The sequence below is a fragment of the Aquimarina mytili genome (assembly GCF_016735115.1).
In the GTDB taxonomy this organism is placed as follows: Bacteria; Bacteroidota; Bacteroidia; order Flavobacteriales; family Flavobacteriaceae; genus Aquimarina; species Aquimarina mytili.
Window position 1 is genome coordinate 115,344 of record NZ_JAERQJ010000008.1, and the last position, 57,671, is coordinate 173,014.

Below are 57,671 nucleotides of genomic sequence, written 5' to 3' on the forward strand. Positions count from 1 at the left end.
AGGCAAAATCTTATCGATAAACAAGCAATTTATGATAATAAAAGAAACTATGTGACATCTAAACTACAGATTACTAATAATGACCAAATATTTTACCTTAAAAGAAATGCTAATGAAAATGTTTCTAGGCTTTACTATCGAAATAGTATTAAAGGTAAAGAAACGGAGCTATTTGATCCTAAAAAGTATCAACCCGAATCAAAATCTGAATATCAAATTAATTATATTAAACCAAGTTGGGATGGTAGTAAAATAGTAATAAGTATAAATAAAGATGAAGACGAATATTCACAAATGATTATACTCGATGTGAAAACTAAAACTATTGTATCGGGTGTAATTAATAATTGTAAGCCTACTGGTGGTGGTGGGATTCAATGGTTACCTGATAACAATTCTATTTCTTACGTTCACTTTTCTTTCGCCAATCAAAATGCAAAAAATACTATTCCAAACAAAAAAGCTGTGATTTATAGATTAGGGACTGATCCTAAAGATTTCATAGAAGTCCTTTCTAAAGAAAATAATCCTGAGGTTAATATTAAACCGGAAGATTTTCCTATCCTAGAAATTGATAATGTAAATAACAAGTATGTCTCAGGTATTATAGGAGGGGCTACACCATATTTTGATAGTTATTATATCTCCCTAGAACAATTATATAATACAGAGAGGAATTGGAAACCTTTATTCAAGAAAGAGCATGAAATAAAAATGTACTTAATTAATCAGGATAGTATTACATATCTCACTGCTAAAAACTCTCCTAACTTCAAGATTTGTAAAACTTCTATCATGTCTTCAGATTTTGATAATCCTGAAGTTTTAATTAAAGAAAAAAAGGGGGAAATTATTAAAAACTTTGTAGAAACAAAAAATGGGTTGATTTACTCTACAGTAATTGATGGAGTGCAGGCAAAACTTTATAGATTGTACAAGGGTGAACATTCTGAAATTGAATTACCCAAACCTTCAGCAGATATTGCTTTAAGTACTAAAAGAAACGGTGTAGTAGTTGCCATAAAGGGTTGGCTGAGCAAAACGACACGTTATTTATTTAATTTTGAAACGAATACTTTAGATGAGTATAATTTATTCACGGATAGTTTTAAAGATCCATTTGATGATCTTATGATTGAAGAAGTTACAGTAGCTTCTCATGACGGTGAAGAAGTACCATTATCATTGGTTTATAAAAAAGGGATTAAATTTGATGGTAGCACTCCAGTTTTAATGAGGGGGTATGGAGCATATGGGGCTTCTATGGTTCCCAATTCTTATTACCCTTTTTTACTCTATGCCAGAGAAGGTGGAATATATGCAGTAGCACATGTGCGTGGAGGTGGTGAAAAAGGAGATGCTTGGCACAAAGGAGGTTTTAAAACTACCAAATCAAATAGTTGGAAAGATTTCATTGCCTGTACAGAATATCTTATTGATAAGAAATATACTTCTAAAGGTAAAGTTGCGGCTTGGAGCGGTAGTGCAGGAGGAATTATGATTGGTAGAGCAATGACTGAAAGACCTGATCTGTACTCTGCAGTAATTATTGATAGAGGAATTCTTAATACCATACGGCTTGAGAATGGTGTTAATGGTGCTAATAGTGCTAAAGAATTTGGGAGTGTAAAAGACTCTATAGAATTTAAAGGGTTACTAACAATGGATGCATACCATCATATTAAAGATAATACGAATTATCCGGCGACATTAATTACAACTGGTATGAATGATACTCGTGTACCGCCATGGCAATCAATGAAATTTGCAACTAGACTTCAAAAGGCAAACAGCTCTAATAATCCAATTTTACTAAAAACAGAATTCGATTCGGGACATGGACTTCAGTTTACTAAAGATAAGGAATTTGAAACTATGGCTACTGCATTATCTTTCGCTCTTTGGCAAACTGGTCATCCTGATTATCAGCCTAAATAATACTATCATTTGCAGCTGTTTTCATGAAAAGACTACCTCTTTTAATACATTAAACAATAACATGTCATTATATTTTTTTAAAGCTGTAACCATAACACTACTCTGTGTCGTTAATTTCTCTATATTTTCACAAACCAAAAAAGTATCTCGGGACTGGACTTCGTTTTCACAATCGATAAGCGTAAAAGCAAATAAAAAAACCAAATTTAAACTACAGGCATCTGTTAGAGTAGAAACAGAAACTGAGGGTGGATTTGCAGGGCTATGGGTTAGAGTAGATAATACAAATGGCGAATATGGTTTTTTTGATAATATGATGGATAGACCTATCTCATCAAACCAATGGAAAAAATACGTAATAGAGGGTGCCATTGACAAACATTCGAAAACAATCACTTTTGGGGGATTATGCTTAAATAATGGTAAATTCTACTTTGACGATTTTGAGTTGTTTATACAAAATGAAAAAGGAACATACGAAAAGCTTGCGCTTAGCAATGCACAATTCGAAAATCAAATTGATAATGAAATGATTCCCGGCTGGAAAAGAGGCATAAGTAAGGATGAAAAAGTTTATGTTAAGGAATTTACGGCATACTCTGTAAAGAATAAAGAAGATAAATCTTTTTGCCTGATGATAGAAGGGAAAGGAATTAAAAATAATAGTAATACGATAAATGCAGAAGAAGGTTTTACGCCTCAAATTGGAACTCTGATATCAATGTTGAACAATTTAAGTAGGCGTGTAGAAAGTGCGGTTCAAGGCCTAGATGTAAGACAAACAGATCATTTGCTAGATGATAAAGCAAATAGAATTGGGGCATTAGTCATGCATCTAGCAGCTGCTGAGGCATATTACCAGGTTTATACTTTTGAAAACCGTGGATTTAATGACGAAGAAAAAGCAAAATGGAAAACTGGCCTAAGTCTGGGAGATAAAGCTCGCGATGAGTTTAAAGGAAAGCCTATTTCACATTATTTAGATATTTATAAAGAAGTACGAAAAAAAACAGTTGAGGAACTATCAAAACGTAATGATGAATGGTTATCTCAATTACGCCCAGGTTCAATAATGAATAATCATTGGGCATGGTTTCATGTTATGGAGCATCAATCCAGCCATTTGGGACAAATTTTAATGCTTAAAAAAAGAATTCCCGAAGAAGAAAAGAAAAAGATTACTTTACCTAAAAACAAAATTGACTAATAAATACTGCTAGGTTTTAATTAAAAAGCATATTTATTATTTTTAAAATTCTAGTTTACTTTTTTATTCATTAACAATAATTCATGAAAAAAGTATTTCTAATTCAACTCATAAGCTACTGGTGCTTTTTAGGATGTACCACATCCAAAGAAAAAATGATTCCCTATGATTCCATTTCTGTAGTACTTGCAAAAAATGAGAAGTTAAGTGACAAAGAGTTTGAAGGATGGCAATACAAAGATATTTTTGAAGACACTGTCCCTGGTATAAGCCTTGAAAAAGCATATAGAGAATTTCTAAAAGATAAAAAGGGGGATTCCATTATAGTAGCGGTTATAGATACAGAAATAGATATTGCACATGAAGATTTAAAGGAACAAATCTGGGTTAACACTAATGAGATTGCAGAAAATGGAATAGATGATGATCATAATGGGTATATTGATGATATCAATGGATGGAATTTTATAGGAAATGTTAATGGAGAAAATATTATTCACTCTAATTATGAATTTATAAGATTGATTAGAAAGTTTAAAGTTTTATTCCATAATAAAACAGTAGATAGAATCACTTCTAACCAAATAAAAGATTTTGAAACCTATCAAAAAGCTTTAAAATTGTTAGGGGAAACCAAAAAATCTAAACTACAGCAATTAGAAAATGTGAAAGGTTTTATAAACAAGTATAATAAAGCTCAACAAATTCTAAAAGCACATCTTGCTGTTGATAGTATTACCAAAGAACAACTACTTGCCTTACATTCTACAGACACTATAATCAAAAAGCATCAAAAAACACTTATTAGCTATATAAATAGAGGTTTTACTGAAAATACACTTTTGGGCTACTTAGAGCAAACACAAGAATCAATTGATAAAAGCTTAGATTTTGATTATCAAGAAAGAGAAATCATTGGTGATGACCCTAATGATATTAATGATATTCATTACGGAAATAATAACGTTTCTGGTAATTTAGATAAATTATATCACGGAACACTAATGGCGGGGATAATTGCGGCTAAAAGAGGTAATAAACTTGGAAATGAGGGAATACTTAATGAAGTGAAAATAATGCCCTTATGCATATCTGCAAATGGAGACGAGTTTGATAAAGATATTGCTTTGGCTATTCGTTATGCTGTAGATAACGGCGCCAAAATTATCAATATGAGTTCTGGGAAACAGTTTTCTATGAATAGGCAATGGGTTAATGATGCTATTAAATATGCTGCAAAAAAAGATGTACTTTTTATAACTTCGGCAGGTAACAGTGGGCTTAATCTTGATGATAAAGAACATAATTATTATCCCAATGATATTAATACCGATGGCTCAGAGATAAGTGATAATTTTATGATGATTGGGGCAAGCTCATATACTTTGAACAAAAGGTTAATTTATTATAAAACTAATCACGGTAAAAATAATGTCGATTTATTTGCTCCGGGATATAAAGTTTATACGACTCTTCCAAACAATAAATATAGATATAGTCGAGGCACTTCAGCAGCTACTCCAATTGTATCAGGAATAGCAGCTCTTATACGATCACATTATCCTGATCTAAGTGCTTCTCAAGTAAAAGAAATCCTGATGAAATCAGGAATCTCTTATAATATTGATGTAGAAATAATTCTAGATGATGATACTAAAAAAATGGTTCCTTTCTCCTCGTTATCCAAATCAGGTAAAGTAGTAAATGCGTATAATGCCTTATTATTGGCCGAAAAAATGTCCAAAACTAAGTAAGAATTGATTTTACCCTACAAATTTAGTATATAGCTTGTCAAAACTTTTTAATTTAAATAACCTTTACCCAATCTTCTTTATGAAAAAACTATCTCTTTTATACATCTTAAGTTTGTTAATCATATTATTGGTTGGTTCATGCACACCAAAACAGAAACAATCCCAGTCTAGTGTTTTACAAACTCAACTCGATTCTTTATACACGCAACAGTTTCCCAACACCGATGAACCTGGTGGGGTGCTTTTAGTTAAAAAAAGAGATAGTACCCTATTTTTACAAAGCTATGGAGTGGCAGATATAAAAACCGGAGAAAAAATTACAGAAAACACTTTATTTAATACCGGATCTATCTCTAAAACCTTTGTAGCTAATGGGATTTTACTGTTACAACAAAGAGGTAGATTATCTATAGAAGACTCTATTGCCAAGTATTTTCCTGATTTTACTCACCCAGAGATTGCCAATAAAATAAAAATTAAACATTGGTTATCACATACTTCGGGTATTCCTGATGTACGTAAAGTAAAAGAAAACAGAGAGTTCTTTTTAACCGCCAAAGACACTCAAAACTTTGCACCTTTAAAAATTGTAGACAGCTTGTATTTTGAACCAGGAGAATCTTTTAGGTATTCTAACCCGGCTTATAATGGCCTGGCTTTAATTATTGAACAGGTTACAGGAATACCCTGGCAAGATTTTATCAAAAAAGAAATATTCGAACCCTCGGGGATGACCCGTAGTACAATTACTAATGGAGCGCACCCAAGCTCAGGTGTTGCTCATGGTTATGTTTTTAAAGATGGAAAATACCAAGAAGAAGATTATGGCGAATTACCCACTTTTGCTGCTTCTGGTAACTGCGGTGTTTGGAGTACAGTGCACGAATTGGTAAACTATGAAAAAGCAGTACAAAACTACGTGTTTCTTAACAAAGAACTAACCGATCAATCCCGAACCATATGGAAACCGGACAATTGGAAAAGTAAATGGGACCCTTTTGTAGGTTATAGCTGGTATATAGAAAAAATACCACTAGATAAAATGAGCTCGTCTGAAATTACTTTGATCAATCATACAGGATCTAATGGTGGATTTAACTCTTTTCATATCTACATTCCTGAAAAGGATGTGTTTATCATTGGTCTTTTTAACCAACCTCTAAAAGGGTATAATGAGTTGTTAGGAGACACAATTGAAATACTAGTTAATCAAAATTGGGGAGAATGATATAAGTATTTGGGGATATAAATTTTCTACCCAAAAATCTTTTCAGCAGCTTTATCTAGAATTTCATTTTCAAAATCAGCAAAATAGGCTTCAGTAGTATAATAATTTGTATGACCAAGCATATCTCCTATCTGTGATTTCGGAACACCTTTATATAATCCGGCAGTTGCAAAAGTATGTCGGGCCACATAAGTTGTTAACCTTATATCCAAATTTAGCTTTTTACCAATGGTATTAAGTCTACGGTTATGATTTTTACGACGGCTTTTGTAGATTTCATGAATTCTTTCTTCAGACTCGGTATACATTACATCGGCTAGTATAGGAAATACTAAATCCTCTTTTGATTTTCCGGCAGTGTAATACTTAAGTATATCTTTAATTTCGTTAGGAATAAGAATATCAAATTCCTTAACATTGGTTCCTCTTCTGGTTTTACGTCTTTTATATTTTAATCTTCCTTTATTAATGGCTCCAACCCTTAGATAGGCCATATCCATAAAGTTCATCCCTCTCATGTAGAAATAGACTAGGAAATAATTTTTGTGATGCCATAGGGGTGATTCCTCAGGAGTATCCAAATGCTTGATCTGTTCTATCACATCGAGATCGACAGCCCTTTTCTTTGATCTCTGTTGTTTAATAGAATATCCACCTTTACCAAATGGATAATTTTCAGTTTTAAGTTCTGTACTGTTATCTTTTATGGCTAGATTATAAATCCTTCGTATTGATCTTAACCTAACACCAAGCCCGTTTAGTGTATTCTTCTTATAAGAAATTTTACTCGTATCGCTCTTCTTATTTATGGGCTTGTTATTCTTACTTAAATACCAAGATTCAAGATCTTCAAGAAATATTTCATCAATGGCTGATAGTAATATATCCTCGTTGGTATTATATTTTATGACTAAATCTATTGCTCCTCTCATCGCATCTGCCATACCGAAACGACCAGCTTCATGGTAACGTTTTATTATTTCTGTTCCGTATTTATTTAGATATGTACTTTTTTGTGGAGCTATTTTATGAAGTATACCAAATTTCTCTTCTTCATTTTTTATGAAAGCTTTTTTAATTATTTCAACCAATTGGTACACATCTAAGTCTTTGAGTGTTGAATTGTAATCGGAAACTACTTTTGAGGCAATTCCTAATCGTTCACTAACCTTATAATTGGCTCTACTTGAATTAGGAAATGATGACTTAATTCGATTATTATCCCCATCCCATTGTTTACTATCAAGTTTATAACCAAGTTGAATATTTTTAGGAATTCCCTTGTGTCTAACTCTAAGGATTAAAGGAAATTTTTTTGCATTCTTATTACGCTGATCCAGCATTAAAGTAAGTGTAGCCATATCGATATTTTAACAAAGTCTAAAGTACTGGAATGCAATCAAATCACAAAGAAAATTTGCTCGGTTTTTGCTCGGTTTTTTCGGATTCAAACGATTTGAAACGGTTTTATACGAACTAGGCAAAATTTAAAACCTTTTGATTATTAGCTGTTTACGTTTTTATAAAACCATTTAAATCTGTAAGGCATGTCACTCATAATCAGGGGGTCCTTGGTTCGAGCCCAAGTGGGACCACCTTAATTATCAAAGAGTTACGATAACAAAATTTCGTAACTCTTTTTGTTTTTAATAGCGTCGCCCACTTTTTGCCCACTTTTTACGGTTTAATACATGTCAAAACGGGCTGATTTAGTAGTTTATAATACTTTGGAAAAGATTATTGAATTACTCTCACCACAATAAAACCTGATAGTTTTATTACTTCTTTGACTTAATTGAAAGTAGAGTCAATCCTAAGATAAATACTACAGGCCCAGAAAACAGCAATACATATAGACCTGGCCAATGCAATATTTTAAACATAACACCTAAGAGGAAAAGTAATATCCCAAGGATAATGAATAGTACTCCAAACACTTTAATCCAATTCATCGATGTATAGAATTTTAGTTTTTTCTATGCTCTAACCACTTCAGCGCTCTGTAGTATGTTGTTTTAGAGAAACCAAATTTTTGACAAACATCATCCATCCTTAATCCTGGATTTGTTTCCCTCTATAAAATAACCTTTTGTTCCAACTTTTATTCTCTCTTGATGATAAGATCTAAGTGCCTTATTTACAATCCACATTCTAGCTTTACCTTCTCTTAAAACAACCCCAGATTCTATTAAGTCACCAGTTGCATTCTCAAACTCTGGCCAAATGATAAAGATTCCTTGCATTTCATGGTTATCATGTTCATACCAAAAATCAGAACGTATTCCTTGAAAAGGGAGTAATTCTCTCCATCCCTCATCTTTAGAATAAAACCTCTATTTTACTTTAAAGTCTTCAGGGTGACTTAATCTTTGTTCATATGGTATATGTTGCTCATTCATCATTTAATAAGAATTTAAAAATAACACAGTCTATTAGTTGAAAAGGAAATTGCTGGGATAATTCAGTAGCTGAATCCTTCTTCAAAATCCTTAAATATGAATGTATTTATCATTATAAGTTAAATTCTTTTCTAAATGCCCATTTTGTAATTGAAGAATATATCAAATGATATAACACTAAAAGATTACATTCTGCATTGGGATATAGAACTCTATTAGAAGTAGAACAGGAATACATAAATAATAATAACAAAGCGGCTTAAAAATTTTGTCCTAAAATTGTTAGGTAGTCCAGAGTTCATAGTGTTAAAAACTGGAGTAAGAGTGTCACTTAATCACTACTGAAAATTATGTTTTTGGAAAATTGTCCATGCATTAGTGCCAAATATCCATTCCAAGGTCTTTCAATTAGTCCCAAATTTGTGCTGTAACAACAAAATAAGAAAAGATAAACACTAAAATCAAAATACTTTGCATAAAGAAAAGAATACATAAACGATTTTCTAACGTTTATCAGGAGCGTGATAGAATTAAAAATTTGACACCGTCTGAGGTTAAAATTTTCAAGCTTATTGCCAACAAAATGACAAGTATCCAGGTGGCATATTTTTTAGTATATCCAAACCTTATAAGTAGAGTAGTTTATATAGATGTTAGTAGCAATTAACTCACAGGTTTTCAACGATATAAAATGATTTGCTAAGAAAGTGTTTAATAAACAATGTCTTAAAAGAATTGTTCTTACGATTTAATTACGAATATTACCAGTTACGTAATAACCTACAGGGGCACTGAGAACTGAATAGAGTAGGCAACAATTTTTAAATTATAACCAAATGGGAGCAATTAAAAAAGTAATCAAAATTTTAGTGGAATAGTAATAGATAAGATACTGTAATTAAAATAGTATAATAAACAATTTAAAATAATTCGAGCAATAGAAATATAGTAACTAAGGTAGTTATATGTAAGTACTATGAGTAATAATAATGAATATAAAATTTAATTTAACCTAAAAGAAAACACCATGGCAAGACCAGTAAAAATGACAGTAAATAACAATACTAATAGGAAGTTAATATTGAAAGATTACGAAGCAAAACACGGTAAGTTTACCACAAACCCACCTAGGGAAATAGAATCCACAGGATCTTGGAACTGTTCAACCAAGAGTGGGGCAATGATTGGACCAAAAGGAATAGTAACCTATGAGGATGAAAAACAAGAATTCATTGTTGAATTTCACTATAATCATCCTTATGGAGGTGCTACCAGTTCATATAGAGTTAAACCAGATCCATCTGATGCGATAGGCTACGATATCAAAGGGGATTTTACAGGAAAAGATCAAGATATCACTTTTGGATTGTATATACTATGATGAATAAGGAACAAAAAGATGTCTGAAAAAATCACGATATCAGGTAAACCAAAACCAAGTATCGTATGCATAAACCATATAAATGTTGCTAGCACAAGTAGCTTCATTAAGTACAATTATAAAAAAATATATTATGAGTAAAATAAAAACGAGTAATCCTTTATTCGGGGTTACTATTGGGTCAATCATATCCTCCAAAGAAGGAGAATTTAAAGGGAGTGTTGTAAGTAACCCCATTAATTCAATGATCTCTCAACAGGAATCTTATAAATCGATGACAGGAAAAAGTAGTTACGTCTATTCAGATGAGATGAATCAAGGGGTACTTGGAGTATCTGGTTCTTATGGTGTTTCGGGAGTTAGTAAACTTAAATCATCAGTATCTGCATATATTGGAGAATCCTCAGCAGTAAGTAGTAAATCGGTATCTGTAAATTACAATGCTATTTCGATAGGAGGTATTGAGTATATCAATTTTGAGGAACTTACTGCTAGCGAATTTCTGGCAAGCCTTAAATTGGGATGCCAACAAAGTTTATTATCAGTACTGGACTCCTATAATGCCATAATAGCAGAAACATCAAACTTAGATGTAGAGTTAGAACATGCATTGACAAGTGATGATTATAAATATAAGGGATTAAAAGAACTCGTTAGCGAATGGATAGAAAAATCAGAGAAATTCACCTATGAATATGAAGATGGGATTGTAGTTGGGATTACTTGGGGGGCGTATGGAGGAGTAAAAATGTTGATGACGTCTAGTAGTGAAGCTGATTCGTGGAAGTATGGAGGTCAAGCAAACTTCTCCTACGTTAATCCATTCACCTCTGTTGCTGTTAAAGCAACATACGATGGAAGCCAATCTAGTAGTGGAGCCAAGGTTGATGTGAATTGTACAAGTTATGTTAGTGGTGCTATCCTTTCTCCACAAATTGACAAATGGTTTGATCAAGTGGAGAACAAATCATTTAGCGAATTGGCTGAGATAAAAGTTATGGATAAAGCACCTGATATGAAAATCTCTGAGGGTGCACCCGAAATTCCCGATTTTGAAAAACCCGAACCAAGCGATGATATTGTTAGTAAAGTTGGAGAAATAAAAGATCTGAATGGCCTAAAAGCACTGGCTATGGCATCTGCCTTTGATAAAGCCCAAAAGACAAATCCAAAACTTACTTTAGATGAATTTTTAAGGGAATCAGAAAAGCCTGCCAATACTAAAGAGCTTAGTTCCTTTAGAAAGGTTATACAGGAAAATAAGATAGATACACTTACTTTTCCTCTTGATAAAGAATCAAAGCCTAAGTCTTCATTAGTCCGAAAAAACTTAAGACAAGAACAAAAATCTGATTCGTCGGGTTATGTCCCTTTAGGGGTATGGGTTGCTAACTGGGCCGATATATTTCCATGGATGGCGCAAGGTTATTACAATAGTATCGATAATATAGAGGGGCAAAAGGCTGTACGAGAAAGGGTGATGTTACAAGATTATCAGACCTTAAGCAAGCTATACTATATTGCTAACTCTTCTGGTATTGTTGAGTTTAGACGGAAAGATTCATTGCTTCCAAGAGTTCGCTCGTTAGATATTGCAGATGCTTTTGCCAATGCCGCAGCAAATATGCAAAATAATTTAGGAGATACAGAAACAATCAAGGAGATATATGAAACGCTAGGGCCAGTTGCAAAGGATATTTATGTCTTATGGAATGAGATTGCTTTTTTAAGAAATTGTGAATTAGGTATGGGGTTAATTAAAAATAACAAAACCATAGGAAATCCTTCAGAAAAAGATGGTGACAGGCAAAAGTATAAACTAAATTCTTGTGATTTTGATGGTAAAAACCATGTGGCTTTTAGTCGCTTTTATAAGGTATTGCCCTTAATCACTCCTGATAAAGACATTTGGGCTTTTGGTCCAGAAATGGGAGGGTTGAGTTCTGTTTTTGATAGTGAGGCTATATTCTCTAAGCCCGGAAGAATAAAGTACATTTCATTTGAGTATGATGTGGAGGAAAAAATACTATTCAGTGATAACGATATCAAACTGTATCCAATTCCATTCTCTGCCTCAGAAAATGTACCATGGAAAGGGATGTCAGTGAGTACCAATATTAAATCCATGAGCGGTTTTAATAAGAATCTAAAGGTGCTCAATGAACAATTAGACAAACTCAAAGCATGGACTTTCAGCAGTGACAATTGGGATAAAAACTGGAGTGGTAAAGATGCTTATCAGCAGAAGAATATTAAAAAACAATATGTCGGCCTTATTGAGGAACCCAAAAATGTTTTTTAAGCATAGAAAAACTTTATGGTAGATATACTAACGTCAATACATAGTATGTGTTGACGTTAGTATATCCTCAATTGGACTATAGTGCATCTAAATTAATCTTTCAAAACAAAACCCGAAGGGCATAAAACTGCTTTGGGTCAAATTGTTATGCTTCATTTAGCAATCATACAATTAATTTTAAAAATCATGACATATAGAAACAACGATGTGTATTTCTGCTTGGATACAGGGTATGCATTAATCAACGGATCATATACAATAGACAGTTTTTCTGTTACTGGTGGTCAAGATCCAAAAAGACGTATTTATGCTGGACTACAAGTTACATGTAGTAGTAATGGTAAAATGACCTTTAGCGTAGGTCGAAAAGGTTCTGAGGGAGTTGCAAATTGGTTTGACGATAGAATTCTAAACTCACAAAGCACATTTAATCATGGTGCAGGAAAAATGAACTTTGCATTTCTTGGTACCCTCAAATTGACTATAACAGGTGGTATTCTTGGAAGAAGGCAGGAAACATTTACCTTTTCAAATATAGCAATTGCTCAGGGACATAGCGGAGTTAGTAATAATTGGTGGTTTGGTGGCCAAAACTGTTCTTATATTAAAAAACACACAGTAATGGCTCAAGGGATAAATTCCAATGGAGATTCGGTTTCTTTTGCCTTTTTGAGAGGTGGTAATGATGTAAGTAGTGTTGGCGTAACCCCAACAACACTTATCAACACAAAAAATTGGATGGGAAAATTAAGTGATTCTACTCAACTTGATAGTATCATGATGCCAGGCAGTCATGATGCGGGTATGTCTGAACTACATCATTGTGCCCCTCCCATAGTAGGAAATGGTTATGTTCAAACTCAGAGTAGTTCTATTGGTCAGCAACTTGTTTACGGTTCAAGATACTTTGATATCCGTGTTGATTATGATCATAACGAATTGGTTACCTATCACCGTACTGATGGTTGGGGATGTAATGGGCAAGGTTTGGTTTCTGTTCTTGATCAGACTAAAGAATTCTTAATAGCTAATCCTACGGAAACCGCATTCTTAAAGTTTTCTCATATTAGAGGCTATAAAGACCATAATCCTGCTGTAACCAAACAAAAAATTAATGACTTATTGAGTAACTATAGCACTTTCATGTATAAAAGCTCTAATTCAAACATTAATCTAGCTAAAGGTAAATTAGGCAATGTAAGAGGAAAAATGATTTTGGTTTTCAATTATAGCGAATATATTGACCCATTAACAGGTCGGTTTAGATATAAGGATGGCAACTCTGCGCAACCAGGCCTAACTGTTTATGACCATTACAGTAATACTAACGATTACAGTAAAATGAGTACTGATCAGTTGAATAAATGGAAAGATTATGGTGGTCTAGGACAAGGAGTCTTTTTCTTACTATCATGGACACTAACGGCGAGCCCTCCTGGGGCTATAATTGCTGTATTAGCTAAAAAGGCAAACGACAATCTTCCGAACGTACTATATGATCAAATCGTTGCAAAAAAGACAAGTAAGCCTAATATAGTTTATGTTGACTATGTAGATAGCAAAACAACACAAAGTATTATTCTGTATAATTTTGATTATTTTTTTTAAAATAATCAAAACTGTAAAGTGGTAGTTTTGCTAGTTCTGTATTTGCAGAAGTGAGTTTAATGGGACCAACGTAGTTAATCCCTCCGCGGTCACAAAAAGCATCAAAACCACGTAATTCTTAGGAATTGGGCAGTTTTCTGGTTTTTAGGAGCTCTTATAATTTGATGCGATTTGATTTAAAATGTCAGTTATCCATCAGTTATTTGAGTTCACTTCGAGGCATTTTTTACCAAAGCAAAACAATATTATCTTGCTTTCTTGTTTGATATCTGTACTTTTATAAAGAATATAATAGTAATTGCTATTATAACATTGTTGTGGTGCATTAAACGGAATTGACAAAATTGACTAAACAAAAATTGACTGAATGAAAAAAATAATTGAGGTTTTAAGAAATAATTGGACGTTACGAACCGTAGCCATTTTGACAGTAATTTATGTTGGAGTTTCTTATCTTTTTGGTGACGGATTAAAAGTTTCTGAAATCATTATTTTCATTCTGGTTTTCTTATATTTTGTATGGGGGTTTGGAAAAAAACCTATTCGGAATAAAAAAACTCAAGCTGAATAGTAAAAACGACACCACAACACGATATATGTGACCATAGCAGCTAAGTGATTAATCGAATGGTTGTTGTATTTTTGGTAAGGCGCAATGCTTGCAAAAAGTAAAAGTTAGCAACCAATGCGCAGTTTTGTCGAAAACAGAGTAACATTTTGCACTGCTACGACACATATATTAAACGTTGTAGCCAATTTGAAAGAACCAAAATGTTAGATACTTTTATAAAAGGTATTAGAATTACCGAAGAAGAGCTTATAGATGAACTGCAAAAAAATGCTACTATCACAAAGCACGAAAAGGGAGATTTTATCATTAAAAGCAATCAATATATAAAAGTTTTAAAAATTGTTTTAGAAGGAAAAGTAAGAGTTTACCAAGAAAATGAAAACAGAGAAATTTTGATTTACTACCTTAACACCATGGAAACTTGCACACTATCTTTATCTGCTTGTTTTGAAGACTGTAAAAGTACCGTAAATGCCATTGTAGAAGAAGATTGTACTATTCTTAATATTCCTGTAAGATTTGTTAGAAATTGGAATTTTAAATACAAATCTTGGAATCATTTTACCACTAATACATTTAGAGAAAGTTATTTGTACCTCATTAACCAGTATTCAAATTTAGCATTTGAACCACTTAAAGACCGTTTGTTCGATTATTTAATATCAAAAGCAAATAACACTATTGTTAAAAAATCACATCAAGAATTAGCCAGAGAATTAGGTACTACGCGAGAAGTTATCTCTAGACTTTTAAAAACATTGGAAAAGAATAAAAAAATTCGTCTGAAGCAAAAGCAGATAAAAATTTTAGAAAAAAAAGTGTTGTGACAAAAGTCACAGGTATACTTCTTTTAATCGTTCGTTCTTTGTATCAAGAAATTAAATAACATTTAAAAATGAAACGAATTAAAGGAATAATTAAAGTATTGATATTAGTGGTAAGCTTTATCTCTTGCGCACAAAAACCGGAAGACACTAATCCAGAAAAAACACAACAATCTTATCAAGAACATACCTCTACAGCACATCATAAAATAGCTTTAGAAGTTATAAAAGCGAGTAAAGATTGGATTGCCAATTTTAACAAAGGTAATGCCGAAGTTTGTGTAAAAGGTTATGATGCTAAAGCGGTAATGAGTGCAATGCCATTTGGCATAAAAACAGGAACAAAAGAAATTTCTGAATTCTGGACACCGTTTATCGCATCTGGTGCTACCAACTTAATTTACACAGATGTAAGTGTAGAGGTAGCTAATGAAACAACGGCATTTTTATCCGCAAATTGGAGTATGAATGTTGGTAGAGGGGTTACCTACCAAGAAAAATGGGAGAAAAAAGAAGGACAATGGCTATTAACTTATGATAATTTTCAAGTTTTAGAGCAATTTAAAACATCACAAGAAAACACAACAAACCCAGTTGCAAGTCATATTGTTTTAGAAAATATCATTGAAGCTTCTATAACCTGGATTAATGGTTTTAACTTAGGAAAAGGAAGTATTTGTGGTAAAGGCTATTTAGAAAATGCAACAATGAATGCAGTGCCATTTGCATCTATTAACGGGCAGGAACATATTGAAGGATTTTGGACGAAATTAATAGCGGATGGTGCTAAAAACTTAACATACCACAACCCAACGTTTAAGGCATTGACAGATAATAGCGCTACTTTATCATCACTATGGAGTATGAATATTGGTGAAGGCAAAATTTACCAAGAAAAATGGGAAAATATTGAAGGTGAATGGGTATTATCCTATGATGAATTCCAAGTACTGATACAATATTAAAAACTGCATACAACAACTAAGCGTTCGTATGGTGCATAGCGCACATATATGAACGCTTAGTTGTTGCGTGTAGTGCTTTATTCACTTATTATTTCATTTATATATGTCAATAACCAAATTGTAATTCCTACATCAGATTGATGAACATTGCACAAAATCGAATAGCAATCACAAACATATTTTATCTCGTTTTTTGTAAAATCTTCCAACATTCCAAATTCAAAAAACCAATTGTGATTTCTAAACTCATTAACATAAGATGTAAGACAATTTACTTGTTCAGAAAATTTGTTAGGTTCTTCATTTATATACATTCCTAAGTAATACCCTTCATCTTTTTTCCCTTTTTTTAAATGAACATATAGAGGATTATCTTTTAAATTTCTATAATCTAGTAAATTTTCACCTAAGAAACATTTACTATCATAATAATTCATTTCCATCGTTTTATTGAACTTTTGATTTACTGTTACGCAAGGAAATGATTTCCGCGCTATCGGGCTGTTTAATGTTTTTAGTTGAATCTTCCTGTAGTCTTATCTTTTCTTATCGAATTCAACTTAATTGGATTTTGAGATGCTTCTAATCTGGCATCCAACTCTTTTACTTGTTTTTCAAAATATTTAAGTTTATTCTCTAGATGTATTATTCTTCTTTCGTTTTCAATATTGGTATTCTTTAACTTAAGGGATAATGCCATATATGCTATCAGTAATGATAGAACAGGAATAAATATTTGAACTCCTAATTTAATAGAATCCGTTATCCAATTTATGAAAAGAGAATAGTATTTTTTATTTGAATATGAAGCAACTCCTTTTTCTTCTATATAAAGTCCCTTAAAATCATAATCATAATAACCAATTTCCTTATTTTGATATAGTTCAGAACTAATTTTCTCTAATTCAAAACGATTACATTTCAAGTTATTACAAATATCATCAAAAGAGACACCTATATACTCTTCTTCTCCATTTTCTAATTGAATATTAATATCTTTTTTTTCTTCAAACCTGTTATGATCATTTGAAGCTGCAATATTTCTTTATTCGCCATATTCAACTCTTTCGATAATGAATCCATTTGTTTGTGATAAAGCGAAATATTCATATTTATTTGTTTTAGTTCATCTAATTGTAATTTCCCTAAAACAACTATGAATTGCTTGGATGTTGAACTATGGATGATTTTTTATTTATGAAAACATAAGTAATTAAAGCAATACTTGTTACACTCATAATAATAATTCCAAGCTTTATAGAAAATAGTGGATTGTCATATAAATCATCATTAAATATTCCAACTATGTAAGAGAAAAACCGGGTAGGAATAAATACAAGGCTGATAACAATTGCCAGGTATTTTGGGTTAGTATATTGAGTTAATATTGAATGTATTATTGGTGCAATATGAATCTCTGAAATACTTAAAAATAGTAATGAAACTAGATATAAAATAAGATGTTGTTCTGAAGGAGTTTCTGGAATGAAAAAGAGCAATCCATAGGAAATAGCACCCAATATAAAACCAATTGTCAGTTTGATAAACTGGGTATTATAAAAAAGAGACCAAACAATGATTGCAATAATACTTATTGGAATAAGAAAAACTGAGTTTAAGGATGACCAAAGACTTTTTGAGATATTCAAAGTCGAAATTTCTCTAAACTTTATCTCTAAATCAAAAAATCTCATACCAGATATTTCGTAAACCGCCCAAAACAATGCAACAAGAATAAATGCCGTTAACACTTCTATTATTTTTTGAGAAATATGAATATCCTTTTCTATTATTTGCGTGTTATCGATTTCCTTTGAAGTTAGAAGAAGAATTATAGAAATCAACATTAGTAGTCCAGCTACTATAAATCCATAGTTCCACCAAAGTTTTTCGCCAAAATATCCCATTAGAATAGTGCCGATAAAGGCTCCAATATTAATAGCTAGATAAAATATTATAAACCCAGAATCTAGGAGTTTAGTCTTGTTTAGGTAAAGTTTCCCAAAATGAGAAATCATATTAGGTGTATATAATCCCCCACCTAAAACAACAAGAACAATTCCAATATATAATCCTGTTGTTGAAGGTATGCAAAAACTAAAAGCCCCTATGGCCTGCAAAATACCACCTATAATTATTGATTTTTTATTGCCAATAACCAGGTCGCCAAGCAAAGCTCCTAGGATTTGTGAAAAAACAATTGAAGCTGTAAGCCAACCATAAATACTTAAAGCTTCTTCTGTAGGCATTTTTAAGCTTTCTCCAACCATATAAAGAACCAATAATGAACGTAATCCGTAATACGAAGCTCTCTCAAACAATCTTGACAATGCGTATATGAAAGTGTATTTATCATGAGCTTGATTTATTATTTTTTCCATTTAATATTTTGTATTACGAATTGATTTTTAAAGAAATTTTGTGTTTTACAAATTCTACGACTTCATTATATTTTTCTAATCCAATTTCTTTTTCTCCTAGAATATAGGATAAGTTAGTTCCTACGTCAAGGTCAAGAAAAAGATTGTCACTTATGATTCGATAACTTTTAAATGCACCCCATTTTATTTTAACCTCGTATTTATAGTTCTTCATCCCAAAATGATCTTCATTAAAATTCCAAATAGCATTTTGGTTAGCCCTTTTTTCATTATCTATTTCAGATGCTACTAAATCAAAATATTTCTTTTTGGACTTCTTGTAAGACAAATAGTAATTAAAAAAGTTAAATACATAATGAATTCCTATAGCGACACTTATAAACCCAAGATTGTCATTACCATACAGCATTATTGAACCAATTATAATAAATGGAATTGCCCAAAAAAGTCTTTTCTTATTTCTTTCTAAATTTTCTCTCCAAGTTATTTTGAAATTCAAAGTTAATTGTTCTTTGAATATTTGCTCAATAAATGGTATTTCTAATTTCATTTTGTATACCTCGTTAATTTTTTAGTCAATACTACTGTAAAAATTGTTTTTTTACTAGTAATGCTTCTATTTTTCGGACACAAAAATTTTCTTAATAAATGTTGTGTTTCCTAATTACATCCCTGATTTCGTACATTGGTTAATCCAAATTTCTCCAATAAATTATGGTCAATAATGAATCTCATTTATATAAAAGAGAAAGAATTTCTCTTTTATATACTACTCATTGATTTTGAGAAACATAGTATTCTTCTAACCCATCGATTATTATGTGTTCTGATCAGTTCATTCTTTTATACTATCTTTAAAATTTAAAATTCCCCTATACCGAAGTATAGGAGAATTTCTGGGAATTGCAAAAAATCAGCTAATTGCCGAAAGAATAAGGGGTAATTTACACCTTATAATCCGCCTTTCTTCCTTGCCAAAGTCCTACCCATGCTCGGATAGAAAAGCGGATCTTCCCATAAGGTAGCTATGTCAAAAGCTATACTACGCTTTCAGTATTATACAGCAATATTAGAATATCCTAGTTTCATTTTTCGGGACTGAGATTATTTTTTTGAAAAAAATCCACATATAATCCTGTTATACTCATGCCTTTCGTATCAACATTTCATTGGCAGGTAATTCTCTTGTAAAAAAACCAATGGTAAACCCTACTGCCTGTTCATATACAAAACTTTGGATGCTAAAATCGTATTCTATAGGTGCATCTAATTGTTTCATCACTTTGATAATACGATACAGCTTGGTTTTTGAGATGCCCAATCTGTAGGCTAATTCATCTGGAGATCCTGTAGCCTGCATTCTAATTAATCGATCGATTCGCTCAATAAGCTTAATTTGTTTAATGATAACATTCATAGTTCTTTCCTTTACTTAATACTTCTATTCATCAATAATTACTTGTGGGGTACATAAGTGTATGTCAGGAAAAAAATAGTTGTTACTTCGATTGATGCTTTTTTTTGAAAAAGAATGTATAACTGTGGTTCCATATCAAAACCAAGTTAAATTAAATAGCCAGTAGTGAGGTATTATAAAATTTTGAAAATATCGTGTAATTCCAATTAGAATATGGAAGCTCTAATTTGTAAAAAAATGAGCAAGTGTTCGTATTACCTATACAAAACCTTACTCTTTTAATGCTCTAAGAAGTCGTGCCGCATTATCTTTATACACGCCATTATACTGAATGATTTCTTCGAGGATTTGTGTTGTTTTTTTGGTGTTTTTTAATTTCAAATATGCCAAAGACAGATACCATCTAGAAGCTTCGTAGTATCTACTATTTGCTGAAATATTTTCGAATTGAAGAACTGCTTTTTGTTCTTGATTAGTATTCAAATAACTCACCCCCAGGTATACTTCCAGTTCTTTTTGATCAACAAGATTAGTGTTTTTTTCGAGTGCAGTAACTACACTATCGTACGCCCCTTTGTTATAATCATCCATAATATTTTGCAAAGCGGTATTTATCTCTCCACGAGTATTATCCTCAGCCGGAAAAGGAGTATAATGCGCTACGTATAAATCTCTTAGCTCATCTGTAGTATCCAAAGTATTCCACACCAAGGTGCCTACACCTAAGAGCACAACAATAGTGGCAGCAATTCTTAAAGGCGAAGAAAATATACTTCTTGCAAAAGACGATTCCTCTTTTTTGACCTCTTTGCTTACTTTTATCAATTTTTCTTTAACCTCTATGGCCTCTTGATCATTAAGGATGTCGTGTAATGCCTTATGCGTTTCTATTTCTTTTTGTAGCTCTGGAGTATTTGCAACTTCTCTCTCAAAATCGATTAGCTCTTCAGGAGATAATTGATTAGTAAGATACCTTTCTATTTTTTCAAATATTTCTGGTGTTCTTTCCATAAGCCCTATTTATTTTCAGAGGTTGCTTTTAACTCCTGATATATTGGATCCTGTTCGATCATTTCGATCAGGTGTTTTTTACATTCAAACTTCTTTTTTCGGGTATACCCTTCGGCATATCCTGTGATCTCTGAGATCTGCTTCATGCTTTTGCCCTCAAAAAGCAATTGCAACACCTGGCGACATGCATCGCTAAGATGAACAAAGTGTTTGCGATACACATGCTCACGTTCTTTATCTTCTATTTCTTGTACGATAGAAGCTTCAATTATTTCGGTATCCTCAGGGATTTCTTCTGTAACCACTAGTTTTCTGTTTTTGCGCAACCGATTTCTCCAAATATTCTTAGACACCCCATAAAAATAGGTTGATAACGGTGATCGAAGCTCTAAAGAACCTGTTTTTAATTTTTGATATATAAACACAAACGCATCCTGAAAAACATCTTCGACATCATCCTCATTACCCGAATTTTTTAGGATATACTGTCGTATATACTTGCGATTTTTTTTATAAAACGCTTTAAACACAGCCTCATCGCCGGCAACAATACCTTCTATAATGTTTTGATCATCGATGTTACTCATAAGTGTATGTAGGCTCTTAAAAGATTGTTACCTTGTAAAGTGTTAATATCACCATAAAAGTAACATTTTTAGTTTCTTTGCTATACACTATAAAGGAGAATTGTTACAAAATGTCTCTATAATACTACATAACCTATGAACACAAAAAAAACGATATCACTGTTAGCTCTTATTTTTATTGGGGTTTTTATCAATTCATCTCATGCCCAAGTAGTAACGGATACATTATTGGCTTCTCAATATTTTAAGAAAGGGGATTCTTTACTCATTGAAGGAAAGTATAAAAGTTCTATTGAATCCTTTGAAAAAGCATTACCCATTTATGAAAAGGCTACAGCTTGGGAAAAAGTGGCAAGTTGTTATAATAAGATTTCTTATGCTTACAGAAAAAAAGGTGATAATCTTGAGAAAGTATTTGAGAATGCTAATGAAGCCCTGAAAATCTCCAAGCGATATTTACCAAAAAACGATAACGAAAAAGCTTGTGCTTATGATAATACCGGTTACTATCATCAGGACAAGTATGATTTTGATACTGCTTTGAATTATTTTGAAAAGGCGTTGAGTCTTCGAAGTAAGATTTTCCCCGAAAACCATCAAAATATTGCATTATCCCTTGAAAACATTGGGTTCTTAAAATATGACCAAGGAAATTATATCGAGAGTTTAGAGTATCATCGAAAGGCATTACTAATAAGAAAACAAGTTCATGGAGAGTATCATTCCAGCACTTCTAAGTCTTATCATCAAATAGGTATTGCCTATTCAAGACTTGGAAAATATAAAAAGGCAATAGAACAATACGAAAAAGCTATTGAAATAGGACTGAAAGTTTATGGAGAGTATCATTCGAAGATCTCCTCTATATATGAAGATCTAGGTTATGCGCACATGTACGGATCTGAATATAGAGAAGCAGAAACTTATTTGAAAAAAGCATTGATAATTGGAGTTAAAATTGATGGAGAAAACAAAGCGTATGTAGCAGGTATATATTATACGCTAGCCGATTTATACAGAAGGCTTGGAAAACTTGAACTTTCGATTATTAATTTTGAAAAAGCATTAATTATATACACAAAGACTCTTGGTGAAACGGCTATCAATGTATCAAATACATATTATAGTACAGGTCTTGTTTTTGAGCATAAAGGTCACTATGAAAAAGCATTTGAGTATTATAAAAAGGCATTAACAATATTTCTAGAAAAGAAAAGCACACATCCTACGGTAAGTATTATATATAGTGGGATTGGGAATACACTTCTTGGAAAGGGTGCCTATCAGAAAGCCCTTCAATATTTCAATGAAGGTTTGGACGTTGCTCTACAATCAGTTGGCGAACGCCATGTTATTACTGGAGTTATTAATTATAACATAGCCTTGGCATATAAAGAATTAAAAGACTACGATAAAGCGCTTTCATATAACAAAAAGTCTTTGGGTATCAAACTAAGTAATTATGGAGATAATCATCCAAGAATTGCACTCTCTTATAATCAAATAGGAGATATATCTAGGGCCAGAAAACAATATAATGAAGCTTTACAGTTTTATAAAAATGCGTTAAAAATATATTCGATTAAGTTTGATGACGCCCATTTTGAAGTTGCGGAATCTTTAGAGAAGATTGGTGCTTTAAAACAAGAAATGGGGTTATATGATGAAGCATTAGATTACTTTAAAAAATCATTGGAGATTCGAAAAAAAGTATTTTCTGAAAATAGCTCATTTGTTGCGCAATCCTATATTAATATTGCAGAAATATTTCTAATACAAAAAGACTATCAAAAAGCACTAGTCCAATATGAAAAGGCTCTTAAAGCCAATATTTTTCTTAACACAAAAGATCAATATTTTGATAAAAAGATATTTCTTACTACCCTTCAAGGCCAAGCCAATACCCATAAAAAATTATATCAGCAAAGTAAAAGTATAACTGATTTTAATAAGGCAATTGCGATCTACCAAAAAGCAGATACCTTAATTAACACCATCCGGCAAAGCTTTACTAACTATCAAGATAAAGTAAGCTTTGCCAAACAGGCTAAAGAAGTATATCAAGGAGCAATTGAAGCACAATTGTTATTATATGAAATAGAAAATAATCAGAAAACTCTTACAAAAGCCTTTTACTATACCGAGAGAAGCAAAGCCAATACCTTAAAAGAACTTTTAAACGATGCTAATGCCAAAAACTTTACAGGCTTGCCTACCGATCTTGTGGCCTTAGAAAAAGATCTAAGAATCAATAAAGCCTTTTATCAATCTAAGCTTACCCAGGAACATTCAGAAAAAGATGGGGATTCATCAAAAATCACCCGATACGAAAACAAACTCTTTGAGATTAATCGTAGGCAAGATTCATTAACCGAGGTGTTAGAAAAAAACTATCCTAAATACTATCAGTTAAAGCACAAAAATGATGTAGTTTCGGTTGGTGAGCTCCAACAACAACTTAATGAGCAGACCACAGTTGTAGAGTTTTTTACATCCGATAGCATTACCTATGCCTTTACCATTACTAAAAACAAGATTGCCGTAGAAGAGCTAACAACTACTGATCTTACTAAAAAAATAGAAACTTTTAGAGAAGCTATCACCTCAAAACATGTAGGCGATTTTAAAACATCGGCGCATCAATTGTATCAAGAACTAATCGCTCCCATTGTGGATCACTTTGTGGGAGATGAGTTAATTATCATTCCCGATGGTCCACTTTGGCATCTTAATTTTGAGTTACTACTTACTCAACAAGAAGAGGCAAATAATCCTGTAGATTTTTCATATTTGCTTCATAACTATGCTATAAGTTATGCCAACGCTGCAAATATCTTGTTTTCTGGTAGTCAAGACACGCCAACATCTAAAAAACAAGAAGAATGTTTGGCTTTTTCGTTTACCGATAGTACTAACATTGTAGATGCCACATCGATGAGTTTAGCTACCCTTAGAGATGCAGGTGATGATCTACCAGGAACGCGTAAAGAGATCAAAGCCATTGCCGAGATTATCGATGGTCAATATTATTTTGGATCAGAGGCCATAGAGGCTAACTTTAAGAAAAATGCCAATCAATACAACATCCTTCACCTGGCATTGCATGGTGAGGTAGATAACGAACGACCAGAGAATTCTAAACTCTATTTTACCAAAACCAAAGATACTATAGAAGATAATCTGCTCTATGGTCATGAGCTCTTTGCTTTGGATATTCCTGCAGAGCTTACGGTATTGAGCGCCTGTAATACAGGATCTGGTAAAATCGCCAAAGGAGAAGGGATCATGAGTTTAGGTACTGCCTTTCAATATGCAGGGACCAAAAGTTTACTCTTAACCAGTTGGGAGGTATCTGATCAAACCACTCCAGCGTTGATGAAATACTTTTATACCAACCTAAAACAAGGGATGAGTAAATCCAAAGCGTTGCAACAAGCCAAATTAGACTATCTAAAAACCGCAGATATCAATAGAACCCATCCTTTTTACTGGGGTGGATTTTATTTGGTTGGAGATACCGCTCCGATACCCTTTAGTGATCATACCTGGTGGTATTGGGTAATAGGGCTTCTAGGAGTTTTGCTTCTGTGGGTATTTTGGTATAGAAAGAGAAGAAAACATAATTCATAATATTTATAGTTTCCTCTCCCTCTGGGAGAAGGAACTATCAATATATATTAAACCTTAATGTTGCACCAAACTAAACCAACTTAATATCCTCTTTAAACAACATATGGATATATTCGGCATGCAGATTTGCGTTTTCTTTACTCTCTAAACAATGAAACAGTAAATGAATAAGCCCATAATCGCCCAAGCTATCTCGATACTCGTGTCTGTCTTTATTTTTTACCCACAAGATAAAAGAGCACAAATGACCTATCTCGCCAATTTTTTGAGGGTCTTTTAAGCATTCTCGAAAATCATCAAGTTTCATCAAAGCATATTCGTTATACTTTCGTTTACAAAAATTATAATCAAAGCTATGCTTATACGACTGTAGCTTTCGGTTCTGTATTTCATAGTTTATACCACTCATAACATAAGATTCATTTGCATTAGGTACTTTTTTCATCATAATACTGCTTGAGGTATTCTATATTTTGCAAAACATATGCCATGACTTTAAAAATTTACTTAACAAAAAGTGAAAAACTCTTAAAATTTCAAGTAGTAAAATGACAACAATATTGGAAATATTCCAAGTCAAAGATACAAAATTTGGAAATATTCCAAAAAAATAATTTACTCTTTTATATGAGTATTTTTAACTAGACACATCATGTCAGTTAGGTTATATCTCTAATAATTCGTTGATAAACCTTGATATTATCAGGTGTTACAAGGTTACACAATACTATGATTTTCAGACCAGTAAACCTTATTTTTTGATATTCTTGTTAATAAAACCTAATAAGTTTTTTTTCAAAAAAAGAGTTTGCCTATTACATTTACTTTAGAATTTGATACACTCTGGTATGTTTTTTGGGGAAAGAATAGCCAGAATGAAAAATTGGGAAATACAAATCAAATCATAAATTATGCAGTATAAAGTAATTGATGCAAAAAGCCAATATTTTGGCAAAGTATTGGATTTCGAATCCTGCTCTACATTGAGTGATTTAGGAGGAGTGCTCTTAAAAATAGGAAGAAACAGAGTTTCACTGTTTAAATTTAATGAAGTAGAATTGGTATAACTACCATTCTACTTCTTTCTCTACCCCACCTCGGTACTTTCTTCTTCTTTTAAGATTAGAATATCATATAAATCGTTAATATAATGAAACGATTATCGATATATGTATTATGTCTATTCTGGATAAACAGCAGTTGCCAGAACAAGGTTGCTATTGATAATATTGAAGAGATCCCTGGTGCTTCACAACAAGATGAGCAATATGCCAATGTTTATAAGATCTTAGATGGTGTTTGGAAAGGAAATTTCTTAATCTATGAAGATCAAAAACAAGTGCCAAAAAATACGATAGATCTAAAGAATATTTCTTTGACAAGTGTACAAAAAGATGGGCTCAAACAAATTAACAGTATCGATGTAACACAGGTTTATGCTTCGAAAAATCCTTTTTTTCAAAGCGTTACTATTACTGACATCTATCCGGATACCAGGCAAAAAATCACAAGCAAAGGTGTTAATAAAATTCAGGATGGTCGCATGTGGTGCGTTGTAAAAAAACCTGATGAAACCGTTATTCATCAAGGCAGTACCGAAGGTAAAAATACCATTATATGGGAAAGAAATGAAAAATCCTCACAAAGAATCGAATACTTTAAAGAAACTGTCTCAAATGATTTTTATGAAATCGTAGGTTGGGGGTATTATAAAGGAGATGATACAACTTTATCTCCCAAACTTTGGTTTTATGCCAAATATGAGCGTCAAAAATAATTACCCTAACTCGGTAATTCTTTTTACATATTTACCGATAACATCAAACTCCAGATTAATTACTGTTCCCACCTCAAAAGTATTAAAGTTGGTATGCTCATAAGTAAAAGGAATGATTGCTACACTAAATTCATTTTTTTTAGAATTTACTACTGTTAAACTTACTCCATTAACCGTTATTGATCCTTTTTCTATAGTAATATTGTTCAATTCAGGATCATAACTAAAGGTAAAATACCAACTTCCGTCAGCTTCAGAAATTGCCGTACACACCGCCGTTTGATCCACATGTCCTTGCACAATATGACCATCTAACCGATCCCCTAGTTTCATTCCGCGTTCAAGGTTTACAATACTTCCCTCTTTAAGATCATTAAGATTTGTCTTATCTAATGTTTCTTTAATAGCAGTCACAGTATAGGTGTCATCTTCAATAGAAACCACAGTCAAACACACACCGTTATGTGCTACACTTTGATCAATCTTTAGTTCTGAAGTAAAATTTGCACGTACGGTAATATCCAGATTTTCCTTATCCGTTTTTAAAGATAGTATCGTTCCTAATTCTTCGATGATTCCTGTGAACATAAATGCCAATTATTTAATTAAATTTGTGGTCTTAACGTTTGTGATCTTTTTAATTCCTTCGGAATTAGATTTCAAAAATACTGATAAAGGACATTATATAATGAAGAAAGAAGAAAAAATAAGAGTAGGAATTTCTATAGGAGATCTTAATGGTATAGGAAGCGAGGTAGTTCTTAAAACTTTTGAAGATTCACGTATGCTGGATTTTTGCACCCCGGTGATTTTTGCTTCTGTAAAAATTCTTTCCTTTCTCAAAAAACACTATAAAATCAAGAGTAATCTACATGGAATCGATAAGACTTCTCAGATCCTAGATGGTAAAATCAATGTTCTTAATGTATGGAAAGAACCTGTAGATATTAATTTTGGAAAAGAAGATTCGAAAATTGGAGGTTATGCCATAAAATCACTCAAAGCGGCTACTCAAGCCTTAAAAAATGATGAAATAAATATATTGATTACTGCACCTATTAACAAGCGTAGTATCCAGTCTGACGAGTTTGCGTTTCCTGGTCACACTGATTATCTTGATCAAGAACTAGAAGGAAACAGCCTCATGTTTATGATCACAGATAATCTTAAGGTTGGATTACTTACAGATCACGTTGCCGTAAAAGATATTGCAAATACAATTACACCAGAGTTAATAGAAGAAAAAGTAAATACGATATACAATTCTTTAAAACAAGATTTTGGAGTATCAAAACCAAAAATTGCAGTATTAGGCATAAATCCACATAGTGGCGATAATGGAGTTATAGGCAAAGAGGATGAAGAAATATTAAAACCAACCATCAAAAAAATTAATGAATCTGGCAAATTAGTGTATGGCCCATATGCAGCAGATAGTTTTTTTGGATCAAATACATATAAAGCCTTTGATGCTATTGTGGCTTCATACCACGATCAAGGATTGATTCCTTTTAAGACCTTATCTTTTGGAAAAGGAGTGAATTATACTGCGGGGCTTGCCAAAGTACGTACTTCTCCTGATCATGGAACAGCTTTCGAAATTGCTGGAAAAAATCAAGCAGATTCTAGTTCTTTTAAAGAAGCTGTTTTTTCAGCATTAAAAATTTTTAAAAACAGAAATCAATATGCAGAGATCACCAAAAATCCATTAAAGAAGCAGCCCAGAAAACCACAAAAAAAGTAAGTTAGGGTTTTGGCGTGAGTATTTGAGAGAACAGTACTTTTCAACATTTAAGTTTTTAATTCAAATTATGAAACTTAGAACCTCCAAATACCCACTTATTATAGGGTTCTTTAGTCCAAAAACCTAAAGACTCATGCACTCGCTTACTAATTCACTAACAATCTGATATAATTTTATTTACAAAAACACTTTAATTACGATTTTTTATTATCTTTGCACCCGCCTTTATCAAATTGGTAGGCACTTGAAACTGATGATGAAATGAAACAACTTAAAGAGTATACTATTCCTTTTGTTGGACTGAAGCAAGGCATACACCAGTTTGAGTATGACATTGATAATACGTTCTTTGAACATTTTGAGTACGACGAATTTAATGCATCTGCATTACGCGTAGATTTGGAGTTTAACAAGAAAACAACCATGTTAGAACTTCATTTTAAAGCTACCGGAACTGTAAATGTAAATTGCGATCTTACTAATGAACCTTTTGACTTACCTATTGAAAATGAATTTTTTCTGGTAGTTAAGTTTGGAGATGAATATAATGATGAAAACGAAGAGCTTCTAATACTCCCTCACGGAGAATATGAAGTTAACATTCAGCAATATATTTATGAGCTTATTGTTTTGGCTATACCTCATAAAAGAGTTCATCCTGGTGTAGAAGACGGAACATTAGAATCAGACATACTCGAAAAATTAGACGAACTAAGTCCAAAAGACAAAACAATAGAAAACACTAATGAGGAAACAGATCCTCGTTGGGACAAATTAAAAAATTTATTAAACGATAAATAATAGCTAAGCAATGGCACATCCTAAGAGAAAAATATCGAAAACCAGAAGAGACAAAAGAAGAACTCATTATAAAGCTACTGTACCACAAATAGCAACTGACCCTACTACAGGAGAAGCACATTTGTATCACAGAGCGCACTGGCACGAAGGTAAATTGTACTATCGTGGTCAAATCGTTATCGATAATACAGAAGAAGTGGCGTAAGCCCACTGTTAAAATTTCATATAAAACTCTCACAAAAGTGAGAGTTTTTTTGTTTTTAGTTGAATATGTGTCAAAATCCCGTTATTTTGCGCCATATTTGTATATAATTTAGTAATTTCGACGGCTTTTCAAGCATTTTTTGCACAAATAGTTCTCGACACTAAAACTAAGACATGAGTAAAATCACAGCCGCTATTACAGCTGTTGGCGCATATGTGCCAGACTATGTGTTAACCAATCAGATTTTAGAAACTATGGTTGACACAAACGACGAATGGATTACCACTCGTACAGGTATAAAAGAACGTAGAATACTCAAAGAAGAAGGCCAAGGAAGCTCTTTTTTAGGTATCAAAGCGGCAGAAGACCTAATCGCCAAAAGAAATCTTGATCCCAAAGAGATCGATATGGTGATTTTTGCAACCGCAACTCCGGACCTTCCTGTTGCAGCAAATGCAGCATTTGCAGCATCAAAAATAGGGGCCATTAATGCATTCTCATACGATTTGCAAGCAGCATGTTCTAGTTTCTTATATGGAATGTCTACCGCAGCTAGCTATATAGAATCAGGAAGATATAAAAAAGTACTACTTATTGGAGCCGATAAAATGTCTTCTATAATTGATTATACAGATCGAGCTACCTGTATCATTTTTGGAGATGGTGGTGGAGCAGTCCTTTTTGAACCTAATGAAGATGGTTATGGATTACAAGACGAATACCTTCGTACAGACGGTGTAGGCAGAGAGTTCTTAAAAATTGAAGCTGGAGGATCAATTTTGCCTGCTTCAGAAGAAACTGTGGCCAAAAAGCAACATTTTGTACAACAAGACGGAAAAACTGTATTCAAATATGCAGTTTCGAATATGGCTGATGCCAGTACAAAAATAATGGAACGAAACAATCTAACTGGGGACGATGTAAACTGGCTTATTGCTCATCAAGCCAATAAACGTATTATTGACGCCACAGCAAATAGAATGGGATTAGATGAGAAGAAAGTTCTTATGAATATCCAACGATATGGTAATACGACTTCGGCCACATTACCTTTATTATTACACGATTACGAAAAACAACTCAAAAAAGGAGATAACATTGTATTTGCCTCATTTGGTGGAGGCTTTACATGGGGTTCTATTTATCTAAAATGGGCCTACAACTCCTAAACAACTAAACACACAATACCCAATATTATGGATTTAAAAGAAATTCAGAATTTAATTAAATTCGTAGCCAAATCAGGTGCTAGCGAAGTAAAATTAGAGATGGATGACGTTAAAATCACCATCAAAACTACATCAGATGATAGTAAAGAAACGACATTTGTACAACAAATCCCCGTTGGCAGTCCTGTAGTTCCTTCTCAACCCGCAGCAGCTCCTGTGCAACCAGCTACACCAGTAGCCGCACCGCCAGCCGCTACAGAAGCACCTTCGTCTGATGACAATTCGAAATACATAACGATCAAGTCTCCAATCATTGGAACTTTATACAGAAAACCATCACCAGACAAACCTACATTTGTAGAAGTTGGTGACTCTATTAAAGAAGGTGATGTACTTTGTATTATCGAAGCAATGAAACTTTTCAACGAAATTGAAAGTGAAGTTTCTGGTAAAATTGTAAAAGTATTAGTTGATGATTCTTCTCCAGTAGAATTTGATCAGCCACTTTTCTTAGTAGACCCATCATAATTAATCTCAAAATTTCAAATCCCAAAGTCCAATTAAACCTAAGAGAAAATTGGAGTTTGTTTTTTGGATATTGTAATTTTTAAAAGTTATGTTTAAAAAAATTCTAATTGCAAATAGAGGTGAGATCGCCATGCGAGTGATCAGAACCTGCAAAGAAATGGGGATTAAAACTGTTGCTGTCTACTCTACAGCAGATGCAGAAAGCCTGCATGTACGTTTTGCTGATGAAGCTGTTTGTATCGGACCAGCACCTAGTACAGAATCCTACCTTAAAATGGCAAATATAATTGCTGCTGCAGAGATTACTAATGCAGATGCAATTCATCCAGGCTATGGTTTCTTATCAGAAAATGCTAAGTTTTCTAAAATCTGTGAAGAGCATGAAATAAAATTTATTGGTGCTAGTGCAGAAATGATCGATAGAATGGGAGACAAAGCCTCTGCAAAGTCTACAATGATTGAAGCTGGCGTACCTTGTGTACCCGGAAGTGAAGGTGTAATTCCAGATTTTAAAACGTGTCTAAAAGTAGCCAAAGAAACCGGATACCCAGTAATGCTTAAAGCAAGTGCAGGTGGTGGTGGAAAAGGTATGCGTGCCGTTTGGAAAGAAGAAGACCTGCAAGATGCGTGGGAATCTGCTAGACAAGAAAGTAAAGCCGCCTTTGGTAATGATGATATGTATATGGAAAAGCTTATCGAAGAGCCTCGTCATATCGAAATTCAAGTTGTTGGTGATAGTAATGGTAGGGCATGTCATTTATCAGAAAGAGATTGCTCTGTACAACGTAGACACCAAAAATTAACCGAAGAAACCCCTTCTCCATTCATGACCGATGAATTGAGAGAAAAAATGGGTGAAGCTGCCGTTAAAGCAGCAGAATATATTAAATATGAAGGTGCAGGTACTGTAGAGTTTTTGGTGGATAAACACCGTAACTTCTACTTCATGGAAATGAATACACGTATTCAGGTAGAGCATCCAATTACCGAACAAGTGGTAGACTACGACCTTATTAGAGAACAAATATTAGTTGCTGCCGGTGTGCCTATCTCTGGTAAAAACTATATCCCTCAGTTACATTCGATAGAATGTAGAATCAATGCTGAAGATCCTTATAAAGATTTTAGACCTTCACCGGGTAAAATAACAAATTTACATATTCCGGGTGGACACGGTGTACGAGTAGATACTCATGTGTACAGTGGTTATATTATTCCACCAAATTATGACTCTATGATTGCTAAATTGATCACTACAGCGCAAACTCGTGAAGAAGCGATCAATAAAATGAAAAGAGCACTAGACGAATTTGTTGTTGAAGGAATAAAAACGACCGTTCCTTTTCATAGACAATTAATGGATCATCCAGATTATGTTTCGGGTAATTATACCACCAAATTCATGGAAGATTTTGAAATGGAAGATCCCGAAGATTAAACAAGAATAAACTTAAGCCTCAGTAATGAGGCTTTTTTTGTATATATGTTTTAGATTTGAGAGACACCAACACCTTTTTTTGTTGAAAACGAATCTTTACAAAAAATGAATTTAAGTTATTGGGAACATAAAACTTGGTTATCACATGTTGATTTTACCATTATAGGTAGTGGTATCGTTGGACTTACATGCGCTATACAATTAAAAAGTAAATTCCCTACTGCTAAAATCCTGATTCTAGAGCGTGGAATATTACCTAACGGGGCGAGCACCAAAAATGCTGGTTTTGCCTGTTTTGGAAGCTTATCAGAAATATTAGATGACCTCAACTCGCACACCGAAGAAGAAGTATTGCACTTGGTACGAAAAAGATACTTAGGACTTCAACAATTAAGACAGAATCTAGGAGATCAAAATATTGATTACTTACAATACGGAGGGTATGAACTTTTTACTCAAGAAGATACTAAGCTCTTTTCAGAATGCCTTTCAAAAAGAGAAGAAATCAATACCTTATTAAAACCTGTCTTTAATAGTGAGGTTTTTACAGTTAATAAAAACACTTTTAACTTCAAAAACATACATCCTCAATATATTGTAAATCAGTTTGAAGGACAGATTGATACTGGTAAAATGATGCAAGCCTTATTGAGCAAAGTACAATCACTGGGAGTTACAATTTTAAATCATTGCAACGTTCAGGAAATTAATGATCTTAATAACAAAGTTGAAATAAAAACCGATCATTTTACGTTTTCTTCTCGTAAGGTATTGATTGCAACCAATGGTTTTGCGTCTAAATTAGGAATCCAGCAAGTAAAACCCGCAAGAGCACAAGTGTTGATCACCAAACCTATTGAAAACTTGCATATCAAAGGTACATTTCACTTGGACAAGGGATATTATTATTTCAGAAATATCGATCAAAGAATCCTTTTTGGCGGAGGTAGGAATTTAGATTTTAAAACCGAAGAAACTACAGAGTTAACACAAACCGAATTGGTACAAAAAAAGCTAAATGAAATTTTGCATGATGTAATTTTACCAGATACTGATTTTGAAATTGAACATCGATGGAGTGGGATTATGGGTGTTGGCAACCAGAAGAAACCCATTGTAAAACAATTATCCAATTCTGTGTTTTGCGGAGTACGCTTAGGCGGAATGGGCGTTGCCATAGGAAATTTAATTGGCACAGAATTAGCAGATCTATTGTAGATCTATCTGTAGTATACTATGAAAAATATGTTTCGTTTTTTATTCAAAAGCTTTGTAGCTTTTATGATACTTAGCCCACTTTGGGTACTAAGCTATGCATGGATAGATGTTTCTGTCACGCCTTTAATGGGGATTCGGAAACTTCAATCGAAACAAAAACATACAATTCAGCATCATTGGGTGCCCTTGAATAAGATTTCAAAAGAATTACAATTAGCCGTAATCTGTAGCGAAGATCAGCATTTTATAGAACATAAAGGTTTTGATAAAAAAGCAATCGAAAAAGCGCTTGCAGAGCATAAAGCAGGTAAGCGACTTCGTGGAGCAAGCACAATCTCGCAACAAACTGCAAAAAATGTATTTCTATGGCCTCATCGTAGTTGGATTCGCAAAGGATTAGAAAGTTACTTTACCTTTCTTATTGAATCTTTTTGGAGCAAAGAACGTATTTTAGAAATCTATTTGAATAGTATTGAAATGGGTAACGGTATTTATGGTGCCGAAGCTGCAGCCATGTTTTGGTTTAACAAATCTGCGGCAAACCTTAATCGAGATGAAGCTGCCGCCATTGCTGCTATTTTACCAAATCCAAGAAAATTATTAGCCACCCCACCATCAGAGTATACCCAAAAAAGAAAGGAATGGATTTTTATACAAATGCGTAATTACGGTACTTTGGTGCTGGACAAGAAAGAACAAAATGAATATAGAGGACATTAAGCAAGAGTTACTTAATCAATGTAAAAATCACATAGATCAAAGGTTACAACGCATTCAAAATACAATTACAGATATCCAGGAATCTCTTAACTCAGAAACCAAGAGTACGGCTGGCGATAAACATGAAACCGGGAGAGCTATGCTTCAGTTAGAAAGAGAAAAAGCCGGAAAACAACTTGCTGAGGTGCAAAAATTACAGTATATCGTTGGCAAAATTGATATTTCTTCTTCAGAGCCCGTTCGGTTGGGCAGTTTGGTTTCAACCTCTCAAGACAACTATTTTCTTAGTATTTCTGCAGGTAAAATTGATATCAACAATGAATCTTATTATGCCGTAGCTACGAATTCTCCTATTGGTCAATTGCTACTAGGAAAGTCTAAAGATGATACAATCCAATTTAGGGGTAAACACATACATATCAAAACAGTACGTTAACAATGATTTAAAAAATTATTTTATATTTGCTAACGTTTTGTTAAAAAGCCTACTCATTAACAAAATATAAATCAGAATATAAATTTAAAATAAGTCCCTAAATGAAAAAAGTAAATCTACTATTTGCAAGCTTGTTTCTTGCCACTTTGTTTTTTACCTCTTGTAGCAGTGACGATGACGCTCCTACTCCTAACCTCGGAGGAGAAACCGACAACGAAATCACAGTTGCCGACCTTGATACAGGAATACTTATCGACGGTAAAGGAACAGAAGTTAATCCAATTCAAGGAACACCCCCATCACCAACTGGAACTCTTAATTTTGGCGTAGGTGAAAATAATCGAATAGGTATTTTAAATGATGGTTTCAACATTAAGTTTTCATCTACTGATGCAATAGAAGGAGCATATGTTCAATTTAGAGATGCAAATGGAAATGCATCAGAAAATTATTATAACATTCCTAAAGCGGCTTTTGATACCGATGGTGGTAACAGAAGTGCAAATGTTAACTCTTCAAATAAAAAAGCAAGAATATCTGCTAAAATGGTAGAAGAAAATACTTTTGAAATTGATGTAGACTTTTCAGAATCTTTAGAGCCTGGAGAATTTTGCTATGCAATATGTGTCTATGATGCGCAAGGAAATATCAGTGTAATTGAAGAAGTATGTGTAGAAATTAATGCATGGGGAGGGAACGATGCTCTTGTTGGAGAATGGATCTTTGACAGATATGAACCATCAGAAGATAATGAGTCGACGACAATAATATGTGATAATCAGCAAGAGTTACCTAATGTTCTATACAGGTTATTGATAAAAGATAACTGGACTTTTATGCTTAACCAAGATGGTACCTATGTAGAAACTTTTGACAGAGAGCAACGTGATCTTGATTTTCAGACCACTAGATTAAATTGCGAAGCTACTTATTACAGCGAAGCCACTACTACAAATGATAAATACTACGGAAACTGGGCGTTTAATTCAGAAAAAAAGACATTTACGGCAGTAGATTATAAATACGAAAATTTAATAAACTCGACCGTAGAAAACTTTGAAGAAGGCGATATTTATTATGAAGGAGTGCAAATAGAAGTTACTTCTAATGAGTTAAAAATCACTGAAACCTATGAGGACGCAAGTGGAGCAACACAATTGGAAACGGCTATTTTCAAAAGAAAATAATATATGTTCAACATAGGATAAAATGGCTTTGGCTAATACCAAAGCCGTTTTTTTATTGTATACTTTTTATCATCAAATTCTTGGATCTATAGCATACAAAAATGATTTTAAGTAAATTGCCAACTCATAAATCATCTTTACCATGCAAAAGTTTTTTGTACTAGTTCTTTTTGGGGTATTACTTTTTTCGTGTAAACCTTATCAAAACACAAAAATCCGAAAAAACCAGATTACTTATGAGGATTTTAGAGGAGATCAGCGGTTATATCCAACCGATGGTGGTTTAGTAAAATATATTGATAAAGGAAAAGGGCCAGCTATCGTGTTACTGCATGGGGTGCCCACCTCTGGATGGTTATATCGCAAAATGATAGATCCTTTGGTTGATAGAGGATATCGGGTCATTGTTCCGGATATGTTGGGATATGGATCTAGTGATTCTCCAGAAGGTTTTGAACTCTACAATGCAGAAAATCATGCCAAACGTTTGTTACAACTTATGGAAAGTTTGGGTATAGAGAAATGGTCTCACGTCATGCATGATGCTGGAGGCTTATGGACATGGGAACTTATAAAGCAGAATCCAAATAAGATCGAAAAACTAATTGTGCTGAACACAATCATATATGAAGATGGGTTTTATCCTCCTGTACGAATGAAACCAGGAGGCATGGCAAAAACTGCAATGTGGGCCTATCGTAATGGTGTAACCACAAATACACTGTTAAAGAAATTATTCGAAGAAGGACTTAAAGAAAATACACTAAATGTTTTAGATGTGGAAGGGTATAAAACTCCTTTACTAGAAGGAAAAACAGATGCGATGTATTACTTTTTTAGTCAAACATGTAATGAACTTCCTGATTACTCTGATGTTTTTAAAAATATAGATATTCCCGTTTCAGTGATATGGGGTATTCATGATACCATGCTACAATGGCCTCCTCAAGAAAATAGGGTGGCAAGAGCTTTAAAGATAAATCCAGAAGATATACATTTTGTAGATGAAAAACACTTTATACAAGAAACCAAAGCAAAAGAAATCTCATATAAAATTCTGGACTTTTTGAGTAAGTAATGGCTTTTAATTTCTTTTAATTAAGGCATACATCCTGAATCCAATGTTTAAGTTCTACCTTAAAAATAGTTTCATTTATCAATTCCTGAATCTGATAAAGTTCATCCTTACTAACCGCTAGGTCTATTTTATCTGATGGTGTTCTTAATAATAATGACCTACAGTGTTGCGGGTCTTTACAATCTGCACAACATTGAGACTGTATTGTAAGGGTACAAGAATCAGAAAAATCCTTTAATTCGTTTAGGGTAAGTAGAAAACCAATGTCTCTAAAAACCAATTGAATCTTAGGCATCGAATTACATGTATCTCTTTTCCAAAAGAAGGATATACCAAACGTATTACTGTAAATTTTATCAATAGCATTCATATTGAGCTCATTTGAGAGTCAAAAATAAAACTATTTATAATAAATCTAAATAAAAATAAGTTAAATAATATCTTTCAACTTCAATTGAAGGGATACAGTACCATTCCATTCATTTTCATCTATAGAATATACAGCCTTGAAGTATTGTTTATTCTTGATTACATCATGTTTAGGCCCTAGTCCAAAACCTATTGATCCAATTGTAGTATTATTTTTTTGTACTGCACATTTTAGGTGTTTCTCATCTGCACCTACACATTTTCCGTATCCGGTATCTGTTAAACCTTCGGTCATAAAAACCGGTGACATATTACCTGGGCCAAAGGGAGCAAATTGTTTTAGGATACGAAAAAACTTTGGTGTTATCTGTTCCAATTCTATCTCAGTATCGACAGTAATTTCAGGAACAAGTAACTTCTTGTCGATTGTAGTAGATACTACTTCTTCAAATTTTTGTTTGAACACTTCATATTGCTCTTCTTTCAAGGTTAACCCCGCTGCATATTTATGCCCCCCAAATTGTTCTATGTATTCTGAACAGGCATCTAAAGCATTATACACATCAAAACCTTTGACTGATCGAGCAGATGCTGCCAATTTTTCTCCACTTCTTGTAAAAACCAATGTTGGGCGATAATAGGTTTCTGTTAATCTTGAAGCTACAATACCAATAACTCCTTTGTGCCAATTTTCTTGATATACAACAGTGGTATATCGTTCTTCTTCTTTATTATCTCGTATTTGCTCTAGAGCTTCTTCAGTTATACTTTTGTCTGCATCTTTTCTATCACTATTATATGTCTCAATTTCTGAAGCATAGCTCAGTGCGGTTTCAAAATTATCTTCTACCAACAGATTAACGGCATGGAGTCCATGTTTCATTCTTCCGGCAGCATTAATTCTAGGAGCAAGTATAAATACAACATCTGTAATCGTTAATATGCTCTTTTTGACTTGGGATAACATGGCTTTAAAACCTAATCTGGGGTTTTCATTAATAACTTGCAGTCCATAATACGCCAATACACGATTTTCGCCTGTTACAGGCACAATATCAGCTCCTATAGCCGTGGCTACTAAATCCAGATATGGTACCAGATCATCTATTGGTTGATTATTCTTACTGGCTAATCCTTGAATCAATTTAAACCCTACTCCGCAACCACATAATTCTTTATAAGGATATTCACAATCTTCCCGTTTTGGATCTAAAACTGCAATAGCATTTGGTAGCTCGTCTCCTGGACGGTGATGATCACAAATAATAAAATCTATCCCTTTTGATTTTGCGTATGTAACTTTTTCTATGGCTTTAATTCCACAATCCAGTGCAATAATAAGGCTGATATCATTATCATCGGCATAATCAATACCCGTATACGAAACTCCATACCCTTCATCATATCGATCAGGAATATAGGTAGCAATTTGTGAGGAATATGTTTTAAGATAAGAAGACATTAATGCCACAGAAGTAGTACCATCTACATCATAATCTCCATACACCATAATGTTTTCGCCTTCAGAAATTGCCTTTTCTATACGAGACACTGCCTTATCCATATCTTTCATTAAAAAAGGATCATGTAAATCATTTAAAGAAGGCCTAAAGAATTTTTTGGCCTGGTCATACGTCTCAATACCTCTTTGCACCAAAAGCTCGGCAATTACATGATCAACATTAAGTGATGTAGCTAACTGATTTATTGTTGTATTATTTGCTTTAGGTTTTAGTGTCCATCTCATTCGTATACGATATTCCAATATTAAAAAATCCAAAGTACAAAAAACATCAAGACCACTCTCGATTTGATATTAGTTTTGTATTTTGCTTAGCTAAAATTTCATGTTTAAACTCAAAAATTACACATACACATGCCATTAGTTACTCCATTATCAGCAGATCATGATCTTGAAACCAAAGAACTAGCAGAATTCTTTAATGAGACTTTAGGTTTTTGTCCAAATTCGGTACTCACTATGCAAAGAAGACCTGCAATTTCTAAAGCATTTATCAATCTTAATAAAGCAGTTATGGCTAATGAAGGTCGAGTAACTTCGGCTTTAAAGCGTATGATTGCATGGGTAAGCAGTAATGCGACTGGATGCCGATATTGCCAGGCTCACGCGATTCGTGCAGCAGAACGATATGGTGCAGAACAAGAGCAATTAGATAATATATGGGAGTATAAAACACATCCTGCTTTTAGCGATGCAGAGCGTGCCGCGTTAGATTTTTCTCTTGCAGCATCAGTTATCCCTAATGCAGTTGACGAGACTATTAAAGAAGAGCTTTATAAGCACTGGAATGAGGGCGAAATTGTAGAAATGCTAGGGGTGATTTCTTTGTTTGGATATCTTAACAGATGGAATGATTCTATGGGTACAACCGTAGAAGAAGGTGCTATAGAATCGGGTGAACAGTATCTGGGCAAACACGGTTGGGAAAAAGGAAAACACGTTTAGTTTTTTTACGTATAGAGCATAAATATAAATCCTCACAGCTTTTTCAAAAGCTGTGAGGATTTATATAATACCTAGATTGTATCAAACCGAGATAATTTTCTCCTTTACAGCCTTGATAATTAATCCAGCCGTATTTTTTACTCCTAACTTATCCATTAAGTTTTTTCGATGTCCCTCGATAGTTCTTACGCTTAAAAAAAGTTTCTCTGCTATTTCTGCTGTGGTCAATTCTTGAGTAACAAGTTCCAACACTTCTAATTCTCGAGAAGTCAGATGATAATTTTTACCTATTACAGGAGGTTTAGCCACCTTATGTTTCAACCCTTTTAACAATGCTTCAGACACGAAAGGATTAAAATAAAAACCTTTATCGTATACTGCTCTAATAGCTTCTTCTAACTCTACTTGATTTGTGTCCTTTAATAAATAGCCGTTTGCGCCTATTTCCATTAAATAAGAAATCATTCTTTCTTCTTTATGCATGGTTAAAATGATAATTTTAAGATCAGGATACATTTCTTGTAGTTTTAAAGTAGTATCCACCCCATTCATATCTTCCATTTCTAAATCCAGCAGGATAACATCAGGAACCTCTGTATTAAGTTTAGTTAATAAATCCTTACCACTAACCGCCTCTAAAACCAATGAGATATTCGGCATTTTATTGAGTAGTGATTTTATTCCTTCTCTAAATAAATTATGGTCATCAATTAGCCCTAATTTTATAGTTTCCATAATTAAGGTGTTTTATTTGTTACTGTTATTTCTATGGAATCTCAAGTTGTATTTTTATTCCAGAAACGCTTTCCAGAAAGAATATTTTTCCGGACAGAATCGACAATCTGCTTTCTATATTTTTTAGGCCAATTCCCTTTTCATAATCCAATTTTTGTAGATCGATTCCTTTTCCATCATCTGCAAAAACTATGATTAACGTGTTGCCTTCATTTTTTAATTCAATATCAATTTTTGATGCATCTGCATGCTTTAAGGTATTCGTAATTAACTCTTGAATAATACGATAGATATTAAGTTCTTTTGATTTAGTAATTGTTCTGGTAGTATTATTCTTAAAATGGACGCTAATCTTTCCTGCATCATTAATAGTTTGTGCCAAGCTATGTATTGCTTCAACTAATCCGAGTTTTTCTAATACAACAGGCCTTAAATCTTGTGATATGCTTCTTACATTATGAATCATATCATCTAAGAAGCTCCTCATTTTTTCAGTGATGTTTTGCAATTCATCAGAAGGGATTTCTGGTGTTATTTGCCCAAAATATAATTTGGTTGTCGTTAGCATAGCACCCACATCATCATGCAGTTCTTTTGCAATTCTGTTTCTTTCTTCTTCTTGACTAGCGATTGATGTTTTTAAAAGCTCTTTTTGATAATCAGATTCAACTTGTTGATGTTTCTTTTGTTGCGCTAACAACCTACGCTGATATATAATAAAGAATATAATCACAGATAGAGATAGTAAAAAGATGACTACCATACCTATAATTACAATCTTTAGTGTAATAGCTTCTTCGGACTCACCCATATAGCAACGGTATAAAAAACAATTAGTACAATGTTCACTATCGCATGAAGCCCCCATACCATATGACTTGCTTCAGTAATCCCTTTGAACAAATTATTATTGATAAAAAACAGTATTAAATTACTAGAAAAATAAATCAAAAACCCAGAATTGATCCAAAACATCGGGTTAGTCTCTAACGAAGCATATTTCACTTCCTTAAGTAAAGTATAGAAATAACTTAACGCCAAAAATATAACGAGTAACCCCAAAAGCGTGGTCACATTTGAATTAAAGGCGAATAGATTTTGAAAAAATATTGTATTTAAGATGGCAAAAATTGTAAAGCCCACACATACAACATTAAAAAAATGCTTCGAAAATGTTCTAGACAATACTGATTTATAAATGTTCGCAATCAATAAAAATTCTATAACCGCATAAACATGATACAGGGGTAGATTATTCTTTTTTTGGTACCAAAGTATATTCGAAATAAATTCTACTATAAAAACTGCTATGAGCAAGTATAATAGTTTCAACTGTACTTTGCTTAATGCCTTCAATTTAAATACAGCTAATACCACTGGTATTACTATTATAAAAGATGAAATTAATCTTAAGGTATAAAATAGTTCTTTGCTCATCTTTATTTAAATGTGTATTATAGAGAACATGTTGGTGGACAAGGGCTTGAATACTCTGCATAAGTTTCATCATTGTTTAGTTCGGTTAATCGAACTCTTCCAAAACCGCTATCAAATAATCTCGGCTTAATCCCTAATACGGGAGTAAAAGAAATCATTTCCTTGTTCCCAAATTTATTCATATCTATACCTGGATATAATGTAATTGCTTGTATGTCTTCTTCTGAATCCTTTATAGTTTGAGCAATATCATCAAACTCAAAATATTCAACTCGAACTATTGATTCTGGATCACTTTGATCTTTTTTACCCCAACAATGAAAAAGATCATCTATTAAGTGTATCTCTGCATCATACCAATTCTTCCAGACCATTTCTTTAAAAATTTTGGGTACTGGAGAATCTCCAAAACGAGGATATTCTTCTGCAATAGGAGATAATTTAAATGCCGTATCATCATTAACTAACAAATAAGGACAGCATGTAATCTTGTTTTTGTTTTTTTTCTCTACGGCCAGATAAATCTTAATAGTTTGAATTTTTTTTCTTATTTCATTAAAACCAACAACATCTAACATCTCAAAATGAACCAATCTATCATATTGTGCTGTCGTTTTATTAAAACAATGAAAATGCTGTGTTAATTTTAACACATCTTCTTTGCACCATCGTTTTCTGTTCTTCTCAAAATCAGCTAACGCTACTTCTTTTTTTTGTGTGATTGCGTGTTCCATTAGTGTGTATTTAAAGGTTAATTATTGACTATTAAAGGTAACCAAAAAACACCTGTATAACTAACAACTAGGCAATTAACCAGTAATTACCAGTATCAAACCCGTATTTACCACGTATCCAGTTTTGAGGCATGGATCATGCGTAATAAAACTGTAAAAAGAATAATATTATCAAAAAGCTACGAAAACCCTAATCATCATTTTTTTAAATAAAACCTATAGCTTTTATATAGTAGAATTACGGTAATCAAAAGAATTAATACTGCCCACATCCAATAAGTTCCGGGTAAATGGGCAGCAATCATTTGGGTATCTGAATATTGAATTCTTCCATCTCTTTCAAACTGTTTTGTAAATAAATATCCAATTTGAAGGTAGGTACTTAGTACACATTGGGTTCCTAAAAACAAAAGGGTAAATGCTTCCAGTTTTCTTACTCTAAGAATCGCAATAAAAAACAATATGGCCGCAAATACACTTAAAATAATCAATGCCAATAATGCGTGTATCCATAAACATAATGACAATACCATAATCACGATTAATAACCACAAGGTGATTTTAGATGTAATTCGGTTTTTGGCCGAAGCAATAAGTATCGCACCAGATATTGCAGGTCCCAATAATCCTCCGGCAGAAGTAATTGCTCTGGCAATATGATAATCAAGATAACTAAAGGATACATTAGAATAAGCAACACCACCGCCATTGTCATAAATTTCTAAATAATAAAATTTTCCTCCCAGAAGTAAAGCTGTTAACCCATGCCCCATCTCATGAAACCAGGTACCCAATAATAAAAGTGGGTATTGTATGATTCCAAAATAAGGAAGTTGCCATAGTAAAAAGACAAGCAAACTTATTCCTATAATGGCTAATAGTGGTTTCTGTTTCAATTCTTAAAACGTTTATTAATGCTTTCTTAGGTTGCTTAGACTTTCAATAACAGCATTTAAACCAATTTATTATGAGCAACAGTGATATCTTTTAGTCTAAAATCTCCCTCACTTTTTGTTGAAGAATGGGTACTACATCGACTTCGAACCAAGGATTCTTTGTAAGCCAAAAACGATTTCTGGGAGATGGGTGTGGTAGTGGTATATATTTTGGCAAATACTCATGGTAGGTTTTGACTGTTTCTGTCAAAGATTTTTTTGCCAATTGTTTGAGATAATACTTTTGGGCATATTGTCCAATTAAAATAATCAATTCAAGAGATGGCATTTGATCAAATAAAGAATTGTGCCATAAAGGTGCACATTCTGGTCTTGGGGGTAAATCTCCACTTTTTCCTTTTCCGGGATAACAAAATCCCATAGGCACAATGGCTATTTTGGTTTCGTCATAAAACAAATCACCTGTGATATCCAGCCATTTTCTAAGCTGCCTTCCACTAGCATCATCCCAAGGAATTCCTGAATTATGAACTTTTGTTCCGGGAGCTTGACCAATGATAATAATTTTGGCTTCGGGATGAGCAGAGACCACGGGTCGTGGACCTAATGGTAAATGTACTTTACACACTTCGCAAGCTCTAATATCAGAAAGCAATTTATCCATCTGTTATTTGTTTTTACCCTCTACAATAATTACAATCTCTCCTTTTGGCGGTTTCTTTTCAAAGTAGGTCAAAACTTCGCTAGCTGTACCTCTGATAGTTTCTTCATAAAGTTTGCTTAATTCTCTAGACACTGAAACTTGGCGATCGGTTCCAAAATATTCAACAACATTCCCTAGTGTTTTTAAAAGTTTATGTGGAGATTCATAAAAAATCATGGTTCTTGTTTCTTCAGCCAAAAATTTTAGTCGGGTTTGTCTTCCTTTTTTGACTGGTAAAAATCCTTCAAAAACAAACTTATCATTAGGCAAACCGCTATTTACCAATGCAGGAACAAAAGCTGTTGCTCCTGGCAAGCATTCTACTGGTATATCTTGCTCCACACAGGCTCTGGTAAGTAAAAATCCAGGATCACTTATTGCTGGTGTTCCTGCATCGCTTATCAAAGCAATGGTCTCTCCTCTTTGTAATTTTTGAATAATCCCATCAATTGTTCTATGCTCGTTATGCATATGATGACTTTGCATAGAAGTAGTTATTTCAAAATGCTTCAATAATTTACCACTAGTACGTGTATCTTCGGCCAGGATCAGATCTACCTCTTTTAGAACTTTTATTGCTCTAAAAGTCATATCATCAAGATTACCAATCGGCGTAGGAACAAGGTATAGTTTAGACATATAGTATAGTAAAAACCGAAAGCATGGCTTTCGGTAGAATAAATTGTAATCAAAATTCTTAAAAAATTATTATGGCCTCACTTTTTTGCCTACAAAGTATGATGTTAATAGTAAGACTAAAGCAACCAAAGCTCCAGCCCATTCACCATCTCCAGCTTGTTGATGTGCAAAGAATGCCAAGACAAAATTAAAGAAAAAACCTGCATAAGCCCACTCTTTTAATTTCTTCCACTTATTCAATAAAATAACTGTGATTCCTGATAATTTTAATATCGCTAAAGGATACACAATATACCCAGGATAATTAAACGACGCGAATGTTTGCAAGATTTCTTCATGCTTAGTAAGATACATTCCTGCAGAGAATAACATTAATAATGTTAACAACCCTGTAGCAATCCAATAAATAATTTTCATATGCTCGAATTTTATATTTAGTGTTCAAATTTACTGCTTACAATATCCATAAAACGTTCTTCATATTCTTCTTTACCTTGCCAATTATGATAATCGGGTTTAACCATGGTTGCAATAAAGTCTTGTGCTTCATTTTTAGTTCTTAAGGTGTTCAATTGAGATAACACCCTATTATAATCTGTAGCGCTTCCTTCAAAAAGATACTTTATAAAAGCCAATCGATCATTCAATCCAATGTGGATATCCCTGCGCAATTGATCATTCAGAGATTTTGGCTTTTCATCTTCTCCAGTTTTTTCAAAGATTTCAGGGTTAGAAGAAGCCGGGACAAAAAGGTCTTCGGTAACTCTGGCATTTATACCCTCAATAATAAGCTCTGGTTTACTTTCAATATCTGCATTATGTTCTTCCTTTTTTTCTTCCTTCTGCTCTTCTTTAAATTTAGGGGCGGCGGGTTGCTCTATTTCTAGTTGTTCTTGAACAACAACTTCTGATTTAGGTTCAATAATCTCCTTAATTTTTTGTTTTACCTCTTTTAATTTGTCAGATTCTTTATTTTCTAAAGCAGTTCTAACTTGGCCAATAGTGGGTTGTGGTCCTCCAAAATGAGATTCTACAAAATTAAGTATGCTTAGTTTTTCATAAACAAGCCTGGACTCTTCTTGCAACTGGGCCAATGTTGATTTATCTATGCCTTGTAATATTCGATGAGCAATACTTATAAGTTCGGCTTCTAATTTCTTCTTCATAACTTTCTTATTCGTTTACAATACTGCTTTTTGTTTTTTAATAAATTTGCCCCATCCTAGTGTTAGGTAAAGGGATTTCTTTTAATTTATTCTGAAAAATACAAAATGTTTCTCGAAAATACGGTAAATCATAAAGAGCAATTTGGTTGGATAGAGGTAATCTGTGGTTCTATGTTTTCGGGTAAAACTGAAGAACTTATACGCAGATTAAAGCGTGCACAATTTGCAAAACAAAAAGTCGAAATATTTAAACCCGCTATTGATGTTAGATATGATGATGAAATGGTGGTTTCTCATGATGCTAATGAAATTCGTTCTACACCGGTTCCTGCGGCAGCAAATATTAGAATCCTGGCCGATACCTGCGATGTTGTAGGAATAGATGAGGCTCAGTTTTTTGATGATGAAATCGTAGCCGTTTGTAATGATTTGGCCAATAAAGGAATACGAGTAATAGTCGCTGGATTAGATATGGATTTTAAAGGAAATCCTTTTGGCCCCATGCCCGCACTAATGGCAACAGCAGAATATGTTACCAAAGTACATGCAGTTTGTACGAGAACGGGTAATTTGGCTCAATTTAGTTATAGAAAATCAAAAAAAGACGATCTCGTTTTATTAGGAGAAACAGAAGAATACGAACCTTTAAGCCGTGCAGCATATTACAGAGCAACACTAAAAGAAAAGGTTAAAGATATGGAAGTTAAAGATCCCGAAGAGATTACAAAAAACTCTAACACATCTAATGAGTAAAACATCAGAAACCATATTAGAAATTAACCTTGCACACCTTACTCATAATTTTAATCATTTAAAAAGTAAGCTAGACCCTGAGGTTAAAGTATTGGCCGTAGTAAAGGCTTCTGGATACGGTAGTGATGCGGCAATAATTGCACGACATTTAGAAAAAATAGGTGCAGATTATTTTGCAGTAGCTTATACTTCTGAAGGAATACAACTTCGAGACGCAGGAATTACAACTCCGATTTTGGTACTGCATCCACAACCTGTGAATTTTCAAAAACTAATAGACTATCAATTAGAGCCTAGTGTATACAGTGCCAGAGTTCTTAAAGAATTTCTTGTTACCGCTAAATTAAATGGCAAGAAGCACTATCCCATTCATGTCAAATTTAATACAGGGCTAAACCGTATTGGTTTTGATGAAAGTGATGTGGACTATATTACAAAACAAATAAGTGCAACAGATGTTATAAAAGTTGTTTCCTTACTTTCTCATCTTGCTGCTAGTGAAGATTATAATGAAAGAGAATTCACTTTAAACCAGATTAATAGTTTTAAACAAATAGCTAATAAAGTAAGTGCCAAATTAGGTTATACACCTATATTACATCAATCGAATACCTCTGGAATTTTTAACTATCCTGAAGCCCATTTTGACATGGTACGTACCGGTATTGGATTATATGGTTATGGTAATGAGGCAAAATATGATACACAACTCAAACCAGTAATGTCACTAAAATCTGTGATTTCTCAAATTCATGACATGCAGCCAGGGGATTCATTAGGCTACAATAGAGCATTTATTGCTTCGGAAGCTACAAAAACGGCTACTATTCCTATAGGACATGCCGATGGTATTGGCAGACAATATGGCAACAAAAAGGGGTATGTAATTATTCATAACCAACGTGCTTATATTCTTGGTAATGTTTGTATGGATATGATTATGGTTGATATTACAACAATAGATTGTAAAGAAGGTGATGAAGTGATTATTTTTGGATCAGAATCTAGCGCGGCGAATATTGCCGAACATTCTGGAACGATCTCATACGAATTACTAACTGCTGTATCCCCAAGAGTAAAACGTACTGTTATCGATGATAAGTGATTTTCAACGAAAATTGTGGAATATCCACACAGGCTATTTTTAGTTTAGTCGCTATTTTTTTGTTAAATTAGACCTAAACTAATCATCTAAATTTAAAAATAGTATGGGATTTCTTAAAGATTTTAAATCTTTCTTATTGAAAGGAGATATTGTTAATCTTGCTACTGCGGTTATCGTAGGTGGAGCTTTTGGAAAAATTGTAACATCGTTCACCAATGATGTTTTAATGCCACCTATTGGTCTTCTGCTAGGAAAAGTGAACTTTACAGATCTTAAATTTCAACTTACAGAAGCTTCAGTTAATGAAGCTGGAGAAGCTATTGCTCCTGTAACTATAAACTATGGATCTTTTATACAGACTGTTATCGACTTCGTAATTATTGGATTCTGTATTTTTATGGTTTTAAAAGCTTATGAAAGAACACAGAAAAAAGAGGAGGCGGCTCCTGCAGCACCTGCCGGACCAACAGATAATGAACTATTGGCAGAAATTAGAGATTTACTTAAAAAACAATAATCTCATTAGAATTGTTAATCTATAGCTACCGCTATACTACATATTCTAACCTAAACCGTCCTTAATAGGGCGGTTATTTTTTACGTTTTGTTACATATATAACAAATAGTATAAATTTTTATAATTTTTGTTTAAATTCTGGTGGTATTAGAAATATTCCTCACTTTTGCTGGAATTTAAAAGAGTTTATACGATTTTTGTATAATCCAAAAGGAAAAATTAAATAAATGAAAGTAGCTGTTGTTGGTGCTACCGGCTTGGTAGGAACCGTAATGTTAGAAGTATTAGAGGAAAGAAACTTTCCTGTTACCGAATTAATCCCTGTAGCATCAGAAAGATCTGTAGGTAAAAAAATTACATATAAGGGTGAGCAATTTTCTGTAGTTGGGCTTTCTACGGCAATAGAAATGAAACCCGATGTTGCATTATTCTCGGCTGGAGGAAACACCTCTTTAGAGTGGGCTCCAAAATTTGCTGAAGCCGGAATAACTGTTATTGACAATTCATCAGCATGGAGAATGGATCCTACAAAAAAGTTAGTCGTTCCAGAAATTAATGCAAAAGCTTTATCTGCAGACGATAAAATTATTGCCAACCCTAATTGTTCTACTATACAACTAGTAATGGCACTGGGGCCACTTCATGATAAATATAAAATAAAGCGTACCATTATCTCTACTTATCAATCCATCACCGGAACCGGTGTAAAAGCTGTTCAACAATTAGAAAATGAATATGCTGGAGAAAAAGGAGAAATGGCTTATCCTTATCCGATACATCGCAACGCAATACCACATTGCGACGTATTTCAAGAAAACGGATACACCAAAGAAGAAATGAAATTGGTAAACGAGACGCAAAAAATCTTAGATGACCGCACGATTGCGGTAACCGCTACTGCAATTCGAATTCCTGTGGTGGGAGGACATAGTGAAAGTGTAAATCTTGAATTTGCTCATGAATTTGATGAGAATGATGTAAGAAAAATTCTTAACGAGACTCCAGGCGTTACCGTACAAGATAATCCCGACACCAATACATATCCAATGCCAATATATGCCGAAGGAAAAAATGATGTTTTTGTAGGAAGGATCAGAAGAGATCACTCCAGAGAAAATGCTTTGAATATGTGGATCGTAGCAGACAATCTGCGTAAAGGAGCAGCGACTAATGCTGTGCAAATAGGAGAATATCTAGTAGAGAACGAGCTTATAGGCTAAATAACCAACCAAAAATTGATTAACCCTTGTTATTAATGTAATAGCAAGGGTTTTTCTGTTTTTATACAGATCCTGTTGTAAAAACAGCTTTGTAAGGTTTTTGACATTATCTCATCTAATTAAACAATTTAATCACAAAAAAATAGAAAAAATGAATAAATTAATATTAATAATTAGAATACTATTAGGTCTGCTTCTTATTGTTTTTGGAAGTAATAAATTTATCGATTTCTTACCCGCTATCGAATTTGCAAATCCAGATGCCGGAGCATTATTTGGAGCATTAGCCGGGAGTTATATCATGAAAACTGTAGGCCTCATTGAAGTAATAGCCGGACTTTTATTGGTTATCAACAAAGCTGTACCTTTTGCACTAGTGATATTAGCGCCAATCTCAATAAATATCATTTTGTTTCATCTTACTTTAGACCCTGCAAACATTGGCCCAGGAGCATTTGTCTTTCTTTTAAACATTTTCTTAATATTTAAATATTGGGATAAATACAAAACTCTTTTCTAAAACAAAAAAAAATCGTTTCTTAGAGAAAAATCTGACTGCTCTTAGGTAATTTATCCTACATTTTGTGTTGCTATACCCCAAAGGAACACCAAAGAAAACCTGTTTTTTCTTCTGAGGATATGTTACAGAGCAGTCTTTTTTTATAATTTCTTTAGCATTTGAACCTGCTTCTTTTGATAGATTTGTGTATTCTAATGAAAATAATCATGAAAAAAATATTCTTTGTACTATCTGTTATCGCATTTATGATGGCTTGCAAGAACGACACCAAACAACAAACCAGTAAAAATTATATTGAATTGAATTATCCTGAGACTAAAAAAGTAGATACGATAGATACTTATTTTGGTAATAAAGTCCAAGACCCTTATCGATGGTTAGAAGATGATCGAAGTGAAGAAACAGAAAACTGGGTTACTACTCAAAACAAAACCACGTTTGGTTATTTAGAAAAGATTCCCTTCAGAAACGATTTGAAAAAACGTTTATCAGACCTTTGGAACTATGAAAAAGTAGGTTCTCCCTTTAAAGAAGGAAATTACACCTATTTTTATAAAAATGATGGATTACAGAACCAATATGTCGTATATCGTTTTAAAAATGAAGGAGATGAGCCAGAAGTATTCCTAGATCCAAATACTTTTAGTAAAGATGGAACTACATCTCTTGGAAGCATGAGTTTTTCTAAAGATGGTACACTACTAGCATATTCTATCTCTGAAGGAGGTAGTGATTGGCGTAAAGTGATTGTTAAAAACACAGAAACTAACGAAATCTTAGGTGATACTATAGTGGATTTAAAATTCTCAGGTATGTCTTGGAGGGGTAATGAAGGTTTTTATTATTCTAGTTATGATAAACCCAAAGGAAGCGAACTTTCTGCCAAAACAGATCAACACAAAGTATATTTTCATAAATTAGGAACTTCACAAAAAGAGGATGAGCTCATTTTTGGTGGAACTCCAGAAGAAAAACACAGATATGTTTTTGGAGGGGTAACCGATGATGGTCATTATTTAACCATTAGCGCAAGTACATCTACATCTGGAAACAAATTGTTTATCAAAGATCTTACAAAACCCGATAGCAAGCTTGTCACAATTTTAGATCATACAAATAGTGATAGTTATGTTATAGATAATGTTGCCTCTACATTGTACATTGTTACAAACTTAGATGCTCCAAATCAAAAAATAGTAACGGTAGATGCATCAAACCCTAGTCCTCAACACTGGAAAGACTTTATCCCTGAGACAAAAAATGTATTAAGTCCGAATAAAGGAGGTGGTTATTTCTTTGCAGAATATATGGTAGATGCCGTTTCTAAAGTATTACAATATGATTATGATGGTAAACTTGTTCGTGAGGTTGAGTTACCAGGCGTAGGATCTGCAAATGGATTTGGAACCAAAAAAGAAGAAAAAGAATTGTATTATTCTTTTACTAATTACAAGACGCCAACAAGTATTTATAAATACAACATCACTAATGGGACTTCAGAATTGTATCGTAAACCAAAAATTGATTTTGATCCTGAGAATTTTGAAAGTAAACAAGTATTCTATACCTCAAAAGATGGTACCAAAGTTCCAATGATTATTACCTACAAAAAAGGAGTCGAATTAAACGGAAAAAATCCAACAATTTTATATGGATATGGAGGCTTCAATATCAGTTTAACTCCTTCTTTTAGCATAGCAAATGCTGTGTGGATGGAACAAGGAGGAATTTATGCAGTGCCAAACCTAAGAGGTGGAGGAGAATATGGAAAAAAATGGCATGATGCAGGTACAAAAATGCAAAAGCAAAATGTATTTGATGATTTTATTGCTGCTGCAGAATATCTTATAGAAAATAAATATACTTCTAGTGAGTACCTTGCGATTCGAGGTGGATCTAACGGAGGATTATTAGTTGGTGCTACCATGACCCAGAGACCAGATCTTATGAAAGTAGCATTACCTGCTGTTGGGGTTCTTGATATGTTGCGTTATCATACTTTTACTGCCGGTGCGGGATGGGCTTATGATTACGGTACTGCAGAAGAAAGTAAAGCTATGTTCGAGTATTTAAATGGATATTCTCCTGTGCATAACGTAAAAGAAGGTGTGCAGTATCCAGCTACTTTGGTTACTACAGGGGATCATGATGACAGAGTAGTTCCTGCCCATTCGTTTAAGTTTGCAGCCGAGTTACAAGCAAAACAATCAGGAAACAACCCTACCTTAATACGAATAGAAACAAAAGCCGGACATGGCGCAGGAACACCCGTTAGTAAAACCATAGAACAATATGCTGATATTTTTGGTTTTACATTATTTAACATGGGATATCAAGTACTACCTGAGAAAGTTACCAAAGACGTAAAAGGATAAACCAGATATATATCCAGAAAGAAATAAAAAAGATCGTAAGCCTGAGAGGCTTACGATCTTTTTGTTTAATAACTAATTAATTTGTTATTATGACCAGTCTTTAGGTCTCTTAAAACCCATAATTTACTCCAAGTCCAAATACTTCTCTGACCTGAAATGCACCAATAGCATTATCATCATAAATAGCTTGAAAAGTTAAATTGGTAGATAAATATTTATTAATAGTCATTACAATATTCGCTGTATAATCAAGATCTACATTTTGTGGATCCTCTAAGTAATTAGAATACAGACTTAGAATATTCTCCATAGATACATTTTTCATGATGTCAAATTTGGCATAAGCATTAAGCGCCGCACCAAATTCAAAACGAGTAGTTTCATTTGCTTCTACACCAAAATATTCAAGATTGTCATCCAATAGGTTTTCAGGGTTTGTCAGATCTGTAAAATTTCCATCAACAAATATAAACCTAGCCGTTGCCGGAGCAATGTTTACCTTTAAATTATCACTTTTCTTCCATAGCATACCTGGTCCTAACTGTAGATATGCAGGAGAAAAAAGATCTGTAATTTCTGTTCTTATTTCATTTCCTTCATCATCAGTTCCAAACTCATAACCGGGAGCAAATTGTGTTCTGAAGTTTAAGAAAAATGAATAGTACCAGTTTGTTTCTTTTATTTGCTTACCAAGAAGTGAATTAAATTCAAAACGATCGTTAGTTTTACGTGTAAACTCTTGATCTTTGATTTTGGTTAATCCATAATCTGCTAGAATTTTGTTGTCCCAGGTTAAACTTCCTTTTCTGTAATTGAAATCGTAAGAAATGGAAAGATTACCTGCAATGTTTGAGGTTCCTCCTCCAAGCCATTCTGCATTAAAAGCAGATTGGTTAAATAAGAAGTTAATGTTTCCGGCCCTTGTCCACCCATCTTTTGGGGGCTCTTCTTTTTTTTCTTCTTCTTGTGCGAACATAATAGTAGCACTAAACAAGAGCACTACAGCTAGAAGTGTGTTTTTCATGTGATAGATAGTTTTAAGTAAGTTAATCGATTATTATCCCAGTCAAGAGTAGGGTAGCTAATAGAGTTTCAAAATTCATTTAGCATGACTTAACCAAAATAAATAATCATTGTACATATTTATTCGTTGGCAAATATATTTTAAGTAACGTTTTTTATCTTAAAAACATGGTGCATTGCCGGCTTTTTTCGATAAACGGCAGCATTTACAGATCAATGGACTTATTTTCTTTTGTATAGAGGAACAGAAGAGCATGCCTCACCATACATTATACTTTTTGCTACTGGCTGTAATTTCTGAAGCAACGAAATGTAGGCTCCTTCTGGAACAGGCTTATTAGAACAACCTTTTATGATAAGTAGTTTATCCTGATACACAGAAACATCAAGATCATTTATAATTTCATTGTAGATAATCGTTTCTAGAGTATCCAAAGTACCTACGACTACTTTTTTGGCAAATGAAGCCACAGAACTGGTTAATAAAAGATACGCCCAACCTGGTATTATCGCATCTGTAGAACAGGTTAATGCAATATATTTATCCTTATATTGACTCCAATCATGATCTACTACGTGTTTTCTAAAGTCTTTTTCGCGCAACAATAACCCTTCAAAAAGCCAGTTTTTTATATCAAAGAGAATACGATCACCTTCAGGGTAGTACTCTTCTAAATCAAAAGTAATCAGGTTTTTATTATTCGCAACTCTATTTACAATTTCATCGGCCATTATCGGTATCCTATTTTTTCTGATAATTCAATTTTACTTTTTGCAAAGTTTCCTGTTCCAAACGCTATTTCTTTACCATTTTCATTATACAAAGTAGATTCTGCTACAAAAAGATTTCTAGATTTAAATTTTACTTTGCCAATGGCCGTAATCAAACCTGTATTAGCAGGTCTTGTTATATTGATATTAAATGATGTTGTAAGCACAAAAGCATCTTTAACAATAGAGTTTACAGCAAAAAACGCAGCATCATCTAATAGCTTAAAATATACAGACCCGTGATTAGCGCCTAAAGCGTGAAAATATTTTTCTGATATTTCTAGCCCTATATTGGCCATTCCTTCAGAAATATCTACCGTGGTTGTATCAAATATCTTGGTATTGATATTTGCCTGCAAGTACATTTTTTCTAATTTACTATAATGCTCTTTATCCATCTCTGTATAATGAATTTAAATTAGAGCATTCCCAGTTCTAATTTTGCTTCTTCACTCATTAAATCCTGAGACCAAGGTGGATCAAAAGTAAGTTCCATTTCAACATCATTTACCGCATCCAGAGATTTCACTTTTTCTCTAATCTCTTCTGGTAATGATTCTGCTACAGGGCAGTTTGGCGATGTAAGTGTCATTAGAATTTTTACATCAAAATCTTCATTGACAAAAACATCATAAATTAATCCTAACTCGTATATATCTACAGGGATTTCAGGATCATAAATAGTTTTAAGAACTCTTACAATCTTTTCTCCCAGTTCGTTTGTATCTATAGCTATTTCGCTCATATTCGTTTTTTTAGTCGACTTTAATAGGCTCAGCCTAACAACAATAATTAATTTAACTGTGTTTGGTAGGCAATCGCATACATTTTTAATTGCTTAATCATGCTAACCAAACCATTGGCTCGTGTAGGAGACAAGTGTTCTTTTAATCCAATTTCATCAATAAAGCTTGTATCGGCATCAATAATATCTTTTGGGTGTTGCCCAGAAAAAGCTCGTATTAATATGGCTATAATACCTTTGGTTATAATTGCATCGCTATCTGCAGTGAATTCAATTTTATCGTCATTCATTTCTGCATGCACCCATACCTTACTTTGACAACCCTTAATAATATTATTGTCGGTTTTATATTTTTCTTCTATAAGAGGAAGTGATTTACCTAACTCGATCATATATTCGTATCTCTGCATCCAATCGTCAAACATACTAAACTCATCAACAATCTCTTCCTGAATTTCTTGTATAGTCATTACCTACAAATTTTGGACAAAAATACAACAAGAATAATTGCTATTCAATACTTTCTGACAATGATAGTATAGTCTTAACCAATTGTTCTATTTCTTTAGGAGGATTACCATGATCAAAACTCGCAGAAGTATATGTTTTATTTTTTGAAATAATTTTTAATTGAGCATGGGCAGCACCATCAAAAAGCCGTTTGCCACTAGGGGCCTTTAGTTGGCTAATTTTTTCTAGGGCTATTGCTTCTGTAAGAGTAATAATAGTTTCCCAATCTTTTTTTGAGCACTTTCTTGAATCAATGTTTTTAAGATTTCGATCTGTAGTCTTTTCAATAGTATCTTTATTAATGTTTATTTGAAAGAAGGTAGCCCTGGTGAGCGCTTGATATTCTACAGTTATTAGACTATTTTCTTGAGATTCATAGTCATTAATTGTCACATTTTGACCTATTGATTTTTCTTTTTCTTTAGAAATAACTTTAATTAAAGAATATTTTAATGAAGAGCCATCTTCTGTCGGGTTTTCAATTTGGCTTACCATTACTTCCAATTCATACGTATGCCCTTCTTCATAATCAAATCCTTCGATAGTATCATAAAAATATAACCAGTCATTACTTATGTTTTCTTTATACAACATACATTTTTGAGGAGCCATCCCCTCACAATCTACAAGGTGGCTAGCAATGAAGATCCTTTTTGTTTCTTGACAAGAAGCAAAAAAAACAACCATACTCAATATTAAAATAAGTTTGTTCATATTGATGTTACCTCGTTAAAATTATAGTATAAAGATACTATTGAACAGCTGCTTTCGGAAAACTTTCTCTTGGCCCTCCACTGGCAAAGACGGCTCTCATTCTATCTTTTTGGCCTTGTGTAAACATATACATACATGCATCATCGGTATAATCCATATAATTCATTGTAATATCATTAGAGTTGCAACGTACTGTTGGATATGTTGGACAGCCAAAATTAGGAGCATCTGATACTGGAGTATCATCAACAAAATCATCTAAAGAGCAGTCACCATCTCCCCAAATATGTCTCAAATTAAGCCAATGCCCTACTTCATGTGTTGTGGTTCTACCTCGGTTAAAAGGTGCAGAAACCGATCCCTCGGTTCCAAAAAACTGTGGTGAGATCACTATTCCATCTGTTGCCGTATTATCCCCAGGAAATTGTGCATATCCTAAAACTCCTCCTCCGATATTACACACCCAAATATTTAAATGTGTTGAAGAATCAATTGCATTAGAGCCACCATTTGAGGAAAATTTCATTTGATCGTTTGTTCCCCATTCGGATCGGGTAGATGAAACTCTTATAATGGTATCTAATTCAAAATGAACCCTAATGTTGGCAGATAAATTGGAGAACTCTTCTGGAACTTGGCCAATATCTGTATTCGTTTTTGTAAAATCCTCGTTTAAAACTTTAATCTGCGAGACAATTTGTGGATTACAAATATTTTCTTCGCTTTTGCTATAAATTACATGCACCACTGTTGGGATGGTAATGACAT

Annotated in this window: 59 protein-coding genes and 1 pseudogene (2 of these 60 cut by a window edge); 32 read left to right on the plus strand and 28 right to left on the minus strand. The window is 33.3% G+C overall.

The genetic code is table 11. The features are described from left to right. The 4 genes from JJQ60_RS17530 to JJQ60_RS17545 all read left to right on the plus strand — a co-directional run. Window positions 1–1,938, plus strand: partial view of a prolyl oligopeptidase family serine peptidase gene (locus tag JJQ60_RS17530; RefSeq protein WP_201923353.1) — the 3' portion only. 207 nt of this gene lie to the left of the window's left edge; 1,938 of the gene's 2,145 nt are visible here — the last part of the coding sequence; the start codon falls outside the window, past its left edge; its stop codon occupies window positions 1,936–1,938. Window positions 1,939–1,999: 61 nt separating this feature from the next. Next, a complete protein-coding gene (locus tag JJQ60_RS17535; RefSeq protein WP_201923355.1) occupies window positions 2,000–3,145 on the plus strand; it encodes a mycothiol transferase in 1,146 nt (381 codons plus the stop codon). Between the two features lie 83 nt (window positions 3,146–3,228). Then, a complete protein-coding gene (locus JJQ60_RS17540; protein WP_201923357.1) occupies window positions 3,229–4,899 on the plus strand; it encodes a S8 family peptidase in 1,671 nt (556 codons plus the stop codon). A gap of 79 nt (window positions 4,900–4,978) precedes the next feature. Further along, window positions 4,979–6,127 carry a serine hydrolase domain-containing protein gene (locus tag JJQ60_RS17545; RefSeq protein ID WP_201923359.1) on the plus strand — a complete coding sequence of 383 codons (1,149 nt, stop codon included), beginning with the start codon at window positions 4,979–4,981 and terminating at the stop codon, window positions 6,125–6,127. A 26-nt stretch (window positions 6,128–6,153) separates the two neighbouring features. Here JJQ60_RS17545 and JJQ60_RS17550 read toward each other — a convergent pair whose 3' ends face one another. Both JJQ60_RS17550 and JJQ60_RS17555 read right to left on the minus strand, forming a co-directional pair. Further along, window positions 6,154–7,488, minus strand: coding sequence for a tyrosine-type recombinase/integrase (locus tag JJQ60_RS17550; RefSeq protein WP_201923361.1), 1,335 nt, complete (start codon window positions 7,486–7,488; stop codon window positions 6,154–6,156). 681 nt (window positions 7,489–8,169) lie between these two features. After that, complete coding sequence (locus tag JJQ60_RS17555) at window positions 8,170–8,370, minus strand: hypothetical protein (RefSeq protein WP_201923363.1); 201 nt, start codon at window positions 8,368–8,370, stop codon at window positions 8,170–8,172. Window positions 8,371–8,531: 161 nt separating this feature from the next. Here JJQ60_RS17555 and JJQ60_RS22115 point away from each other — a divergent pair. The 7 genes and pseudogenes from JJQ60_RS22115 to JJQ60_RS17590 all read left to right on the plus strand — a co-directional run. Then, window positions 8,532–8,693, plus strand: a pseudogene (locus JJQ60_RS22115) (integrase core domain-containing protein); the annotation flags it as partial. An 860-nt stretch (window positions 8,694–9,553) separates the two neighbouring features. Further along, window positions 9,554–9,907, plus strand: a complete 354-nt coding sequence (locus tag JJQ60_RS17565) for a hypothetical protein (RefSeq protein ID WP_201923364.1) — start codon at window positions 9,554–9,556, stop codon at window positions 9,905–9,907. 133 nt (window positions 9,908–10,040) lie between these two features. Beyond that, window positions 10,041–12,209 carry a hypothetical protein gene (locus JJQ60_RS17570; protein WP_201923367.1) on the plus strand — a complete coding sequence of 723 codons (2,169 nt, stop codon included), beginning with the start codon at window positions 10,041–10,043 and terminating at the stop codon, window positions 12,207–12,209. Window positions 12,210–12,395: 186 nt separating this feature from the next. Next, complete coding sequence (locus tag JJQ60_RS17575; RefSeq protein ID WP_201923369.1) at window positions 12,396–13,817, plus strand: PI-PLC domain-containing protein; 1,422 nt, start codon at window positions 12,396–12,398, stop codon at window positions 13,815–13,817. Between the two features lie 367 nt (window positions 13,818–14,184). Continuing rightward, complete coding sequence (locus JJQ60_RS17580; RefSeq protein WP_201923371.1) at window positions 14,185–14,388, plus strand: hypothetical protein; 204 nt, start codon at window positions 14,185–14,187, stop codon at window positions 14,386–14,388. 200 nt (window positions 14,389–14,588) lie between these two features. Further along, window positions 14,589–15,215 carry a Crp/Fnr family transcriptional regulator gene (locus tag JJQ60_RS17585; protein ID WP_201923373.1) on the plus strand — a complete coding sequence of 209 codons (627 nt, stop codon included), beginning with the start codon at window positions 14,589–14,591 and terminating at the stop codon, window positions 15,213–15,215. Window positions 15,216–15,283: 68 nt separating this feature from the next. Next, window positions 15,284–16,177: a Cif family virulence factor gene (locus tag JJQ60_RS17590; RefSeq protein WP_201923375.1), complete on the plus strand. Its 894-nt coding sequence runs from the start codon at window positions 15,284–15,286 to the stop codon at window positions 16,175–16,177. A gap of 77 nt (window positions 16,178–16,254) precedes the next feature. Here the strand turns inward: JJQ60_RS17590 and JJQ60_RS17595 are convergent, their stop codons facing one another. The 7 genes from JJQ60_RS17595 to JJQ60_RS17625 form a co-directional block, all read right to left on the minus strand. Continuing rightward, window positions 16,255–16,614: a hypothetical protein gene (locus JJQ60_RS17595; protein WP_201923377.1), complete on the minus strand. Its 360-nt coding sequence runs from the start codon at window positions 16,612–16,614 to the stop codon at window positions 16,255–16,257. 77 nt (window positions 16,615–16,691) lie between these two features. Continuing rightward, the gene (locus tag JJQ60_RS17600) at window positions 16,692–17,102 is read right to left on the minus strand and encodes a hypothetical protein (protein ID WP_201923379.1); all 411 of its coding nucleotides are present in this window, start codon (window positions 17,100–17,102) and stop codon (window positions 16,692–16,694) included. 229 nt (window positions 17,103–17,331) lie between these two features. Further along, entirely contained in the window at window positions 17,332–18,558 is a 1,227-nt protein-coding gene (locus JJQ60_RS17605; protein WP_201923381.1) for an MFS transporter, read from the minus strand. Between the two features lie 13 nt (window positions 18,559–18,571). Then, on the minus strand, window positions 18,572–19,108 hold the full coding sequence (locus JJQ60_RS17610; RefSeq protein WP_201923383.1) for a hypothetical protein: 537 nt from the start codon (window positions 19,106–19,108) through the stop codon (window positions 18,572–18,574). A 594-nt stretch (window positions 19,109–19,702) separates the two neighbouring features. Beyond that, window positions 19,703–19,975 (minus strand): type I-E CRISPR-associated protein Cse2/CasB, encoded by a 273-nt coding sequence (locus JJQ60_RS17615; RefSeq protein WP_201923385.1) that lies wholly within the window; start codon window positions 19,973–19,975, stop codon window positions 19,703–19,705. A gap of 270 nt (window positions 19,976–20,245) precedes the next feature. Further along, window positions 20,246–20,986: a tetratricopeptide repeat protein gene (locus JJQ60_RS17620; protein WP_201923387.1), complete on the minus strand. Its 741-nt coding sequence runs from the start codon at window positions 20,984–20,986 to the stop codon at window positions 20,246–20,248. Between the two features lie 5 nt (window positions 20,987–20,991). Beyond that, window positions 20,992–21,573 (minus strand): RNA polymerase sigma factor, encoded by a 582-nt coding sequence (locus JJQ60_RS17625; protein ID WP_201923389.1) that lies wholly within the window; start codon window positions 21,571–21,573, stop codon window positions 20,992–20,994. A 135-nt stretch (window positions 21,574–21,708) separates the two neighbouring features. Here JJQ60_RS17625 and JJQ60_RS17630 point away from each other — a divergent pair, with 135 nt between their 5' ends. After that, entirely contained in the window at window positions 21,709–25,203 is a 3,495-nt protein-coding gene (locus JJQ60_RS17630; RefSeq protein ID WP_201923391.1) for a tetratricopeptide repeat protein, read from the plus strand. 70 nt (window positions 25,204–25,273) lie between these two features. Here JJQ60_RS17630 and JJQ60_RS17635 read toward each other — a convergent pair whose 3' ends face one another. Then, entirely contained in the window at window positions 25,274–25,651 is a 378-nt protein-coding gene (locus tag JJQ60_RS17635; RefSeq protein WP_201923393.1) for a hypothetical protein, read from the minus strand. A 463-nt stretch (window positions 25,652–26,114) separates the two neighbouring features. Here JJQ60_RS17635 and JJQ60_RS17640 point away from each other — a divergent pair, with 463 nt between their 5' ends. Both JJQ60_RS17640 and JJQ60_RS17645 read left to right on the plus strand, forming a co-directional pair. After that, window positions 26,115–26,270 carry a hypothetical protein gene (locus tag JJQ60_RS17640; protein WP_201923395.1) on the plus strand — a complete coding sequence of 52 codons (156 nt, stop codon included), beginning with the start codon at window positions 26,115–26,117 and terminating at the stop codon, window positions 26,268–26,270. A gap of 83 nt (window positions 26,271–26,353) precedes the next feature. Further along, window positions 26,354–26,980 carry a hypothetical protein gene (locus tag JJQ60_RS17645; RefSeq protein ID WP_201923397.1) on the plus strand — a complete coding sequence of 209 codons (627 nt, stop codon included), beginning with the start codon at window positions 26,354–26,356 and terminating at the stop codon, window positions 26,978–26,980. Here JJQ60_RS17645 and JJQ60_RS17650 read toward each other — a convergent pair whose 3' ends face one another. Then, window positions 26,981–27,568 carry a riboflavin synthase gene (locus JJQ60_RS17650; RefSeq protein WP_201923399.1) on the minus strand — a complete coding sequence of 196 codons (588 nt, stop codon included), beginning with the start codon at window positions 27,566–27,568 and terminating at the stop codon, window positions 26,981–26,983. It lies immediately after the preceding gene. Window positions 27,569–27,668: 100 nt separating this feature from the next. Here JJQ60_RS17650 and pdxA point away from each other — a divergent pair, with 100 nt between their 5' ends. The 11 genes from pdxA (at window position 27,669) to JJQ60_RS17705 (ending at window position 37,504) form a co-directional block, all read left to right on the plus strand. Continuing rightward, on the plus strand, window positions 27,669–28,724 hold the full coding sequence (pdxA, locus tag JJQ60_RS17655; protein WP_201923401.1) for a 4-hydroxythreonine-4-phosphate dehydrogenase PdxA: 1,056 nt from the start codon (window positions 27,669–27,671) through the stop codon (window positions 28,722–28,724). 261 nt (window positions 28,725–28,985) lie between these two features. Then, window positions 28,986–29,525, plus strand: coding sequence for a YceD family protein (locus tag JJQ60_RS17660; RefSeq protein WP_201923403.1), 540 nt, complete (start codon window positions 28,986–28,988; stop codon window positions 29,523–29,525). A 10-nt stretch (window positions 29,526–29,535) separates the two neighbouring features. Continuing rightward, window positions 29,536–29,730, plus strand: coding sequence for a 50S ribosomal protein L32 (rpmF, locus tag JJQ60_RS17665; protein ID WP_201923405.1), 195 nt, complete (start codon window positions 29,536–29,538; stop codon window positions 29,728–29,730). A gap of 173 nt (window positions 29,731–29,903) precedes the next feature. Then, window positions 29,904–30,899, plus strand: a complete 996-nt coding sequence (locus JJQ60_RS17670) for a beta-ketoacyl-ACP synthase III (protein ID WP_201923407.1) — start codon at window positions 29,904–29,906, stop codon at window positions 30,897–30,899. Between the two features lie 27 nt (window positions 30,900–30,926). Next, window positions 30,927–31,427: an acetyl-CoA carboxylase biotin carboxyl carrier protein gene (gene accB, locus JJQ60_RS17675; protein ID WP_201923409.1), complete on the plus strand. Its 501-nt coding sequence runs from the start codon at window positions 30,927–30,929 to the stop codon at window positions 31,425–31,427. 88 nt (window positions 31,428–31,515) lie between these two features. Beyond that, window positions 31,516–32,865 (plus strand): acetyl-CoA carboxylase biotin carboxylase subunit, encoded by a 1,350-nt coding sequence (accC, locus tag JJQ60_RS17680; RefSeq protein ID WP_201923411.1) that lies wholly within the window; start codon window positions 31,516–31,518, stop codon window positions 32,863–32,865. A gap of 105 nt (window positions 32,866–32,970) precedes the next feature. Beyond that, window positions 32,971–34,083: an NAD(P)/FAD-dependent oxidoreductase gene (locus JJQ60_RS17685; RefSeq protein ID WP_201923413.1), complete on the plus strand. Its 1,113-nt coding sequence runs from the start codon at window positions 32,971–32,973 to the stop codon at window positions 34,081–34,083. 18 nt (window positions 34,084–34,101) lie between these two features. Further along, a complete protein-coding gene (gene mtgA / locus JJQ60_RS17690; protein WP_201923415.1) occupies window positions 34,102–34,803 on the plus strand; it encodes a monofunctional biosynthetic peptidoglycan transglycosylase in 702 nt (233 codons plus the stop codon). After that, window positions 34,784–35,239 (plus strand): 3-oxoacyl-ACP synthase, encoded by a 456-nt coding sequence (locus tag JJQ60_RS17695; RefSeq protein ID WP_201923417.1) that lies wholly within the window; start codon window positions 34,784–34,786, stop codon window positions 35,237–35,239. Before mtgA ends, JJQ60_RS17695 begins: the two co-directional genes overlap by 20 nt. Before the next feature lie 101 nt (window positions 35,240–35,340). Then, window positions 35,341–36,426, plus strand: coding sequence for a hypothetical protein (locus JJQ60_RS17700; RefSeq protein WP_201923419.1), 1,086 nt, complete (start codon window positions 35,341–35,343; stop codon window positions 36,424–36,426). Window positions 36,427–36,568: 142 nt separating this feature from the next. Next, on the plus strand, window positions 36,569–37,504 hold the full coding sequence (locus JJQ60_RS17705) for an alpha/beta fold hydrolase (protein ID WP_201923421.1): 936 nt from the start codon (window positions 36,569–36,571) through the stop codon (window positions 37,502–37,504). Window positions 37,505–37,520: 16 nt separating this feature from the next. Here the strand turns inward: JJQ60_RS17705 and JJQ60_RS17710 are convergent, their stop codons facing one another. Together JJQ60_RS17710 and recJ are read right to left on the minus strand one after the other, a co-directional pair. Next, window positions 37,521–37,874: a hypothetical protein gene (locus tag JJQ60_RS17710; protein ID WP_201923423.1), complete on the minus strand. Its 354-nt coding sequence runs from the start codon at window positions 37,872–37,874 to the stop codon at window positions 37,521–37,523. Window positions 37,875–37,934: 60 nt separating this feature from the next. After that, on the minus strand, window positions 37,935–39,620 hold the full coding sequence (recJ, locus tag JJQ60_RS17715) for a single-stranded-DNA-specific exonuclease RecJ (RefSeq protein WP_201923425.1): 1,686 nt from the start codon (window positions 39,618–39,620) through the stop codon (window positions 37,935–37,937). Between the two features lie 129 nt (window positions 39,621–39,749). On the opposite strand from recJ, the gene JJQ60_RS17720 reads away from it, so the two are divergent. Then, the gene (locus JJQ60_RS17720) at window positions 39,750–40,340 is read left to right on the plus strand and encodes a carboxymuconolactone decarboxylase family protein (RefSeq protein WP_201923427.1); all 591 of its coding nucleotides are present in this window, start codon (window positions 39,750–39,752) and stop codon (window positions 40,338–40,340) included. An 81-nt stretch (window positions 40,341–40,421) separates the two neighbouring features. On the opposite strand, the gene JJQ60_RS17725 is transcribed toward JJQ60_RS17720, so the two are convergent. From JJQ60_RS17725 to JJQ60_RS17760, 8 genes are all read right to left on the minus strand, one after another. After that, window positions 40,422–41,075, minus strand: a complete 654-nt coding sequence (locus JJQ60_RS17725) for a response regulator transcription factor (protein ID WP_201923429.1) — start codon at window positions 41,073–41,075, stop codon at window positions 40,422–40,424. A 31-nt stretch (window positions 41,076–41,106) separates the two neighbouring features. After that, window positions 41,107–41,886 carry a sensor histidine kinase gene (locus JJQ60_RS17730; RefSeq protein WP_201923431.1) on the minus strand — a complete coding sequence of 260 codons (780 nt, stop codon included), beginning with the start codon at window positions 41,884–41,886 and terminating at the stop codon, window positions 41,107–41,109. A 643-nt stretch (window positions 41,887–42,529) separates the two neighbouring features. Then, window positions 42,530–43,246 (minus strand): hypothetical protein, encoded by a 717-nt coding sequence (locus JJQ60_RS17735; protein ID WP_201923433.1) that lies wholly within the window; start codon window positions 43,244–43,246, stop codon window positions 42,530–42,532. Between the two features lie 197 nt (window positions 43,247–43,443). Beyond that, window positions 43,444–44,142 carry a M50 family metallopeptidase gene (locus tag JJQ60_RS17740; protein ID WP_201923435.1) on the minus strand — a complete coding sequence of 233 codons (699 nt, stop codon included), beginning with the start codon at window positions 44,140–44,142 and terminating at the stop codon, window positions 43,444–43,446. Between the two features lie 91 nt (window positions 44,143–44,233). Next, window positions 44,234–44,806, minus strand: a complete 573-nt coding sequence (locus tag JJQ60_RS17745) for a uracil-DNA glycosylase family protein (RefSeq protein WP_201923437.1) — start codon at window positions 44,804–44,806, stop codon at window positions 44,234–44,236. Between the two features lie 3 nt (window positions 44,807–44,809). Continuing rightward, entirely contained in the window at window positions 44,810–45,484 is a 675-nt protein-coding gene (gene rsmI, locus JJQ60_RS17750) for a 16S rRNA (cytidine(1402)-2'-O)-methyltransferase (RefSeq protein WP_201923440.1), read from the minus strand. A gap of 69 nt (window positions 45,485–45,553) precedes the next feature. Then, window positions 45,554–45,901 carry a DoxX family protein gene (locus tag JJQ60_RS17755; RefSeq protein ID WP_201923442.1) on the minus strand — a complete coding sequence of 116 codons (348 nt, stop codon included), beginning with the start codon at window positions 45,899–45,901 and terminating at the stop codon, window positions 45,554–45,556. Between the two features lie 17 nt (window positions 45,902–45,918). Then, complete coding sequence (locus JJQ60_RS17760; protein ID WP_201923444.1) at window positions 45,919–46,650, minus strand: hypothetical protein; 732 nt, start codon at window positions 46,648–46,650, stop codon at window positions 45,919–45,921. 105 nt (window positions 46,651–46,755) lie between these two features. Between JJQ60_RS17760 and JJQ60_RS17765 the strand changes: the two genes are divergently transcribed. The 6 genes from JJQ60_RS17765 (at window position 46,756) to JJQ60_RS17790 (ending at window position 53,140) form a co-directional block, all read left to right on the plus strand. After that, window positions 46,756–47,403, plus strand: a complete 648-nt coding sequence (locus JJQ60_RS17765; protein ID WP_201923445.1) for a thymidine kinase — start codon at window positions 46,756–46,758, stop codon at window positions 47,401–47,403. Continuing rightward, window positions 47,396–48,508: an alanine racemase gene (gene alr / locus JJQ60_RS17770; RefSeq protein WP_201923446.1), complete on the plus strand. Its 1,113-nt coding sequence runs from the start codon at window positions 47,396–47,398 to the stop codon at window positions 48,506–48,508. Before JJQ60_RS17765 ends, alr begins: the two co-directional genes overlap by 8 nt. Before the next feature lie 103 nt (window positions 48,509–48,611). Then, window positions 48,612–49,025 carry a large-conductance mechanosensitive channel protein MscL gene (gene mscL / locus JJQ60_RS17775; RefSeq protein ID WP_201923447.1) on the plus strand — a complete coding sequence of 138 codons (414 nt, stop codon included), beginning with the start codon at window positions 48,612–48,614 and terminating at the stop codon, window positions 49,023–49,025. 227 nt (window positions 49,026–49,252) lie between these two features. Further along, a complete protein-coding gene (locus JJQ60_RS17780) occupies window positions 49,253–50,245 on the plus strand; it encodes an aspartate-semialdehyde dehydrogenase (protein ID WP_201923451.1) in 993 nt (330 codons plus the stop codon). Between the two features lie 151 nt (window positions 50,246–50,396). Then, a complete protein-coding gene (locus tag JJQ60_RS17785; RefSeq protein ID WP_201923453.1) occupies window positions 50,397–50,765 on the plus strand; it encodes a DoxX family membrane protein in 369 nt (122 codons plus the stop codon). Window positions 50,766–50,971: 206 nt separating this feature from the next. After that, a complete protein-coding gene (locus tag JJQ60_RS17790; RefSeq protein ID WP_201923455.1) occupies window positions 50,972–53,140 on the plus strand; it encodes a prolyl oligopeptidase family serine peptidase in 2,169 nt (722 codons plus the stop codon). A gap of 109 nt (window positions 53,141–53,249) precedes the next feature. On the opposite strand, the gene JJQ60_RS17795 is transcribed toward JJQ60_RS17790, so the two are convergent. The 7 genes from JJQ60_RS17795 to JJQ60_RS17825 all read right to left on the minus strand — a co-directional run. After that, entirely contained in the window at window positions 53,250–54,164 is a 915-nt protein-coding gene (locus tag JJQ60_RS17795; protein WP_201923456.1) for a DUF3078 domain-containing protein, read from the minus strand. A gap of 221 nt (window positions 54,165–54,385) precedes the next feature. Continuing rightward, entirely contained in the window at window positions 54,386–54,895 is a 510-nt protein-coding gene (locus JJQ60_RS17800) for a DUF2480 family protein (RefSeq protein ID WP_201923458.1), read from the minus strand. Further along, window positions 54,895–55,332 carry a PaaI family thioesterase gene (locus JJQ60_RS17805; protein WP_201923460.1) on the minus strand — a complete coding sequence of 146 codons (438 nt, stop codon included), beginning with the start codon at window positions 55,330–55,332 and terminating at the stop codon, window positions 54,895–54,897. Before JJQ60_RS17805 ends, JJQ60_RS17800 begins: the two co-directional genes overlap by 1 nt. Before the next feature lie 20 nt (window positions 55,333–55,352). Continuing rightward, window positions 55,353–55,679 (minus strand): DUF59 domain-containing protein, encoded by a 327-nt coding sequence (locus JJQ60_RS17810; RefSeq protein ID WP_201923461.1) that lies wholly within the window; start codon window positions 55,677–55,679, stop codon window positions 55,353–55,355. 47 nt (window positions 55,680–55,726) lie between these two features. After that, a complete protein-coding gene (locus JJQ60_RS17815; RefSeq protein ID WP_201923462.1) occupies window positions 55,727–56,149 on the minus strand; it encodes a SufE family protein in 423 nt (140 codons plus the stop codon). Window positions 56,150–56,189: 40 nt separating this feature from the next. Then, window positions 56,190–56,903: a DUF4377 domain-containing protein gene (locus JJQ60_RS17820; RefSeq protein ID WP_201923463.1), complete on the minus strand. Its 714-nt coding sequence runs from the start codon at window positions 56,901–56,903 to the stop codon at window positions 56,190–56,192. A 37-nt stretch (window positions 56,904–56,940) separates the two neighbouring features. Further along, a protein-coding gene (locus JJQ60_RS17825; RefSeq protein ID WP_201923464.1) for a zinc metalloprotease crosses the window boundary here: on the minus strand, window positions 56,941–57,671 show its 3' portion. The gene runs 277 nt beyond the window's last position; only the last 731 of its 1,008 coding nucleotides appear in the window; the start codon falls outside the window, past its right edge; the stop codon is at window positions 56,941–56,943.

Excerpts from the sequence above, each read along its gene's own strand:
- JJQ60_RS17755 (WP_201923442.1), bottom strand. The coding sequence starts at position 45,901 with ATGAAAATTATTTATTGGATTGCTACAGGGTTGTTAACATTATTAATG.
- JJQ60_RS17710 (WP_201923423.1), bottom strand. The coding sequence starts at position 37,874 with ATGAATGCTATTGATAAAATTTACAGTAATACGTTTGGTATATCCTTC.
- mscL (WP_201923447.1), top strand. The coding sequence starts at position 48,612 with ATGGGATTTCTTAAAGATTTTAAATCTTTCTTATTGAAAGGAGATATT.
- JJQ60_RS17585 (WP_201923373.1), top strand. The coding sequence starts at position 14,589 with ATGTTAGATACTTTTATAAAAGGTATTAGAATTACCGAAGAAGAGCTT.
- JJQ60_RS17795 (WP_201923456.1), bottom strand. The coding sequence starts at position 54,164 with ATGAAAAACACACTTCTAGCTGTAGTGCTCTTGTTTAGTGCTACTATT.
- rpmF (WP_201923405.1), top strand. The coding sequence starts at position 29,536 with ATGGCACATCCTAAGAGAAAAATATCGAAAACCAGAAGAGACAAAAGA.
- JJQ60_RS17730 (WP_201923431.1), bottom strand. The coding sequence starts at position 41,886 with ATGGGTGAGTCCGAAGAAGCTATTACACTAAAGATTGTAATTATAGGT.
- JJQ60_RS17595 (WP_201923377.1), bottom strand. The coding sequence starts at position 16,614 with ATGAATTATTATGATAGTAAATGTTTCTTAGGTGAAAATTTACTAGAT.
- JJQ60_RS17720 (WP_201923427.1), top strand. The coding sequence starts at position 39,750 with ATGCCATTAGTTACTCCATTATCAGCAGATCATGATCTTGAAACCAAA.
- JJQ60_RS17765 (WP_201923445.1), top strand. The coding sequence starts at position 46,756 with ATGTTTCTCGAAAATACGGTAAATCATAAAGAGCAATTTGGTTGGATA.
- JJQ60_RS17555 (WP_201923363.1), bottom strand. The coding sequence starts at position 8,370 with ATGCAAGGAATCTTTATCATTTGGCCAGAGTTTGAGAATGCAACTGGT.
- JJQ60_RS17760 (WP_201923444.1), bottom strand. The coding sequence starts at position 46,650 with ATGAAGAAGAAATTAGAAGCCGAACTTATAAGTATTGCTCATCGAATA.
- JJQ60_RS17640 (WP_201923395.1), top strand. The coding sequence starts at position 26,115 with ATGCAGTATAAAGTAATTGATGCAAAAAGCCAATATTTTGGCAAAGTA.
- JJQ60_RS17700 (WP_201923419.1), top strand. The coding sequence starts at position 35,341 with ATGAAAAAAGTAAATCTACTATTTGCAAGCTTGTTTCTTGCCACTTTG.
- JJQ60_RS17620 (WP_201923387.1), bottom strand. The coding sequence starts at position 20,986 with ATGGAAAGAACACCAGAAATATTTGAAAAAATAGAAAGGTATCTTACT.
- JJQ60_RS17645 (WP_201923397.1), top strand. The coding sequence starts at position 26,354 with ATGAAACGATTATCGATATATGTATTATGTCTATTCTGGATAAACAGC.
- JJQ60_RS17735 (WP_201923433.1), bottom strand. The coding sequence starts at position 43,246 with ATGGAACACGCAATCACACAAAAAAAAGAAGTAGCGTTAGCTGATTTT.
- JJQ60_RS17805 (WP_201923460.1), bottom strand. The coding sequence starts at position 55,332 with ATGGATAAAGAGCATTATAGTAAATTAGAAAAAATGTACTTGCAGGCA.
- JJQ60_RS17580 (WP_201923371.1), top strand. The coding sequence starts at position 14,185 with ATGAAAAAAATAATTGAGGTTTTAAGAAATAATTGGACGTTACGAACC.
- rsmI (WP_201923440.1), bottom strand. The coding sequence starts at position 45,484 with ATGTCTAAACTATACCTTGTTCCTACGCCGATTGGTAATCTTGATGAT.
- JJQ60_RS17650 (WP_201923399.1), bottom strand. The coding sequence starts at position 27,568 with ATGTTCACAGGAATCATCGAAGAATTAGGAACGATACTATCTTTAAAA.
- JJQ60_RS17785 (WP_201923453.1), top strand. The coding sequence starts at position 50,397 with ATGAATAAATTAATATTAATAATTAGAATACTATTAGGTCTGCTTCTT.
- JJQ60_RS17790 (WP_201923455.1), top strand. The coding sequence starts at position 50,972 with ATGAAAAAAATATTCTTTGTACTATCTGTTATCGCATTTATGATGGCT.
- JJQ60_RS17625 (WP_201923389.1), bottom strand. The coding sequence starts at position 21,573 with ATGAGTAACATCGATGATCAAAACATTATAGAAGGTATTGTTGCCGGC.
- JJQ60_RS17570 (WP_201923367.1), top strand. The coding sequence starts at position 10,041 with ATGAGTAAAATAAAAACGAGTAATCCTTTATTCGGGGTTACTATTGGG.
- JJQ60_RS17685 (WP_201923413.1), top strand. The coding sequence starts at position 32,971 with ATGAATTTAAGTTATTGGGAACATAAAACTTGGTTATCACATGTTGAT.
- JJQ60_RS17820 (WP_201923463.1), bottom strand. The coding sequence starts at position 56,903 with ATGAACAAACTTATTTTAATATTGAGTATGGTTGTTTTTTTTGCTTCT.
- JJQ60_RS17590 (WP_201923375.1), top strand. The coding sequence starts at position 15,284 with ATGAAACGAATTAAAGGAATAATTAAAGTATTGATATTAGTGGTAAGC.
- JJQ60_RS17545 (WP_201923359.1), top strand. The coding sequence starts at position 4,979 with ATGAAAAAACTATCTCTTTTATACATCTTAAGTTTGTTAATCATATTA.
- recJ (WP_201923425.1), bottom strand. The coding sequence starts at position 39,620 with ATGAGATGGACACTAAAACCTAAAGCAAATAATACAACAATAAATCAG.
- JJQ60_RS17630 (WP_201923391.1), top strand. The coding sequence starts at position 21,709 with ATGAACACAAAAAAAACGATATCACTGTTAGCTCTTATTTTTATTGGG.
- JJQ60_RS17815 (WP_201923462.1), bottom strand. The coding sequence starts at position 56,149 with ATGACTATACAAGAAATTCAGGAAGAGATTGTTGATGAGTTTAGTATG.
- JJQ60_RS17705 (WP_201923421.1), top strand. The coding sequence starts at position 36,569 with ATGCAAAAGTTTTTTGTACTAGTTCTTTTTGGGGTATTACTTTTTTCG.
- accC (WP_201923411.1), top strand. The coding sequence starts at position 31,516 with ATGTTTAAAAAAATTCTAATTGCAAATAGAGGTGAGATCGCCATGCGA.
- accB (WP_201923409.1), top strand. The coding sequence starts at position 30,927 with ATGGATTTAAAAGAAATTCAGAATTTAATTAAATTCGTAGCCAAATCA.
- JJQ60_RS17725 (WP_201923429.1), bottom strand. The coding sequence starts at position 41,075 with ATGGAAACTATAAAATTAGGGCTAATTGATGACCATAATTTATTTAGA.
- JJQ60_RS17610 (WP_201923383.1), bottom strand. The coding sequence starts at position 19,108 with ATGAAATTAGAAATACCATTTATTGAGCAAATATTCAAAGAACAATTA.
- JJQ60_RS17550 (WP_201923361.1), bottom strand. The coding sequence starts at position 7,488 with ATGGCTACACTTACTTTAATGCTGGATCAGCGTAATAAGAATGCAAAA.
- alr (WP_201923446.1), top strand. The coding sequence starts at position 47,396 with ATGAGTAAAACATCAGAAACCATATTAGAAATTAACCTTGCACACCTT.
- JJQ60_RS17575 (WP_201923369.1), top strand. The coding sequence starts at position 12,396 with ATGACATATAGAAACAACGATGTGTATTTCTGCTTGGATACAGGGTAT.
- JJQ60_RS17810 (WP_201923461.1), bottom strand. The coding sequence starts at position 55,679 with ATGAGCGAAATAGCTATAGATACAAACGAACTGGGAGAAAAGATTGTA.
- JJQ60_RS17670 (WP_201923407.1), top strand. The coding sequence starts at position 29,904 with ATGAGTAAAATCACAGCCGCTATTACAGCTGTTGGCGCATATGTGCCA.
- JJQ60_RS17615 (WP_201923385.1), bottom strand. The coding sequence starts at position 19,975 with ATGAATGTTATCATTAAACAAATTAAGCTTATTGAGCGAATCGATCGA.
- JJQ60_RS17780 (WP_201923451.1), top strand. The coding sequence starts at position 49,253 with ATGAAAGTAGCTGTTGTTGGTGCTACCGGCTTGGTAGGAACCGTAATG.
- JJQ60_RS17635 (WP_201923393.1), bottom strand. The coding sequence starts at position 25,651 with ATGATGAAAAAAGTACCTAATGCAAATGAATCTTATGTTATGAGTGGT.
- pdxA (WP_201923401.1), top strand. The coding sequence starts at position 27,669 with ATGAAGAAAGAAGAAAAAATAAGAGTAGGAATTTCTATAGGAGATCTT.
- JJQ60_RS17800 (WP_201923458.1), bottom strand. The coding sequence starts at position 54,895 with ATGGCCGATGAAATTGTAAATAGAGTTGCGAATAATAAAAACCTGATT.
- mtgA (WP_201923415.1), top strand. The coding sequence starts at position 34,102 with ATGAAAAATATGTTTCGTTTTTTATTCAAAAGCTTTGTAGCTTTTATG.
- JJQ60_RS17540 (WP_201923357.1), top strand. The coding sequence starts at position 3,229 with ATGAAAAAAGTATTTCTAATTCAACTCATAAGCTACTGGTGCTTTTTA.
- JJQ60_RS17660 (WP_201923403.1), top strand. The coding sequence starts at position 28,986 with ATGAAACAACTTAAAGAGTATACTATTCCTTTTGTTGGACTGAAGCAA.
- JJQ60_RS17605 (WP_201923381.1), bottom strand. The coding sequence starts at position 18,558 with ATGGAAAAAATAATAAATCAAGCTCATGATAAATACACTTTCATATAC.
- JJQ60_RS17535 (WP_201923355.1), top strand. The coding sequence starts at position 2,000 with ATGTCATTATATTTTTTTAAAGCTGTAACCATAACACTACTCTGTGTC.
- JJQ60_RS17565 (WP_201923364.1), top strand. The coding sequence starts at position 9,554 with ATGGCAAGACCAGTAAAAATGACAGTAAATAACAATACTAATAGGAAG.
- JJQ60_RS17695 (WP_201923417.1), top strand. The coding sequence starts at position 34,784 with ATGAATATAGAGGACATTAAGCAAGAGTTACTTAATCAATGTAAAAAT.
- JJQ60_RS17745 (WP_201923437.1), bottom strand. The coding sequence starts at position 44,806 with ATGGATAAATTGCTTTCTGATATTAGAGCTTGCGAAGTGTGTAAAGTA.